Origin of the sequence: Bacillus sp. DE0042 (assembly GCF_007680225.1) — a bacterium.
Lineage (GTDB): Bacteria > Bacillota > Bacilli > Bacillales > Bacillaceae_G > Bacillus_A > Bacillus_A wiedmannii.
This window is the reverse complement of sequence record NZ_VEJP01000004.1, coordinates 1-57,671: the sequence shown is the minus strand read 5'-3', so window position 1 is coordinate 57,671 and position 57,671 is coordinate 1. Positions and strand designations below refer to the sequence as shown.

The following is a 57,671-nucleotide window of genomic DNA, read 5'->3' as shown; positions in this document are numbered from 1 at the left end:
ACAGAGGCCGGTAGTATAGATAAAGAGACATTATATATGGAAGCATATGTAGAATTAATCAATCATAAGTTTGTTATTTCTGAATTAGCTGTAGAGCTTTCATCTGTTCTAAAAGAATTAAATTGTTTTGTTCAATCATCTTTGCCACTGCTTCAAAGTGAGCTTGATTCTCAAGAACCTCAATCTGCTTCTCTTTAGGTAGTGATTGAAGTATTTCTTTTATTTCTTTACACTCGTATATATTATTCTCCGAGTCTTCAATTAATTTATTGCGACGATTGGTGTATTCAAGTGCACCTAAAGTCGCTAATGCGCGAGGGTCTAATCCTAGAATTTCCATGTATTCCTCTCCTTTCCTCTACAATAATTCGATAGGGGAAAGGAGATTCCTTTAATGATTCTATAGAATTTTTCTATAGTGATATAACAAGTTATTTATTAGTGGCATGCTATCTTATAGGAAAGTAGTAGAAATAGACTTGAACAATTCCTTAAAGATAATGAGAAGAAAGGAGAATTCAGTAAATTACACTCATTTTCCCTAAGTAATCTTCATATGAAACGGTTATTTACTTTTATTATAAATTTTATATTAGATTCTTTGATGAAGAATAGATAGACATAGGGAATAGGGGATGAATTGGTAGTTAATTTAGTTTAATTTTTATGGAACAATAATAGTATAGTTAAAGCTTTTTAATGAATTCAATTTCATTATCTAATAATAATGGACGAATTAAGTGTGAAGAGTTTTCTTCAACCTGTGTAGAATTTTTGGCACCAGGAATAGCAACTGAAACAGCTGGGTGACTTAAAACATACCGTAAGGCGATTTGCGCTAGACTTCGATTTGATCGTACAAGTGAACGTAATTTTTCTACTTTGTCTAAGCTATCTTTAAACCACTTTTCTTTGGGCCAATCTTTTCTTAAATCATCGTCTGGAAATTGAGTTTCATAATTAAATTTCCCAGTTAAAATTCCCATCTTAAGTGGACCTCTTATTACAGCACCTAAATTATGTTGTTCAATATAAGGAAGGATGTCTTTTTCAGGTTCTTTATTCAATATACTATAATCGAATTGTACTACATCTAAATCATCATTCTGATTAAAATGTTTAATATAATCTAAATCATTAGTAGAAACGCCAACTGCTCTCACTTTGCCAGATTTTTTTAAGGTTTGGAAAGCTTGTAGAAAGGCTTCTGTTTCTTCAGGTTTATCCCACCAAATATGACAAAAGTACACATCTAAATAATCCGTTTTAAGCCGCAGTAAACTAGCATCAAGCGCATCAATGACCTTTTGAGGATCCCCATAAACGGCTGGTTGATTGGGGTCATAATGATGACCAATTAATCCACCTTTTGTAGAAAGAATGATATCCTGCCTACGTTTATGTATAGCTTTTGCAACTAGTGTTTCACTATGACCTAGTCCATAAACATCAGCAGTGTCAATAAAATTAACCCCTAGGTCAATTGCTTTATTGATTGCCTCAATGGATTCATTATCTTTTACTGCTCCCCATTCATCTCCACCAATCGCCCAAGAGCCGAATCCTATCTCTGAAACTATTAATCCCGTTTTACCTAATAATCTATATTCCATTTTGTACGGACTCCTCCTTTTCAGTGTATATTATTAGAAATATACATAGTGACCAGTTGGAATATTCTTGAATTTGGTTTCGGGGTGTAAATTAGAGTATACATTTTAATAAATATATATGAGATTACTTTATAAAAAGTAATTGGAATTATTAGTAAAATGGTTTTTTATGCTTAAATTGAATAAAAGTATGAACTTCCACGGTATAAATATGAATTTTATTCATCATTTTAATAACTATGCAGTAAGCGAAATAAATGTTGAATTTAGTCGGAAAATATACGTTTACAAATCGCAGAATGTGTACATATAGTTGTAATTGTAAATATTATCCGTTTTGAAATATTTATAAAAGGAGAAATTCATATGAAGGAAATACAAAAGCAATATGAAATTGTAGAAGAATTGGATGCAACAGTAGGGCAAGAAGCATTATGGATAGTTCATCAAATGGAATTAGAAAATGGAATGAACAATGAAGCTACCATAATAAAGCTAAAAGGAAATCTTCAAATAGAAAACCTTAAGAAAGCGCTTACTTTAATGGTGCAATCTCACCCGGCGCTACGTACACTATTTATTAAGAGGGACGAAAAAATTAAACAATTCATTCAAAAGAGTATAGATTTTGATATACCAATTAAGGATTTAACTGCTTTTAAAAACACAGAACAAAAATTTATTTTAAAAAAATTCTTAGACTCTATAGTAAATGAGAAATTTAATTTAGAAGAAGGGCCTTTGTTTAAATTCCACATCATTAAATTGTGTGAAGATGAATTTATTTTACATATGATTTTTCATCACATTATTTATGATGGATGTAGTTTAGGAATTTTTATCCAACAATTGTCTCATACGTATTGTGAATTACTTCAAGAAAATACGGGTTTAGTATTAGAATCTCCTTATAAGAGCCTTGTAGAATTTGAGGAAGGTTTTATAGACAGTGCAATATATAGAGAAGGATCATCTTATTGGAAAGATTATTTACAAGGTGAATTACCTCCTACAGAGTTTCCTGCTACTATTAATAAAATGAATGAACCGATATATACGAACAAAAATATAAGCAAGAATATTGATGCCGATCTATTTTATCAAATACAATGTTTTGCTAAAAGAAATAACATAAGTGTCTATCGGGTTATGTTAAGTACTTATTGTGTCTTGCTTCATCAAATGACAAATGCTGAAGAAATTATTGTAGGTATTCCAATTAATACTAGACCACAAACGGAAGAAGGGAATGCTTTTGGTTATTTTGTTAATACATTACCTATACGTATAACAATAGAAAAAGGTGATACATTTAAGGGAATACTTAACAAGGTGAATAAATCTGTTCATTTGGCTATTAAGTATAAACATAATCCATATTCACATATAGTAAGAGATTTAAATCTAAATAATAATACACATCATAATATGATTTATTCAACAGCATTTAATACGGTAAGGATACCTCAATTGAAAATTCCTGATATTGAGTCCACAGTTTTAACAGATTGTAAAAGAGTAAATCCTTTTAACATGACCTGGAGAATAATGAGATATGAAGGGGAAACAGAGAATAAAATTGAGATTGACTATAATTCAGCATTATATAAACCAGATAGTATGAATGATTTAGTTGAAAGATATATATATTTGTTACAAAAACTAATGAAGAATGTGAACGAACCTATCCATTCATTGGATTTACTTTTAAAAAAGGATCATCGTTTATACAAAGATATAAACTCAAATACTCTTGTATATCCTAATTCAAAAACATTAGATCAATTAATTGATCTACAAGCATTAAAATCGCCAAATCAAATAGCGATTTCAATGGGGGATAAATCGATTACCTATTATGACTTGCAGCAAAGGTCAAATCAAATTGCGAATTATTTACGTGAAAATGGTATAAAAAAGGGACAGCGTGTAAGTATTACAATGGAGAGAGAGATCAATACAATTGTATGCATTCTAGGTATACTAAAATCAGGTGGAGTTTATGTACCAATCGATCCAAAGTTTCCTGAAAAAAGAATAGAATTTATATTAAAAGATAGTGAAAGTCAAATGATTATTACAAAGAAAGAATTCAGGGGATTAATTGAAAGTTTTGCGATTCATACAATTTTTCTAGAGGATTTTCATTACACTAATTCTATAGAAAATATTGCGTCTACACATAACATAGAAGATGATGCGTATATTATCTACACGTCAGGTTCAACCGGTTTACCAAAAGGAGTCGTTGTACCACATAGAGGAGTAATTAATTTATCATATTCATTAATGAATCAATTTAATTTAGACAAAAATGATGTATTTTTACAATTTGCAACAATGATTTTTGATGCCTCCATTATGGAAATGTTTCCGATTTTGTTATGCGGAGGAAGAATGCATTTAATTTCTGAAATGGAAAAACGTTCTGCAGAAGAATTTATAAATGTAATTAACAAGAATGGTATTACATTTGTTCTTTTACCAACTGCATTTTTTAAATTAATAGCTGATATGCCAAAAGAAATGGTGCTTAAATTAAATCCCTTAAAATGTGTATTTGTAGGAGGGGAAACCATACCTGCTGAATCAGTTCGTAAATGGCAAAGTAAAGTAGGGTTAAAGATTCCAATTCTTAACGCATATGGTCCTACTGAAGCTACTGTATGTACAACCATTTATGAAGTAAATCATGAGATAAAAGAAGAAACTTCTAATATCCCAATAGGTAAACCAATTGCTAATAGTAAAGTTTTCGTGGTCAGTCCGTTCAACACGTTATGTCCGTCAGGAGTAGTAGGTGAATTATTCATTGGTGGTGATGGGGTTGCTAAAGGATATATAAATCAAAAGAAAAAAACAGAAGAGGCATTTATTTCTTTCGAAAAATCATATAATCGCAATAAAAAAATATATCATACTGGGGACTTAGTACGTCTTTTACCAAATGGAAACTTAGAATTTATCGGAAGGAAAGATAATCAAGTAAAACTACGTGGGTATCGAATTGAGCTTGATGAAATAGAAAGAGCGTTATTTAAACACCCAGAGGTAAAAGATGCAGTAGTAGTAACTTATCAAAATGACAAAATTGCTAGCTTTTATGTATCAAAAGACAATACAGAGATAAAACAAGAGAACTTAAAAACATTCTTAAGTGAAAGATTACCAGATTTTATGATGCCAAATTATATATTTCATCTTAAAACATTTCCATTATCACCAAGTGGTAAGGTTGATAGAAAAAAATTAGAATTACAAATCCCATCTTTACTCGAAAATATGCAAAATCAATATATACCACCAATAAGTGGCACAGAAAAAAGGTTGGCAAAAACATGGTCAGAGATTTTAAATTTAGGGAAATATAGAATCAGTAGAGATGACGACTTTTTTAAACTTGGGGGACATTCATTAATTGCTGTGCAAGTATTAAATCAAATTCAAAAAGAGTTTCATTTGAAAATAGAAATTAGAGATATTTTTGAGCATACAACAATTGCTAGTCTATCTGCTTACATCGATAAATTAATGGAAGCAAATCATGATAGGGAAGAACAGAAGATGCAAATATTAAAAGTTGCAGATAAGGAAAGTTATCAGTTATCAAGTGCTCAAAAAAGAATCTGGTTTTTAAATAAATCAAACGCTATTAATAGAGTATACGATACACCACTACACATATATATTGAGCCGAGTTTGAAAAAAGATATTTTACAGGACGCCATAAGGTTTTTAGTTGAACGACACGAGATGCTCCGCACAGTGTTTATTGAAAAAAATGGGGAGCCTAGACAAGTCATATTAAAATCAATAGCGATTGACTTGATACACCATGAGATTGAACACATGGCTAAAAAGGAACAACAAGAATATATACGTAGAACAATAAATCAAACGGATCATACACCATTTGATTTGGAAAATGGACCGCTTTTCCGGATTAGAATTTTTAATCTTGATAAGAAAAAATCCTATTTATATATCAATTTACATCACATTATTACTGATGAGTGGAGTGTAAGGAATTTATTAGATGAATTAATGAAGGTATATAGTGCCTTTGCTAAACGAAGAAATCCTGCGTTGCCAACTATCTCTAATCGATATGTAGATTATGTTGAGTGGGAACAAGAGCAGTTAAATCTAGGTCGGTGGGATACAAAAAAATCTTATTGGATGGCCGAACTTGCAGCACCTCTTCCTATACTAAATCTTCCTTTAGATTTTAGTAAGAATCATCAAAGTACAAATAGAGGTACAGTATTTGAAATGAAGTTAGATAATAAAATGAAAGAGTCTTTGAAACAAGTATGTGAACAAGAGAATGTTTCGATGTATATGCTATTTTTGGCTGCATATATTCAATTGTTACATTATCTAACGGATCAAAAAGACATTATTGTAGGTACACCGGTTGTTGGAAGGAATTATCAAGAATTTGAACAAATACAAGGATTTTTTGTAAATACTTTAGCTATTAGAACACAATTAAGTGATGTAAAAAATTTAAAACAGCTATTACAAGTAGTGAGAGAAAAATGTTTGAATTCTTTCCAAAACCAATCATACCCATTTGATAAAGTAATTGAGCAAATAAATCCTGATAGAAGCTTTGGAAATAACCCGATCTTTTCTACTATGTTTAGTTACCAGAAAGATATTTTGCAACAACATGATGCGCACAAGCTTCAATTGTTACCTAATAAACAAGATGTTAGTAAGTTTGACATTTCTTTAGCTGTTGAAGAAGGATCGGATTATGTAGAGATTTCATTTGAGTATAATATTAATCTTTTCAAGGAAGAGTCAATTAATAGGTTTACTCAAAATTTACTTAATATACTGGACGCATTTATTCATCAAAGAACAGTGGCATATGAGAATCTTTCATTCCTATCACTGGAAGAGGAATCTCTATATAGAAAGGTAAATCATACAGAAAGACCGTATCCTTATTTTCAAAATATACAGGAGCAATTCTATAAGCAAGTAGAAAGACAATCAAATGGGATTGCTATATCGACTGAAACAGAGTCTTTAACATATAGGCAATTAAATAGGAGTTCTAATCAAGTAGCTCAACATTTGCTTGATAAAGGTATAAAAAAAGGTGACAAGGTGGCCATATTTTTAGATAGAAGTATGAATAGTATCGTTTCTATGATTGGAATATTAAAAGCCGGTGCTGCCTATATACCAATCGATGTAAAATACCCTGAGGATAGAATAAATTATATAGTAAGTGACAGCGAGGCATGTAGAATTATAACGAATTACAAATACAAAAATCATTTGAATCCAAGTAGTTATAACGTTTCAATAATAGAGGGTATATATCGTACGACAAAAAATGGTGATGTGAAAATTTTAAATAAACCAGATGACTTGGCCTATGTAATTTATACTTCAGGATCAACAGGCAAACCAAAAGGTACATTATTAACTCATAAAGGAGTATTAAATTTAGTTGAATGGAGAAATGAAGTATTTCATATTTCACCAAATGATAAAGTAACACAATTTTATTCCCATAGTTTTGATTCTTCTGTATCGGAAATTTTTTCTACTTTGTTAAATGGGGCGGAACTATATGTATTAAGTGATGAACAGCGCTATTCAACTGCAGCATATGCCCAAGCTGTCCAAGAAATACAAGCAACTATTTCTGATTTACCAACAGTATTTTTTAATGAACTATCGACTTCATTAAATAAACTGGATAGTGAAAAGATACGTTCGTTAAGATTTATGATAATGGGAGGGGAAGCCGCATCAACAAATGCTATTAGGAGTTGGAAAAATACTTTTAAAAACCAAGTACAACTGGTAAATGAGTATGGTCCTACGGAAGCAACTGTTTCAGCGATGTATTATTTCATACCAGACTTAGAATGCGAAAATAACATTTTAGGTAGTATACCGATTGGCATTCCAATTTCTAACACAAAGGTTCACATATTGAACTCATATATGCAACATTGTCCGGTAGGGGGCATGGGCGAATTATATATTGAGAGTTTAGGATTGGCCCAAGGGTATTGGAAGCAGGAAGAAAAAACAAAACAGGCATTTATTGCAAATCCATTTTCAGAAGATAACAGTAAAAGGTTATACCGAACAGGTGATTTAGCAAAGTGGTTATCAAATGGAAATATAGAATTTATGGGAAGAAAAGATAAGCAGGTTAAAATTAGAGGGCACAGAATTGAACTAGGGGAGATAGAAGATGCAATATTACAATTTGAGGGGATAAATCAGGCTGTGGTAACACAAACGAAAGATGGAATGCTATTGCAAGCTTATTATAAAACAGTGGACGGTTTAGAAATAGAGAAAAATAAGTTAGCTTTATATTTATCAAATGTATTGCCAGAATATATGATCCCTAAATATTACTCTCATGTGTTAGAAATACCAATAACGGCAAATGGGAAAATTGATTTCGAAAAACTGCCAGAAATAGAGTTTGATAATGAGCAAAACGATGCGTGTATACTTAAGCCTCAAACTAAAGTGCAAAAAAACATTGCAAAAGTATGGTCCGAAGTTCTAAACATTAAATCTATAGGTTTAAAAGATGATTTCTTTAATTTGGGTGGACATTCTTTAAAAATTATGCCGGCATTAGTCAAATTAAAACCGTTATACCCTAACTTGAAAATCCAAGATTTCTTTAAGTATAGAACAATAGAAAAATTAGCCTCTCATATTGAAGAAATGGAAGAAATGTCGTTCAAGAAAGAGAAAAATATGAATGTAGCATGTATGGAAAATGAAACGATAACGCCTCCTGCTTGTAAAAGAAATAAAATAGAAGAATGTGAGATAGATAGGGTGAATTATCCAAAAGCAGTTTTCCTTACAGGGGCTACAGGATATTTAGGAGCACACATTTTAGAACGCTTATTACAGTTGCCATCTACGACTATTTACTGTCTAGTAAGAAATAATGAGGATCAAGTAATTGGTTCAAAGTTAAAAGAAAGAGTGATGTTTTATTTCGGTAAAGAAATTCTCCAAAAGTTGGAGGAGAGAGTAGAATTAATTGAAGGAGATTTATCTTTGATAAATCTAGGTCTAGATTCAAAGCAATTGGACCATTTAAATAATAAGGTAGAGTCAATCATACATTGTGGTGGAGAGGTTAGACACTATGGAGAACGCGATCATTTTCAAAAGGTAAATGTTCAGTCTACAAAATATTTATTGGAATTAGCTCAGAATACAAATGCACGTTTTCATTATATATCTACTTTAAGTGTAGTAGGGCAGGCTGAAAGCGATCCAAAAGAATTTGAATTCTTTGAGTCTAATTTTGATAGAGGGCAAAATTTAGATAATGTGTACTTAGAAAGTAAGTTTCAAGGCGAGAAAATGGTCAGAGAAGCAATGGGAAAAGGGGTTCGTGCTACGATATACCGTGTGGGGAATTTAGTGGGTAACTCTAAAACGGGTAAATTTCAATACAATATTAATGAAAATGCATTTTATAGATTAATAAAAGGGATATGCCTATCTAGCATAGCACCTGACATCAATACGTATGTAGATTTAACGCCTGTAGACTATGGAAGTTTAGCTATTACTGAATTATCCTATAAGGTCAATACAATAAATAAAACCATGCATATTTGTAATCCTACTCAGCTTAAATGGGACCAATTTATTAATAGTTTACAAGCTTTTGGATACGATATTATGTTAATGGAACAAGAAAAGTATATAGAGAAGTTTTTTAATACGAATCTAACCACTGATGAACAGAAAGCTTTAGAGCTCATAATGCCTTTATTAGAATCTGTAGAAGAGCTATCAGTAGCTATACCATCTTGTTTATACACGCAAGGATATTTGAAGAATATACATTGTTTAGAGCCAAATCAAGAGTATATCAATTTGTTATTAAATTATGCTATGAGTATCGAGTTTTTACCAACCATTAAAGAACCAATATCGCTATAGAATATACAATCGATTTTGAACAGATTGGTCTATAAATATGAAGTTTTGAATGTTTGCTTATTTCCCCTTATCGTTTGCAAAATTAAAAAGAACTTGTAGTTTTATCTACAAGTTCTTTTTAATTAAAAGGTTTATACATTTAGTTGGTTGGCTAATATTTCAATTCTTCATATTACAAACAGAAGAAATTAACTAAGACAAATAATTATTTTTAATTAGAGAAAAAATACAATTTTATATTAAGACCAAATCCATCGATCATCAGTTAATGCTTGAGAATCATTAACTTTTTCAATCTCATCTGTTATCGACCACTCATTACTTCTTTCAGCGTTCGCCATATGCACTTTAACTTTTTCACCTACATTAAATTTCTGCCCTTGTGTCAAATAAACCGTAACATTACGTTTACTTCCGTCATTTCCAGTATATTGAACAATTACATAATTATATTCTTCTATTCCAGATTTAAACTTATCTACTTTTGTAACATGTCCTATTTCATATTCGTATGCAAAAACATGTTTTAAATAACTTCCCTGGTGTAATGTATCAGTACCTTGAACCTTTTCAATTGACTCTGCAGCCATATAGTCCGTAAAATTACGCATCATTGCACCAGTAGCTTTTATTTGATCACCAACTCTTACATTTGGTGTAGAGTTTAAATAAATACTAATAGGCTCTGAATACTTTGTTGATTCAACAGAGATAACATTATCAGTAACCTCAACTACACGCCCTTCAATTGTTGATAAATTTGACTCGATAGAAGCTGCACTTGCTTTTGTTACTTCTAATCCTGGTAGATTTGTGCCTGCAAGAGCTGCAATTCCTAATGCACCAGCTAAAATGATTTTTTTCATACCTTATAACATCTCCATTCCGGTTGTAGTTAAATGTGCAGTTAGGTTTAATTCGTAAATAACTTTCGTATATCACCTAACATGTAATCATTATAGTTACAATAAGAATGATTATCAACTACAATTGGAATGTAATTTTGCATAATAATAAATCTTGATTTAATAATTTATCATTCAAATGGAAAGGAAGATGTGTATGTATGAAATTGTTACCGTAGAGCAAAAAGGAACCGTCGTGCGAAATGTGGAAAGAAAAATCCTAGGCTTAAATGGTCAACATATGAATTTCCTAATTAAACAGTGGAAAATAATAACCGTGAAAAAATTATACAAGGTTAGATTATCCTTTCGAGAGGATATTAAGGAGAAGGGTAAGGAAATCGAAGGATTAAGAGCCAAATACAAGCCATTTAATACATCTAAAAAAGACGAAATAGGCCATCATGATTGTCTATTACTATTTTTTATTACAAATTAATCCGCTGAATCCACCTGTTTTTTTGACCTCTAAAAGCTGGGGAAACAAATTTAAACATACCGACTCGAAAACTTCGACTCTTAGAAAACGTCTATAAAATGATTGTAAAATAAATAAAGAAGGATAAACAGATTTTTCTCAATAGTAAAATTATTTACAAAATAGTAAAATATAGGTATATATTTTTGTGATAAACACAAAAAATAAAGAGGGGATGAGGAAAATGAATTTAAAACAATTAGGGATTATATTATTAGGAACCGTAACACTTGTATTTAGTAGTACAAATTTTGTGGACGCTGTTAGAAAACAGAAAGAATTTAGAGATACGGAGCCAAATAATACTCTTGAAACAGCCAATAGACTAGATTTGGGGTATGATTGTGTGGTTTATGGCAATTTAAATTTAGACGATAAAGACGGTATAGATATCTTTAGATTTTCCCCAAGTGATACCATGAAAGTTGAAGTTACTTTGCAGGGAATGCATGATGATAATGATTTTGATCTATTTGTACGAAATTCGAAAGGTAAAATAATAAAAAAATCGTTGAACCTTTCTAATGATATGGAAAAAATCGTCTTTGAAGCAGAAGAATGGGAAGACTATTATATTGAAGTAAGTTCATCGGTAAGGGGGAATGAAGATAATAACTTTGATTATATTTTAGTAGCAGAAAAATATTAAAACTAGTAAGTTTAGAGGCCATCCAATTGGGTGTTTTTTTGTTTTTCATGAGATATATACACAAAGTAGAAGCTTATTCGAATGTTCGTACTGATAATTCTATTATAAATAAATTTACTCCTAATTACCTTTGTTAGTTCGGCTCAACCTATGCATTATAATCACTCAGAGCTTAGAGAACACATAAAATTCTTAAGGAATCAACAAGAAAAAACATTTGTAGACTCTAGAATTAAACGAGATGAAAGCAATCAAAATACTGGCGGTACCCATCCAAATCAAGTTATTAAAAGCAAATGACCCAAAACGAGAGAATGTACATTTTTGTTTTAAGTGTGTTAAAAAATTTTTACGTGGATGAATGTGAAGTTTCGCCACATAATTAAAAGGCAGGAACATTTTGTACATATCAAATATGTTCCTGCCTTTGATTTTATTGAGTTTAACATCTATGATCTAAATATAAATATTGGTAAGCTTTTTAATTAGATTAAAGCATTATTCTACAACAAATCTTTAATTTGTTCATAAATATAGTCTTTACTTAGCCACCAAGCTTGTTTTGTCATATATTCATCTGTAAATTTCTCTTTTTCACTCTCGGGTCGATTTATCCATGTTGCTGGGTGAGGTAATTTCCTAGAATTATTCATTAATATCTTTTTAGGAGTCCCTTTAACTACAACGTCTCTATAGTATTTTAATCTGTATTGAGCAACTTTGGCATCGGGTCGAAGATGTAAAATATCTTCAAGAGATGGTTTAATGAAATTATTATATATTCTGATTTCATTATTTTTATTTTTGGTAAAAGTTAATTCAACACCGTTTTTTAGTTTTTCTACCTCTGTTTTCCAAACTCTTTTTACAGCTCCATCTATATCAGGAATGGGCATATTCCAAAATTTAGCTCCTAAAAAAGTGATTTTTTCAGGGTTTGTTTCGTACGAATTACTATCTTTTTTCTGTTTATTAAAATCATTAAAGATAAGTAGTAGAAATTTTTTTCTCTCTAAGAAATCATAAACTCTTGATTCCTCCCAAGATTCGTTAACTAGTTCAAGAAATGAAGGAATCCCCATAAATTTAAAATGTTCCTTTGGTTGTCCCATTCTTAAAGTAACCGTTTTTAAACTAATTTCTGCTTTTTCAATTTCTTCTGATGTAACTTCATCTGTAGTGGCTGGCAAATTAAGAATTCCACGAATTAATATGTTATTAATATTTTTTTGTGAATGATTTTTACCTACTTCGATACCAAGGTTTTGAATCAATTCACTTTGTTTCATACCGTAATAGGGAGTGAAACGAGAGATAATAATTTCCTCAAGAGTTTTCTTTTTTAACTCACTAACATCTTTCACAATACTATTAATTGCTTCGGTATGGTCTTGTCCAATAATATGATTATTTATGAGTTTATTAATAAATTTTGATTTAAATGAATAGGCTCTAGGTTTTGCAGGAACATCTGTAAACTTTTGTTTTGTAAAATCATCACCAGTTGTTGACTTTGTACATGCTCCTAGATAATTTGTAAGCCCTTCTGATAATTGTTCAGCTTTACCAGAGTTGATATATTCGGATATTTTTTTCCAGTCTTGCTTGATGATTTCTAAATCTTTCTCAGATATTTCTATTATAGTATCTTTAGGCAAGCCAAAATCTTTTAACTCTGACATTGAAAGTAGATTCGCATATAATACTTTAAATTTTGTCTTATCTTCAATTAATTCTCCGCTAGAAATTTTCTTCTTATGCGAGACATCACACCTATAATATTGAATTAATTCAATTAGCTTATTCTTATGCCAAAATGAGCTTTGTTCAAATGATTTACCATATTCATTTTGGTAATTAATTTTATTTAAAACAAGTCTTTCCCCAGCAATCAATTTTTTGACTTTCTTCCCTTTAACATTTTTTATTTGTTTATCTATGGGGGTAACTTTTAATTCTACACCAGCTTCTGGAAAATCTGGTTCGGCATAATTGTCTGCAGGATGGTCAAACCAGATTTGCTCTATTACATTGCCTGGATAGGATTTATTTTTCAAATTCTTAGTGTTCTTTACATCAATTTCTCCAAGCGTTTTTCCAATCGCTTCTAATGCTCTTTTATGTACTTTCTCCTTACTATTATATATATTACTCAAATCAATCAACTCCTCCAATAAAACGAACAACAATTGTTAATTATAGTATATCAATGACTTTGATAATGTGCTATCAGGTTATGGACATGATCCTTTTATGTATGGATATGCAATTATGCATATCCATAGTTATTATTTTTATAGTAATAAAATCTAATATATAATTAAAAAGTTTTTTAATAAATTGTTAAGGAGATGCGAGTATGAAGAAAGTCATAGGACTTATAGTATCATTATTTTTATTATTTTCTACCTATGCACCAACATTTACAGAAGCAGCCGAAGTTTTAAATAAAGTAGGCTGGGTCAAAGAAAATGAGAATTGGTTTTATTATCAAAAAGATGGAAGTAAGCAAAGAGATAACATTACTTTAGATGGAATAGAGTACTCCTTTTTTAAAGATGGAAGGCTAGTTGAAGGGAAAAAGCAGGCAGGGAAAGACACTTTATATTATAGTGAACCTGGTAAACTAAAGACCGGATGGAGTTTTTCTGCAACCTCATGGAGCTATTTAAAAGATGGGAAGTATGTGACAGGAACATTTACCTATCAAGGAAAACCATTTGAAATAAATAAGTACGGAGATATGGAAAAAGGATGGGTTACCCTTCGTTCTGCTGTTAAAAGAATCTATCCAAAGCCAGAAACAAAATTTCTATTTAAATCTAAACCTGTAAAGGATGGGGATGTCTTAGAGGTCATTTCAAAGCAGGGCTTATGGTATCAGGTCAAATATCAAGGAGAAGTCGGTTATGTTCGGATATTTGAATCTGTTGTGATTGGTGAATCACCAGTTCGTTCATGGGATGTAACAAAGGAAGCAACGAATTTGTCTCATTTTATTATAACTGAGTATCATAAAGATCCTGAAAAATACTTTCCGCCCAATATTCAAAAGAAATTTGATAAACAACTAGATAGTGATTTAGCTCTTCTTGCGAATGGATTAAAATGGATTGATCAATTAAAAGAAGCACTTTATTTAGATAATAAACAAGGGTGGGTACAAGAAGAAGGAAAATGGACGTATTATAAAAAAGATGGGCAAAGAATAACTGGTTTCCAAGCGATTGATGGGAAACGTTATTATTTTGGTACCGATGGGTTTATGCAAACAGGATGGGTACATACAAATGGATCAGATTATTATCTGGGAACCGATGGCGTAGTGCAGACCGGAATCCAACATATTGATGGGAAAATCTATTACTTTAGTCCATTAGGTAATGTACAATCAGGTTTTACAAATGTTGATGGGAAACCATATTATTTTGATGCTTCTCATGAGTCAAAAAATGGTTGGATGAAGCAAGAGTTTAGTTGGTACTTACTACAGCCTTCAGGTGCATTACAAACAGGAGATTTTACATATAAAGACAAGAAATTCTCCTTTAATCAAGACGGAGAAATGATTAAAGGGTGGGTTACATTAGAATCCCTTGTTAAAAAAGTATATCCAGAGCCAGATTTAAGAAAAGTATTGCGTGCAAAACGTGTAAATAATAGTGAAGTGATAGAAGTAACAGGGAAAGTTGGCTCTTGGTATGAAGTGAATTATCAAGGAGAAAAAGGATATGTGCGTATCCATGATGCCATTATTTTTGACCAGGAAGCCAAAAGTCCACTTACTCTTCTTGATGGGAAAATAAAAATATTTGAGGGTGTATTAGATTATTTAAAAAGTGACGAAACAGTCATAAATAACACGATTAAGATTTTAGAAAAAGAAGAACAGCGTTGGTTAGATGATGCAGAGACCTGGGAAAGTATTTCTATTAACATAAACAATGCAAAGCAAGATGCACAGTATAAAATGCAATTGATGAAAGAATCACATGATAAATTGCAAGAATTAGTGAATGCAATGAAAGGTGACATTAAAAATTTAACGGTCACTCAAAGAAAAGAGCTATTTAAACTACTTGGAAATACAGGAAAAGATGCTCTAGCGTACGGAAAAGAGTGGATGGAATTTAGTGCTGATGTATATGTATCTATTTTGCAGTATTATGAATCCCTTATGAAAGTCTATGCTGGCTATTATCAAGCGCTAGATGTGGTTGCAGGTAAAGCTATTGAAACACAAAATGAGATTAATAAAGGACTTCGTCAAATTGAGGAAAATCATCGTCAGTTAGCTGAAGGGCTTTCGGGTGTCATTAAAGACTTAGGACCAGTTGTAAATAGTTCGATTCGTTTAAAACATTCTGTAGATGAAGCGAAACCTCAATTGGAGGAACTTGTACAAGTAACACGAAAAAACGCTCCAATCATTGCGCAAGATTTACAAGCATTGGATGCCAAAGTCCCAGGATTCTACACAGATTTCAATATGGGAATAGATCTTGCAAATATCTTTATGGACTCGGCTAATAAAATAGCAAGTCATAAGATTGATATTCCTGCTGCTGCCATCAATGTTGGAAATATCGACTTAAGTAATGTACTACGTGATTTAGGTGGGGATCCATCTAGAGTATATGATCGTAAGAATGATGGAGATTTATCATTCATATTGGATATTACGCCTATAATTGGTACAGGAAAAGAAATTGGACAACTCATAAAAGGGGAAGACTTAGTAACAGGTCAAAAATACGGTCCAGAAGATTATGCGTGGGGTACACTGGCAGCCGTATCTGGTGGTACAACACGAGTTGTTGGTAAAGTTGTTGGAAAGATTGGTGATCTTGAGAAGAAAGGTAAAGCTATTGAAAATGCAACAAAAGGAACTTCAGGCATTGGATGGAGCATGCCAAGAGGTGGAGGGGTCATCAATGGTCGTAAATATACTGAGCATGCTTTAGAAAGAATGGCTCCAGATACCCTTGAAATAAGAGCAGAGCTTAATTCAAGAGCTCGGGAAATGGCTGCTAAAAAGGGATATAAACCAGGATCTAAAGAATATAACGAACTATTTTCTAAAATTGATCCTCGTGGTATGACACCAAATGTGGTTGAAGATATTATCAAAACTGGTTCTCGTTCTCCAGGTGATAAACCAGGAACTTGGAAATATAGTAGAGCAGATGGTTATGTTATACTTAATGACAACGGGGATGTAATAACAGCTGTTCCCGCAAAGAAGGATAAATAAATAATATTTTACGTTGCAAAAGGTTGGTACAAATAGTGGATATTAAATATGATGAATACGAACTTTTAGAGCTATTCGAGAGTGAACCAGAAGACTTTTTAATTGAAGGTGCAGGTGTGTATCTATATCGCAAAATTGATTCATTAGGGTTTAAATTAATAATGATTATGTCAGTTTATGAGAATACAGTTAATTTAAGTCTTTCTTATAATGAAGGGTGTGTATTTGATGTTAATATGGAATCTGTAGAACGTGTCTATACCCGTAATGATATACTTCATATTCAGTGCTCTGAAGAAAAAAAAGCGATAGAAGTGAGATTCAAACCGCACTTTGCCATTAATATTAGAGAATTTTAATCAAAAACCGTGGGAAATAATCATTTTCTACGGTTTTTATTATATTAATTTTGTTAATTTTAAATTTAAAAACTAATTTTTTGATGATAGGAGCTTGTATATGAAAATAATGTGTATAAAAAATTCAGGAGATACATTTTCAGAGGAGTTATTAAAACAAGGATATAATAGAGATTCAATAATAAATTTAGAAATCCATAAGGAATATGTGGTTTATGGTATTAGTTTATTCAATGGAGAATTAGACTATCTAATCTTAGGAGAAAATGAAAACTTACCTTCATGGTACCCTGGAGAATTGTTTGAAGTATCGAATCCTTTACAACCTTTAGGATGGTATTTTGCAGATCATAAACATAGTAAAGCGACAACAATAGAATATATATGGGGTTATAAAGAATTAGCTTTAAATGATAGACATGCTCTTGGTTTAATGGAAAGAGTGAATAAAGATATTGAAATATTTTTAAAGCGTAAAGCTGAAATTGATGAATTTGAGAAATAGTAAATGAATTGATTAATCTATAAAAAACATATAATTAAATATTTCTAGTTTTTTTGTACATAACATTTAAATAAACAGCTTATTTTTGAAAAAGTTGATAGATAGTATTTATGTTGGCACAAATATTTATTACAATGTACCCTATATAAAAAAAGTAGCTGCAAGTGCAACTACTTTTTTCAAAAATATTATGGTTCAAATAACACCTTTAGCGTAAACTTACGCTTAATGGTACTTGAGAATAAACTGTGAAATTGTTACCATAAGTACCGTGTCTTGAAAATGAGGAAGAAATTGAACCGTTCCAACTTTTGTAGGTAGCCCCAGATGTATCTGTTCTTAGAAGTACGTTTGAAAAGCTAGCTTGGCTAAAGGAATTACGTCCAGTATCTTCAACCCCCTGAACCATTTTTACTGGTTCATATTGAGAAAATGAGCCATATACAGGCTGATTTGCATATCTAGGATTTCCATTTACATACATAGTAACCGTACCATTTCCGTTATTAATAATTTTAAGGTTCACTCGATCACCATCTTTAATTGACGCATCAAACTGTGTGTTCCAATACTTACTGTTTTGACCTGATTCATTATATCCTGAATTTAGAAATACTTTATATCCACTTGGTGTTTTGGAAATACCACCCTCAACTTTAGATGCTCCAATACCTAAATACCAATTCACATACCCATCTTTAACAACAACTGATTTTGGTAGATTTATATCAGCTGCAATCCCAGTATAGGTACTATTTGTAACACTTTTTACAGCACCTTCTGTAGCTGCAAAACTAGTAGTTGAAAACATTGATAGAGAAATTAGAAGTGAACCAACTAGATACATCATTTTTTTCTTACTTTTTCTTAATATTTGATTCATTTTAGATCCCCCATATTTTAAATTATTAAATTGTATGGAAAGTTGGCCAACTAACTACAACTTACAAACTAAAGATATATCAGGTTTTATTTAATGTATATATTTTCCTGTTATAAGTCATTGAATTGTCGAATAAATCCGATTTTTTATATTTATCAATATAGGTGGAGTTGACAGATTAAAGTGGTATGTCTATTTAAATGTAAGTAGATTTTGTTAAAAATAATATAAAAACCTATAAATATGTTGTGGATAATATGTACTACGGTTCATTTAGGAGAGAAAAATATGGAATGAATATAGTGGGATTTATCAAAGAATATATCTGAAATGTTTAGAAATAGATTAAATACGAAGGAAATAAATGAATCGTTTTTGTTAAGGAATTCATTGAAATGGTTCATAGATGAAGGGAAATATATGATTTAAAAGACATGGATTTCCTATATAAAAGAAGAAAGGGGATCCAGCTATGGGAATTACAAATACAAGATTGAAGTTAGATAAAGCAGCTATTGAAGAGGCTATAGAGGCATTAAAAGATGAAAATGAATGTTTACGTATAGAAGTCGATTACTTAAAAAAGTTAAAGGCCTTCGTTCAAAAAGAGATGGAATTACAGAACAAGAGAAAGCAAAAGTAATTTATCTTACAAAATTCGAAGGTATGGAACAGATTAAGATAGTATTAGATAATTATATAGTTCATTACAATCGAAAAAAAAATCAAAGTACAGTTAAAAGGAATGAGTCCAGTACAATACCGGACTCAAATTCAAACAGCCGCATAATTTTTTGTTTAATTCTTCAGGTCCAGTTCATCATAGACGATCGATTTTTGGCTTGCTACGCGCAGTGATTGTTATTCTTTAACTCATCTCATATTACGTTAGTTTAAGTATTGAGAGTAAAAGAATAGGAATAGAAAAATTAATGTTTTGCTAAATAATCTATTAAAGAAACTTAAAGGAATAACAAGTTCTCCTATTGTAAGGATTTTAAGTTTATCCTTATTTAGTCCTTTTATTAATTCTTTTAATGTTTGGAAGTTTATTTTATTAACGAAAGACCAACTTGGCACAGCTTTTGTATCTGAACCTATTTTGAAAATGATATGAATACTATGTGCATGAAAACCGCTTATTATTAAAATAAGCATAAATCCTAAAATAATGAACCAAGTCATTTTTCAACATCTCCTTTCAGTATTTAATATTAAGATATTAAAACTGTTGAGAAAGTGTGCTGTTGTCCATGAAAAATATTGTGAAATTGTTGAGGAAACGTTGAGAATGTTGAGATGCTATTGATTGTAGCGGAGTTAATAATGCTTGTCATATTATATTTGTGAAAAAGGAAATAGGAAAGAGAACAGTTGCGTAGACTGTTCTCTTAAGGAGCGGAAGTGCTGAACATTTTCAATGACAATGATTCAAGCATTCCGCTAATAGTATGTGTAAATATTTATAATTAATTCAAGCAAGGCAGCTATAAAAAATAGCCGCCTTGCCACAGGAAGAATTCAAAAAAAGAGAGATTTATTATGGATACTGATTGGCTGGTACCAATTTATTTATATTATTAGTAAGGATTAAATAAAATATTCAAAAGTTAAAATCTCAATTCATCGTAGGATTGTTCACAGTTAATAAAGTTTTTCTAAAAAGTGGTATTAATTGGAATTTAAACTCTTTATCCTGTATGATGAAAATATAGATATTCTAATATCCTTATAGTTAATAAAGGGAGAATACAGGAGGAGTTGTCATGAAAAATATAAAAACGGCTATGACATTGGTACAATCACATCTTAATGAAAATGAGATTATTGAAAATAGCCTATATGGAATGTTTCAATATCAAGTATTTGGTATGGGTAGTCAAAGAAAAGGGATATTGGTCGCTACAAATGAACGTATGTGTTTTTATACAAAATATTTAGGGAGTGAAACGTTTAAAGTATTTAATTATGCCAAAATTAATTCAATAGATGTAGAAAAAGGATTATTAACAGGAAAGAAAATCATTTTTTTTCATGATGGCGAACGTGAAGTGATGAATTTAATTGAGGAAGGTGACCTGGAGAGGTTTGCGGTATTTGTAAAAGAAAAAATTATGATCTTGAAATAAAGAAGTTTGTTTTTAAAATTTGCTTCTCAAATTAAACAATAGTATGATTTGCTAAAATTGAAAACATTAAAACAAAAAACAAATTTTAAATGACTTTAATAACCTTCTATCATCCTGTTTGATGGGAGGTTATTGCCTTTCTAAAGATAAAATTAAAGAGTTTTATTATCCTTATACATGGATGGATGACATGCAAAGTAAAAATAGCACTTTTTAAAAGTGCTATTTTTAAGGTGTGCATTAGGACTTGAAAGAGGCTTGAACTACCCCCACTTTCACTTGGTTTAGAAGTGGAGGATTCCTAAGTAAAGAGTTCTATCGAACTCTAATTGATTAGGCTAACCCCGCAGTCCTTGCGGTTAGAAGCCTTATTGCTTCATTCTTTATATTGATACTTGCGTTAATATCCCTATCATGGTGTGTACGACAAGAAGGACAGTCCCATTTACGTAGGTTTAGATTTTTAACGTCTTTGTTTTGATATCCGCAACAAGAACATAATTGGCTGGAAGCAAATGTTTTCGATACGACAATGACTTGTTTGCCATACCATTTTGCTTTATATTCCAACATGGTTCGAAACTGTGACCATGATACTTCACTAATTGCTTTTGCTAACTTACGATTTTTTAACATATTTGATACTTGCAAATCCTCTATACCGATAACATCGTGGTTTTTGATGATTTCAGTTGAGATTTTGTCTAAGTAATCTTTTCTAGCATTTGATATGTATTCATGAATTCTAGCTACTTTTACTCGTTGTTTATTCCAACGAGAAGATCCTTTCATTCTTCTAGAAAGGACACGCTGTGCTTTCGCCAACTTATCTTCTAATGATCGGAAAAACTTCGGATTTTCATAGGGTGTTCCATCTGACAAAATGGCGAAATCTTTTAGTCCTACATCTACTCCAATGTAAGAATGTGTTTTCGGAAGTTCTTGTACTTCTGTTTCAACTAATAATGACACAAAATATCTACCAGAAGGGTTCCGTCTAACTGTAGCATTTACAATACGTCCCGTTATTTCACGACTTTTGGCAAATCGAACAAGACCTAGTTTTGGCAATTTTATTTTGCTTCCTATAACGGCAATGTTTTCATTTGTTTGTTTTGTGATATAAGATTGTACGTTATTCTTCTTGGATTTGAAACGCGGGGCACTATTTTGTTTTTTAAAAAATCGTGTATACGCATCCGCAAGGTTGCGAACAGACGACTGAATCGCAATACTATCCACTTCTTTGAGCCAAATAAACTCTTTCTTCATGGCAGGGAGTTTGGCAGAGCATGTACCATATGTTAAACCTTTTCCAGTTTCTTTATATGCGTGATTCCATAGGGATAGGAAATGATTGAATACAAAGCGAGAACAACCTATCGTTTTATTAATTAGAATTGCTTGTGCTTGATTTGGATAGATACGAAACTTAAAGGCTTTATTAATTATCATTTGATTCACCTCCATTTCGGTATATGACTATTATATACCGAACGTACATTCGGTGGATAGTGAAGTAACACTTTCTGCATGTCGAACAATTAAGATGACTTCCTGCCATCCCTTGTTCGAAGCCAATGCATCTCCCACCTACACACTTCGCGTTCCTTGAGGAAGGAGTCTTCTTGGCTAAAATGATAAAACTGAAGTAATAGTTGAACTTGAAAGACACTGAAGAGAGTTGATAAATGGTCAAATTGACATATCTAGAACTGTTGGATGGTTTACAAGTATGTACCCTGCATATTTTAAGGTGGATCATGAGGAGATAGAGGATAAAATTAAATCATTAAAGGAACAACTTAGAAACATACCTAATAAAGGATTTAATTATAGCATTCTTAAGTTTTTAAATAGGGAATTTAAAGAACAAGAAGTCAAGTATATAAGATTCAATTATCTTGGAAGTTTTGATAATATAATTGATAAGAACCAATTAAATCTAAACAACATTGAATTTGCGTTAGATAGTGACAAGAATAATTCATTGACAGCACTAATGGATTTAGAGGCTATGGTGGTAAATGGTGCACTAAAGATAAATATTATCTACAGTAAAAATAGATTTAAAGATGAAACAATCCAAAGGTTTATTGAAAGTTATGTGAATACTTTGAAGGTAATTTTAGATAAGTGCATAGAAAAGGATTTCAAGGAATTCACCCCATCGGATTTTGATGCTGTAGAAATTTCACAAGAAGATTTAGATGCATTGTTTAATTAGAAGTTACGCAAGGGGTATATTATTATGAAAAATTTAAGAGAATTGTTAGTTATACTTAGTGTTTTTCTCAGTATAGTTGTATTACCACTTAAGGGATATGCATTAGACAATGAGGTTGAACAGATAAATTTATTAACAAATGATACAAAACTAAAAATAGAAAAGTTTATAGAAGAAAATATGGATAAAGGTAAGGTTCCAGGACTAGCAGTTACCTTAGTTAAAGGCGATAAGACTGTGTATCAAAAAGGATTCGGATATTCAGATATAGATGCTAAAAAGCCAGTTACTTCTAAATCCTTGTTTGAAATAGGATCTAATAGTAAAGCAGTTACTGCTTTAGGAATTTTTAATTTAGAAAAAAGTGGACAAATTAAACTTGAAGATGAAGTAACTAAATATATACCATGGTTAAAAGTTAAATATAAAGGTAAGGAAGCTTCAATAACTATAGAACAATTATTACATCAAACAAGTGGTATACCTTTTAAAACGATAGATAAGATACCAGTTTCTAATGAAGATAATGCACTTGAAGAAACAGTTAAAACCTTAATTAATATAGAATTAGATAGTGAACCAGGTAGGGATTTCCAGTATGCAACTATAAATTATGATGTTTTAGGGTTGGTTATTGAAAAAGTGACAGGGAAATCTTATGAAGGCTATATTGAAGAAAATGTCTTAAAGCCATTGGGTTTACATAATACTTATCTTTATAAAAATGAGATTGTTAATGAATATATCGCTAAAGGGTATAAACTCGAATTCTTAAAAAATGATGTATATGATGCACCTGTGTATAGAGGGAATAAGCCGGCTGGGTATATTATCTCCAGTGCTGAAGATATGGCTAAGTGGCTTAAGATTCAGCTGGGCACTTTAAATGATTTGAAATTTGATAAAGACATAGTTGGAAAATCTCAAGAGGCCAATCGTACAGTTAGACCATTAAGTGATGGATCATTCTATGCTAGTGGTTGGTTCATTTATCCAAAGAGTGAAAATCAAATTTCACATGCCGGGAATAATCCTAACTATTCTTCATTTATAGTATTTAATCCTAAGGATAAAGTCGGGGTTGCAGTACTAAGTAATACGAACTCACAATATGTAGAACTTATAGGTCAAGGTATTAATAAGATTTTAGAAGAGGGCACTTACAATAAAAATATAATAGATTTAAATAAAGGCGCAGATACAATAGCTAGTGTAATTATATGTATTTCAATTTTAATAGTTTTAAGCATATTATTTTTCACATTAAAAGCAATATTAAATAAACAAAGGCATTTAAATACATATGGAAAAAAGAGTTTATTAAAGCTTGTTTTTTCTTTTCTGTTCATGCTGGGAATAAGTTACTGTATATATTTAATTCCATATATCCTTTATAGAGGAGTATCCTGGGAATTTGTTTTTGTATGGCTTCCTAATAGTGTTGAAGTTGCACTTTATTTTGTATTTACCAGTGTATGGTTAGTGTATATATACTTAGTATTTATAAGCTTTTTCAAAAAAGAAAACGATAAGGGAATATTTTTGTTATCTATAAAGCGTTATTAGTGGTTTTGATAATGCGCTTATAATTTTCACTATTAATATGACTGTAACAAGTAATAATGCGTTAAAGATTAAGCTGTTAATGTATTTCGTTTTAGGACTTATTCTTTATGTCTATGGGCAAAAGGTTATGAGGGGGAAATTAATAGATTTAACCAATGAAATAGTATATTCAAAAAGAATGGAAATTGTAAAAAAATCACTGGAATCTTCTTATAGCAAGTTTGAAGAAATTGAAAAGGGAAGAATTCAGTCCATTATATGAAAGATTATAAAGAACTAGAAGAAATAAGAAAATTAATTGATGTTGGAGGGCCTACTATGTGTCATAGTGCCAGAAAAGTATTTTTAAGTACGGCTTTAATAACATCGCCATCTGACTATAAAGAAGTAATTAATGAGCTTATCGATTATGGAGGTAGAGTATCTCTTAAATTAAGAATAGAACTTGCTAAAAAAGTTTCATCAGTTATTACCTCATATATGATTTCCGTAGATGAAACTATGAATAATATTGAACTTGAAGACCTGTTTAAAGCCTATGAGATAATGGAGTGATTAGGGAATTTTAAAAAATGAATGTGTGATTAAACATTCAGGACTGACACATAAAAAATAAATCAAATCCGTTAAATAGTCTATCTCTTTAGTTAATAGACTATTTAAAATTCATTTTAAAAGAATATGATAAAAAAAGAATTATCGAGTCCAGATATGGAATACCGCTTTTAGGAAATGTACCTTAAGAGATACTAAAAAAGTTATATATTAAATTGGTATTATTTTTTTGTGAGAAAGGTCAAAAATAAATTTCAAAAATTCAAAATTGATAAGTTATTGATTAGAAAATAGGGGGGAGTTTAATGAGAAAAATAGTATTATACAGTGATCAAGTACAAGAAGATAGAAAATTGGATTATGAACTTTTAAGGTTGTTAAATAAAGAAAATCCTTCAATAGCATATCTTCGAGCATCTTCAGATGTAACAGGAAAATATTTTAATTATGTAGTTAAATACTATAGATATTTAGGAATTAATAATGTGAAATATTTTGATTTAGACAAAGAATACGATGAAAGAAAGGTTAATGACATATTTAATTATGATGGAATACATCTTTCTGGTGGAAATACATTCTGCTTTTTATATTCCTTAAGAAAAAGAAATTTATTGCATTCATTAAAATCATATTTGCAAAATGGTGGGGTTTTGATTGGTGTTAGTGCTGGTAGTATAATAACAACTAAAAGTATTGATACAGCCCAATTTTTAGACGAGGATATTATAGGACTAGAGGATAGAGAGTCCCTAGGTATTGTAGATTTTGATTTTATGCCTCATTGGAGCGAGGAACAAAGTGGGAAATATTTAGATTTATTAAAAGATTATTCTAAGTTGAAAAATAGGGAGATTTATGCTTGTAAAGATGGTGATGGGATAGTTATTGAGGGAGAAGAGATTAAATTGATTGGTGATATTTTGAAAATCTAATTTAGTTTCAATTTATATTAACAAAGAAGAAACTCTTTTCGGTTTCTTCTAAGGGATCATGTATAAAACCATCTCCTTTATGTTTATAAATTGAGGAACAATTATGTTGAAACTATAGAAAAAGGGTCCTGTTAATACAGGACTCTTCTTTATTTTTATTAATGTAATTATTAGAGATATTAGTGAACTACTTGCCACTTAGCAAAGCTTGAATTGGGAGCTTCTCAGCTCCACGATGAAAGAAACCTTTCGACTCCTTGAGCGTTACGTCTAGAGTCCAACGCTTGGACGCTCCCTGTATACGGTTGATATTTTAAGCAGTTACCGAATAGCTTGGTTTTCGCACTCTATTTTCTTCCTGCAACCTCCTATATCAAGCTATCAAAGAACTTCAGATAGCTAGTTTATCAAAAGTTTTTTGCTATGCCAAACCGAAATTCATCTCCCACCTACCGTTTGGCTATCGCCCTTCACACGCTTGAGGAAGGAGAATTCTTCCGGTAAATTCATTAAAAAATTCCTCCTGTGTACCAAGAAGCAAAATATATTTATGATAAAATATAGAAAAAGATGATTAAGAAGGGATAATTAAAGTGAAACCAACAATTTATGATGTTGCGGAAAAAGCAGGTGTATCAATAGCGACTGTATCCAAGGTAATTAATCAAACTGGGCGTATTAGTGAAAAAACAATAAACAAAGTAAATCAGGTAATGGATGAATTAGATTACCAGCCAAGTAGTGTAGCAGCAGCGTTAACAGGTAAAAAAACATATACGATTGGGGTACTTGTCCCAGATATCTCAAATCCTTTTTTTGCAGAAGTAGCAAGAGCTTTTGAAAATAGTGCACGAGAATCAGGGTATACACTCATTTTATGTAGTACAGATCATCAAACAAAACGTGAGCACGAATACATTGATTTACTATTTAAAAAGCAAGTAGACGGCATTATTATTGCGACGGAGCTAAACGATTATAAACTTGTAAAAAAAATCGTGAATCGAGATTTACCACTTGTACTATTCACTGTAGATCATCCTTCCATCACGACTCATGTTGTGACAACTGATGATATGAGGGGAGGCTATCTAGCTGGAAGTTATCTAACGCAGAAAGGCCATACATCTTTAACGATTATGTTGGAGAAGGATAGAAAAAGTAGCGTAGGGAGATTGAATGGTTTCAAACAAGCTCTAACGGATTCGGAGATTTCGTTAGATGATGAGGCTATCATTAGCTGCTATTCGACAGTGGAAGATAGTAAACGTGCAAGTAAGGAATTACTTAATTTGCCTTACAGGCCTACAGCGGTTTTTGCTTGTACAGATTTAATTGCTATATGCCTTATGAATGAAGCAAGAAAACAAGGGCTTTCAATTCCGGAAGATTTATCAATTATCGGATTTGATAATACAATCTATGCTGAGATTGCAGATCCGGGGTTAACAACAATTGAACAGCCAATTAAACAAATGGCAGCCTGTACGTTTGAACAACTGCTAAAAACGATGGAAATGAAGGAGCATGCTAAGCAAAAAATTACAATTATTCCTCAGTTAGTAGAGCGATCCTCAGTAAAGGATATTACATGATAGATTTTTCATAAGCCTATTTGAATGTAACAAAAGAAGGTCATCGTAACTAAGTATAGTTAGGATGACCTTCTTTTATATAGGGTTTATACAGAGAACTGCTCACCGCTTTTCGTATTTAAATCCTGCTCCATCTCATTTTCTTTTGGAATAGTAAGGAAATGGGTTAAAAATGCACCAAAGAAATACAAACCAGCAAAGATCCACATTACGCCACCAACACCTAATGGCCCGATGAAGGCAGTTACTACTAATGGTCCAACAAATGCTGATAATCCTGAACCTAAATTTAAGACAGACATTGCAGCTCCTTTATTTTCAGGAGATAAAGATGGGACTAACGCGGTAAGAGGTACATAGCCGGCAAGTGTTGCTCCATAGCAACAGGCAACAAATAATATCGCCCAATAATTATGTCCTACCATTTGTGGCACATAATAGAGTGCAAGAGTTACAATTCCGCAACCGACTCCTCCGAACCATTTAATTGTATTTACCCAACCAAACTTGTCTCCAACAATACCAAAAATAATATTAAACACCATATTTACAAAGAATAGAGTACCCCAAATTTGAAGCCATTCAGTCATCGTAAAATTATATTTCATCATATAGGTAGGTAGGAAAACAACAAATCCAAACTGAGCGGCCGAGTTTATAATTTTTACAATACCGCCTATACCAACTTTAGGATTTTCAAATGCGATGGTAATGCCTTTTAGTAATTCACTTGATTTGTTAGCGCTTACGTTTTGTGCTTTAAATTTATCCTTATTTACAACAATTGAGAATAATCCACCGACGACAACAAAAATTAAAGCACTCCATAATGTAGCGATTTCTCCGATTTTAGGAACCATATAGCTAGAATAAAAGGCTCCTATAACACTAAGCCCCAGCTGGAATACGAACCAGAACCAGCCAACTGCTCTTGAAAGCATTTGTTGAGGAGTACTGTAAGATACCCAAACTAGAAAAGAATAAGCAAATAAAGGATAACCGAACCCTCGTAGGGCATAGCAAATTAATATTACGGGATAATTCATATGTTGAATTCCTATACCTATGAACCCGATTGAACCTAAAATGAATGATACTAAACCAAACGTCATGACTTTTCTTGGTCCCCACATTTGTACAAATACCCCCGAAAACCAAGAAGAAGCAGATACAGTAATTCCGTAAATAGTAAACAAGAAAGCAGCGTGTTCTAGCGTTAGTCCTTTTTCAACGAGATAAGGGGATAACCATCCCTGTTCTAACCCGTCCCCAATCATAAAAACAATAATTCCTATGTATCCCCAAGTTAAATTAGAAGGGATCCCAATCCTGTCCATAAATGTTTTGTTTGAACTAATAGCGTTCATTCTCCCACCACCGATAAGTTATTTTTGGTTAAGCGCTTAATTCTTTTTGATAAAAAAAGTATACGCTTACATTATGAGGTCGTCAATTAAATTTTTTGACAATTTACAACTTTCTTTTATAGAGGCATTCTATTTACTTATTGGACAATAAAATAATAGTGAGTATGAAAAGAAAGAAATACCTTATAGATGGGGGTTACTATTTAAAAGGCTTGGTTTTCTTTGTTATATCAGTATTTTAAAAGAATATATTTATAGCTTTTTAGATGATTTATTTCTAATTATTATTTTTTATTTTTATGTAATACGTTTATTGAGGGAACTTAAAATTCGGATGAAAAGGGGAGTGTTCAAAAAAATAAAAATGTTTTCAATTTAGAATCAAGTGTGTATAATGAAGAAAAATAGGGAAAGCGCTTAACTGATTTGATACGCTAAACCCTATAGACTTTCATTTCGTTTCTTAAATTTTAATATAGAGGGAGAAATCATATGAACGTTTTAAAAATTGGGATTATTGGTGCTGGACGAATTGGGAAACTACATGTTGATAATTTGCAGCTTATGCCACAAGTAAAAATTAAAGCGGTTTCAGATGTAGTAATTGGTCATCTAGAAAAGTGGGCTCAAGATAAAGGAATTTCCACTCTGACTACAAACTATCAGGATTTATTAGCAGATCCAGAAATTGATGCTGTCTTTATTTGCTCACCAACAAATACACATGCGCAAATTATTAAAGAAGCGGCTCTTGCGAAAAAACATATTTTCTGCGAAAAGCCAGTTAGTTTCTCAGTAGAAGAAACATTAGATGCATTGGAAGTAGTAAAAGAACAAGGAGTATCTCTTCAAGTAGGTTTTAACCGCCGTTTCGATCCTAACTTCAGAAAAGTCTATAATCTTATTCAACAAGGAGAAGTGGGACACCCACATATTTTAAAAATTACGTCTAGAGATCCACAACCGCCAAGTATAGAATATGTTCGTTCTTCAGGTGGATTGTTTATGGATATGATGATTCATGATTTTGATATGGCTAGGTATGTGATGAATAGTGAAGTTGTTGAAGTATTTGCATATGGCACAACATTAATTGATCCATCCATTCAGGAAGTAAATGATGTTGATACAGCAATTGTCACATTGAAATTTGCGAATGGAGCTTTAGGGGTAATTGATAATAGCCGCCAAGCTGTTTATGGATATGACCAGCGTCTTGAAGTATTTGGTGAAAAAGGAGCAGTCGCTGCTGATAATTGCTGCCCGACAACAGTACAAGTGTCAAAAACAGAAGGTGTTGTAAAAGATAAGCCGCTTTATTTCTTCTTAGAGCGCTATACGCAGGCTTACATTGAAGAAGTAACACAATTTACAAAGTCAATTATAGAAGGACAAGCTGTTATTTGCAGTGGTAATGATGGGTTACAAGCAGAACGAATTGCGAAAGCTGCGAAGGAATCTTTACTAACAGGAAAACCTGTTCAAATTGAGCATAAACAGCCTGCTCTAAATCAATAAAGAGAGCGCTTACTTCTAAAAAGTTAAAGAGTGGTAAATAGTATGGCCATAAAATTTCTGAACCATATCATTTACCTTTACATAAAGCACGGGAGGTAGTAGCAATGAATCCACTTATTTTTAAAGAAGATTGTCCATTAGATCTAATTGCAGTTGGACGTTTATGCGTTGATTTAAATGCCAATGAAACACAACGTCCTATGGAAGAAACAAGAACGTTTACTAAGTATGTGGGGGGATCTCCTGCGAATATCGCAATTGGTGCGGCGCGTCTTGGCTTACAAACAGGATTTATCGGTAAAGTGTCCGATGATCAAATGGGCCGCTTTATTACAGGATACCTAAAGGACAACAATATTAATACAGATCAGATATGTATTGATCGTACAGGTTCAGTGACAGGTCTAGCTTTTACAGAAATTAAAAGCCCTGAAGATTGCAGTATTTTAATGTACCGCGACAATGTCGCCGATTTAAATCTTGATCCAACAGAAGTATCTGAGGACTATATTAAACAATCAAAAGCTCTCTTAATTTCAGGAACAGCTTTAGCGAAAAGTCCTTCTCGCGAGGCGGTATTTTTAGCGCTAGAATATGCGCGTAAGCATGATGTAGTCGTATTCTTTGATGTGGATTACCGCCCTTATACATGGCAGTCAGAAGCTGAAACGGCTGTGTATTACAATCTAGCGGCTGAAAAGTCTGATGTCATTATTGGAACGCGTGAAGAATTCGATATGATGGAAAAACTATTAAACTACGAACAATCTAATGATCAAGTTACGGCTGAAAGATGGTTTTCTCATCATGCGAAAATCGTCGTAATTAAGCACGGCGGGGATGGTTCAATCGCTTATACGAGAGACGGTCAATCTCACCGAGGCGGTATCTTTAAAACAAAGGTATTAAAGACGTTTGGTGCTGGCGATTCGTATGCTTCTGCGTTTATTTACGGCTTAATGCAAGGGCTTGAGATTCCTCAAGCGATGCGATTAGGTGGCGCTTCTGCTTCAATTGTTATTTCTAAACATAGCTGTTCTGATGCAATGCCAACCAGGGCAGAGATTTCTGCATTCATGGAAACGGCTGAGGAATTGGTATAAAAACTTCATAAATCAATAATCAAGTAAGGGCGTATCCTATCGGACGCTTCTACATTACATAAAAGGGAGAGAATGAATATGACAGTACAAACAGCACAAATTGTAAAAAACTACATTGGCGGCGAATGGGTAGAATCCATTTCAACTAAGATGGAAGCTGTATATAATCCTGCAACAGGAGAAGTAATCGCTCAAGTACCACTTTCAACAAAAGTAGATGTTGAACAAGCTGTATTAGCAGCAAATGAAGCGTTCAAATCTTGGTCTAAAACTGCTGTACCAAAACGCGCTCGCATTTTATTTAAATATCAACAATTACTAGTAGATAACTGGGAAGAGTTAGCGAAACTGATTACGATTGAAAACGGAAAAAGCTATAACGAGGCTTACGGTGAAGTTCTTCGTGGTATTGAGTGCGTGGAGTTTGCAGCGGGTGCTCCGACATTAATGATGGGAAAACAGCTTCCTGATATTGCGACAGGTATTGAGTCTGGTATGTATCGTTACCCAATTGGTGTTATAGGCGGCATTACACCTTTTAACTTCCCAATGATGGTTCCATGCTGGATGTTCCCACTTGCAATTGCTTGTGGTAATACATTTGTATTAAAACCTTCAGAGCGTACACCACTTCTAGCAGGAAGATTAGCAGAATTAGCTGAAGAAGCAGGCTTACCAAAAGGTGTATTAAATATCGTAAATGGCGCTCACGATGTAGTAAACGGTCTTCTGGAACATAAATTAGTGAAGGCAATTTCGTTTGTAGGTTCTCAACCTGTCGCAGAATATGTATACAAAAAAGGAACAGAAAACTTAAAACGCGTGCAAGCATTAGCGGGTGCGAAAAACCATTCCATTGTATTACATGATGGGAATCTTGAACTAGCAACAAAGCAAATTATTAGTGCTGCATTCGGTTCAGCTGGTGAGCGTTGTATGGCTGCTTCTGTAGTAACAGTAGAAGAAGATATTGCAGATCAATTAGTTAATAGATTAGTAGAAGAAGCGAACAAAATTGTCATCGGAAATGGTCTTGATGAAGATGTATTTTTAGGTCCAGTTATTCGTGATAACCATAAAGAGCGCACAATTGGTTACATCGATTCAGGTGTAGAACAGGGCGCTACATTAGTTCGTGATGGACGTGAAGATACAGCTGTAAAAGGAGCTGGTTACTTCGTTGGTCCAACAATTTTTGACCATGTTACAAAAGAAATGAAGATCTGGCAAGATGAGATTTTTGCTCCTGTTTTATCTATTGTTCGTGTGAAATCATTGGATGAAGCGATTGAAATTGCGAATGAGTCTCGTTTTGCAAATGGCGCTTGCATTTATACAGATAGTGGGGCAAGTGTACGTCAATTCCGTGAAACAATTGAATCAGGTATGTTAGGTGTGAATGTTGGGGTTCCGGCGCCAATGGCATTCTTCCCGTTCTCTGGCTGGAAAGACTCTTTCTATGGTGATCTTCATGCGAACGGTACGGACGGCGTTGAGTTTTATACAAGAAAGAAAATGCTTACATCACGTTGGGAAAAGTAATCATTAAGAGAGAAGTAGAACCTCTCTAGTTGTTTGTAAGCAAAAGCAAGGGAAGTAGTAAAAGATAAGAAGGAAGTATTAGGAGTCTATCAAATTCCTAATACTCCTTTTTCATATGCAGAATGACTGATAGAGATAGAAAGGAGAAAATCATATGCAAACTGTTAGAATGACGACGGCGCAAGCATTGGTGAAATTTTTGAATCAACAATACGTAGAGTTTGATGGAGAGAGAGAAAAGTTTATTAAGGGAATCTTTACGATTTTTGGTCATGGGAATGTAGTAGGCCTGGGTCAAGCTTTAGAAGAAGACGCAGGGGAATTAGAAGTTTACCAAGGGAGAAATGAACAAGGAATGGCAAATGCTGCGATGGCTTTTGCAAAACAAAAACATAGAAAACAAATTATGGCATGTACTTCTTCTGTTGGTCCTGGATCAGCAAATATGATTACTTCTGCAGCAACTGCTTCTGCAAATAATATTCCCGTTTTATTACTTCCAGGAGATGTATTTGCAACGAGACAGCCTGATCCTGTTCTTCAACAAATTGAACAAACACATGACTTATCTATTTCTACGAATGATGCTTTTCGTGCAGTAAGTAAGTATTGGGACCGGGTAAATCGTCCTGAACAATTGATGACAGCTATGATTCAAGCCATGCGTGTTTTAACGAATCCGGCAGATACAGGAGCTGTAACAATCTGTTTACCACAAGATGTCCAAGGAGAAGCATGGGATTTTCCAAGTTACTTCTTCCAAAAGCGTGTTCACCGTATTGAACGTCGTCTACCTACAAAAGCCAGCTTAGCGGATGCAGTGGAAATGATTAAGAGAAAGAAAAAACCAGTTATGATTTGCGGTGGTGGTGTAAGATACGCAGAAGCGGCAGAAGAGTTAAAACAGTTTGCTGAAACATTCCACATTCCATTTGGAGAAACACAGGCTGGAAAAAGTGCAATTGAAAGTAGTCACCCATATAATCTTGGTGGCATTGGGGTAACTGGAAATATAGCAGCTAATACAATTGCAAAGGAAGCGGATCTTGTTATTGGGATCGGGACGAGATTTACTGATTTTACAACGGCATCTAAACAATTATTTCAAAATGAAGAAGTTGAGTTTTTAAACATCAATATTTCAGAATTCCATGCGAATAAGCTAGATGCATTAAAGGTTATAGCGGATGCGAAAGAAGCGCTACTTGCTCTAATAGATGAACTGCAAGTAATGGATTATCGATCTAGTTACACAGTAGAAATTGAAGATGCAAAAGAGGCTTGGTCTACAGAATTATCACGTCTACATAATATTCGCTTTACAGGTCAAGATTTCACACCAGAAGTAGAAGGCCATTTCGATGGAAAGTTAAATGAGTATGTAGACGCACTTGGTACACAATTAACACAGACTGCAGTCATAGGACAAATCAATACATTACTGGATGAAGATGCAATTATCGTTGGAGCGGCAGGAAGTCTTCCAGGTGATTTACAAAGAATGTGGGCATCAAGAAAACCAAATACATATCACATGGAGTATGGATACTCTTGCATGGGCTATGAGGTTGCGGGCGCACTTGGTGCAAAGCTAGCTGAACCATCGAAGGAAGTATATGCAATGGTAGGGGATGGTAGTTACCAGATGCTTCATTCTGAGCTTGTCACAAGTCTTCAAGAAAACAGAAAAATTAACGTCTTATTGTTTGATAACTCCGGATTTGGTTGCATTAATAACTTACAAATGGGCAATGGAATGGGGAGCTTTGGAACCGAGTTTCGCTACCGAAACCAGGAAACTCGTAAATTAGACGGGGCAATTATGAAAATTGATTTTGCAGCTAGCGCAGCTGGCTATGGTGTGAAAACATATCATGTTACATCACTAGAACAATTACAGGAAGCGCTTATCGATGCGAAAAAACAAACAGTTTCTACATTAATTGATATTAAAGTACTACCAAAAACAATGACAAATGGATACGAGTCATGGTGGCATGTAGGTGTTGCAGAAGTATCTAATAATCAAAATGTACAAGCTGCGTATGAGAGTAAAGTAAGTAACTTGCAACAGGCAAGATCTTATTAGATTAGGACACAAAGAGAGCTTTTTATCTACATGCATATTGATTAGGAAGCTCTCTTTTCAATAACCAGTTAAGAGAATTTGGCGAAATTCTATCACATTTTGTAAAGAGGAGAGACAAGGGGATGTTTAAAGAAAATACAGTTAAGCTTGGAATTGCACCAATTGCTTGGACAAATGATGATATGCCGGAGCTAGGGGCAGAAAATACGTTTGAACAATGTATTAGTGAGATGGCACTAGCTGGATTTAATGGAAGTGAAGTAGGTAATAAATATCCGAGAAATACAGTTGTATTAAAAAAATCTTTGGAATTACGAAACTTGGAGATTGCTAGTGCATGGTTTAGTACGTTTTTAACAACTAAGCCGCTTGAAGAGACGGTAGAAGAATTTATTAAGCATAGGAATTTCTTGCATGACATGGGTGCGAAAGTCATCGTTGTTTCAGAGCAAGGGCATAGTATTCAAGGTTTAATGGATGTACCACTATTTAAAAATAAGCCTGTTTTTACAGAAGAAGAGTGGGATAAGCTTGCGGATGGATTACATCACCTCGGTAAATTAGCTCAGGAAAAGGGGCTACATATTGTATACCATCACCATATGGGTACGGGTGTTCAAACAACGGCAGAAATTGAAAAGTTAATGGACATGACTGATCCAGCGCTTGTATCTCTGCTTTTTGATACAGGTCATCTTGTTTTTTCAGGAGAAGAGCCACTTTATATTTTGAAGAAATATTTACCTCGTATTAAACACGTACATTTAAAAGATATTCGTCAAGAAGTAGTAGATGTTGTAAAGGAAAACGAATTGAGCTTCTTACAGGCAGTGAAGAATGGGGCATTTACAGTTCCCGGGGATGGCGTAATTGGATTTGATGAAGTGTTTACTATCCTTGCAAATTCTGATTATCAAGGGTGGTTTGTGGTAGAAGCAGAGCAAGATCCTGCTTTGGCGAATCCTTTTGAATACGCATTAAAAGCCCGAAAATTTATACAAGAAAAAGCAGGGCTGTAATTTAAGCATTTTAAGATTATCCCTAAGTAAATGGTATAGTAATCAACATGTCTTCTTACAAAAGGGGTAAAAAGACGTGACGATTGGTTTTACATATAATAAATAATATTGAAATAGGGGAGTATGTAATGCCATTAGTTCAAATGAAAGATATTTTAATGAAAGCAAATCAAGAGAATTATGGGGTTGGAGCCTTTAGTATCGCTAATATGGAAATGGTAATGGGAGCTATCAAAGCAGCTGAAGAGTTAAGTTCACCGCTTATTCTACAAATTGCGGAAGTTCGTTTGAATCATTCGCCAATTCATATGATTGGTCCTTTGATGGTAGCTGCAGCGAAAAAAGCAACTGTTCCAGTAGCAGTTCACTTTGATCACGGGATGACGTTTGAAAAGATTAAAGAGACGTTAGAGATTGGTTTTAGCTCGGTTATGTTTGATGGCTCTCACTATCCGTTAGAAGAGAATATCCAAAAGACAAAAGAAATTGTAGAACTTGCGAAACAGTATGGAGCGACGGTAGAGGCTGAGATTGGCAGAGTTGGTGGTAGTGAGGACGGATTAGAAGATATTGAAATGTTGCTGACAAGCACTACAGAAGCAAAGCGATTTGCAGAAGAAACAGACGTAGATGCGTTAGCTGTTGCAATTGGAAATGCGCATGGTATGTACAATGGAGATCCTAATTTACGATTAGACCGCCTACAAGAGATTAATAAAGTAGTCCATATCCCACTCGTTTTACATGGCGGTTCTGGCATTAGTCCAGAGGATTTCAAGCAATGTATTCAACATGGTGTTCGAAAAATTAATGTAGCAACAGCCACATTTCAGAATGTAATTACTGCTGTTAACAATACAGTCCTAAATAATCCGTATTCAGATTACTTTACGTACCACCAGGATGTTATTGAGGCTGCATACGAAAATGTTAAAAGTCATATGCAAATATTCGGAAATGAAAACAGAGCATAATCAGAAAAGCTTTCTTCATTGATAGTTAGAAGAAACTCGGAATGTAGTGAACTGACAAAAGTAGAGAATGATTGAGTAGCTATTTTATAAAAGGAGGAGAAAGCCATGTTAGGAAAATTAGGTGAATTAAATGAAGGATATAATGTATTAACAGAAATGAACGGTCAATGCAGTGATATGTTAATGGATATAGGCATATATAAGATGTCTAATGGGAAAGAAGAGTTGCTATTTGATAATAAAAATGAAACGGCAGTACTTGTACTAGAAGGGAAAATACGTTTAGAGTGGGAAGGAATGGAACAAGTTATTCAAAGACAGTCTGTGTTTGAAGAAAACCCTTGGTGTTTACATGTATCTAAAAATGTGAAGGTTACAATTACTGCTCTTTCAGATAGTGAAGTGCTTGTTCAAAAAACGGATAATGATCAAGAATTTGCTTCTAAGTTATATACGCCAAATGAGTGTCAAAGTGTTGTGGCTGGAGAAGGAGTATGGGAGGGCACTGCACAGCGTGTCATTCGTACGATTTTTGACTATAACAATGCAGTATATTCTAATATGGTAGTAGGAGAAGTTATTTCTTATCCAGGGCGATGGTCCAGTTATCCACCACATCACCATGATCAACCTGAGGTATATTATTATCGCTTTAATAAGCCACAGGGATTTGGATGTGCAATGGTTGGTGAGGATGCATATCGCGTTGTACATAATAGCTTTATTACAATTCCGGGTGAGTTAGACCATCCACAAGCAACCGCGCCTGGATATGCCATGTATTTTTGTTGGATGATTCGACATCTTGAGAATAATCCATGGAATGATCGTATTATGGAGGAAGACCACAAGTGGTTATTAGAACCAAACGCGAAAATTTGGCCGGAAAAAGAATAGACGTAAGTAAACTACTCGCTACTTAGTAAAGCTTGAAGAGGAGCTTGTTAGTTTTACGACGAAAGTAACCTTTCGTATCCCTGAGTGTTATAAGAGTCACTGCACACTTCTATCTTATCTCATTATTGGTAACAAAAAACAATGTTGCCAAACTTTATTTAGAAATACCATGTGATATGGCTTTTTCGTTATTTAAAAAAGGTACATTGGTTTTGGATAAATTTACTTTATTATATATAAATACTTATATAACATGTAGTCCATTTAAAAAGTACATTCTTTTTAAATGGACTACAGAAACTTTAAAAGACTTCATGTTTATTTTGAATACAAAACATATTAAATAATCTAATCGTCAGTAAATAGATTATTTAATATGTTTTATCTATTTTACATGTAATATTTAGTGATTTGTCATTTTATATATTATTTTTCTAGTCGAAGAATTAAGCTTTTCAAATCATCTATGGTGAAAATTTCAATATCTTTAGGGAAATTTGGTGTTGGTGCACAAGCAGAAAGGCTATAGTTGCTGTCTAAAATATATTGCTTGAAAAATACATTTTCAATATTGTCGAAATTCTCGTGAATATTTCTGATTTTAAATTGTTCTGAACAAGTTTTCTCTATAAGGAAAGAATTTAACGGTATAGATAAACCTTTTCCGACAAATTTGATATAACTTTCTTTTAGTGTCCATAAATCAAAGAAGTATGGTATTCTATCTTCTTCTTTACATGATAGCAAATTTTGATGTTCAAAATAAGTGAAATACTTGCTGGAAATATTTATATCTATGTCCTGGATTTTTTCTATATCAATTCCAACTTCTGATGTATGACTAATGACAACAACCCAATCACCAGAATGAGAAATATTAAAAAAAAATGGAGGATTCAGAGCTATATTAGGTTTGTTGTATTTATTATATTGATAGAATATTTTGTTGTTACTAATGTGGTATTTTTGACATACTAATAATCTTATAGCGATATCGCCTATTAATGATCGATAGGAATCTTTGACTGAAGTAAATTGATTGATTTTTTTTTGTTTATCTAGATCCACTAATTTAAAAAGACGTTCCAACAAATATGGATTTATGTGAGAAGGAATATAAAAGGCCTGTATTTTTATCATAATTTCATAAATACCCCCTATTGTAATAAATTCTGATACCCTGCAATTTTTTTAGTTGAGAAATGGAATATTACAACTATAATTTAATTTCCATTTTTAGACCATCCATTACAGTTACTGCATGTTATCTGAACATAACTTCTTTGAAAACAATTTATAAGATATAAAAAAGCTGAAAGACATGAATTTTCGAAAAAATCAATAACTAAATATTGACATTAGAATAAGTGGATAGTAATATTTTACATGTAATTAATTACCAATATATTATAAACTGAAATCGGATAAGGTGTATATCTGTTTTTTAAAATATTTTTATTTTTTAGTTTATTGGTTTAGACATGATTTGATTTCAAATCAATAATTTAAAAATATATAAATAAATGGATTTAATTATGTTGAGATTTTCTTGATTTGCAAACCTGTCTAAAACTTAATGAACTGCATCTATTCAACTTAACATACATTTATTTATAAAAATATAAGGATTATTTCATTTATAGAGGGGATACAATTATATAGGTTAAGTTTTTTGGTTATAAGCTAATTTTGTTTAGGAGGAGATTTTTTGGCACAATGGCTAAGTAAATTAGGTATGTTTATTTTTCGAACCCGATGGATAACTATATTGACCTGGGGAGTAATTTTAATTATTGCTGGTATAACTGGAGGTGATACTTCTCAAAAATTAACTGGTGGAGGTGGAGATGTACCGGGCTCGGAATCAGTAAAGGTAAAAGAGATATTTTCACAGGAATTTGAAAAAAGAGGAAGCCCTTCTCTTCTATTAGTTGTGAAAGATCAAGAAAATAAGGTTAATTCATCTATATATACGGATAAATTAAGGGAGGTTTTAAAAAAGCTAGAACAGGAAAAGGAAGTCAAATCAATTACTAGTATGTTAGATGCAGATGATAAAACAAAACAAAGTATGATTGGGAGCGATGAAAAAACCACAATTTCATATGTTGAATTAAATATAGATGAAAATAAAGCAGTTAAAGTCTTACCAGAAATTCAGGAGAGATTTAACAAAAATGTTCAAAATCTGGATATTGATGCACATTTAGTAGGTTCTGCTGCAGTAATGGGAGATATGGCTACTTTTAGTCAATCTGGACTTGTGAAAGCTGAAATGATTGTACTTCCCCTTATATTTATAATTCTATTTCTCATTTTTCGGAGTTTGGTGGCAACTTTAATTCCGTTTATAATAACAATTCTCGCTATTACAGGGGCAACTGGAATTATTGGCATAGCGGCTTCTTATATGGAAATGTCGGTTTTCGTTATGAACGCTACTATGATGCTGGGTCTAGGTGTTGGGGTGGATTACTCATTATTTATGGTTAATCGCTTTCGAATAGAATTAGAAAAAGAAAAAGATGTTAAAAAAGCATTGAAGGTAACCATGCATACAGCAGGTCATTCCGTAATTTTTTCGGGTCTTACTGTGATTGGTGCAATGTCTATATTATTTATTGTTAATATTCCTGCTATTAAATCACTTGCATTTGGAGCAATTGCTGTAGTATTCGTTGCTATGTTGGCGACTTTAACCTTATTGCCAGCAATATTATTACTACTAGGAGAACGTATTAATTGGGGAACGTTAAAGTGGTTTTCAAAAAGAAATAATAAGAATTCAAGTGGCTGGATAAAGTGGTCAAAACTAGTGATGAAACGACCTGTTATATTTCTTATGGCTTCATTAATTTTATTAATTTCATTAGCAATACCATCTTATCAATTAAAATTATTCTCTCCAGATGTGACAATTTTACCTGAAGAATCAAATGTGAAAAAAGGTTTTAAACTTTTACAAGATACTTTTGGAAAAGGGAGATTGAGTCCGCATTATGTTGTACTAGAATCGGAGGAAGACGTTGTTAATAAAAATAATCTTCAATATCTTTCTGATCTGGTAGAGAAATTAAATAATATGGAACAAATTAAGGAAGTAACTACAGTTCTACCAGCTTTTGAAGGTGTTCCAACTGAGAAGATACCACAAATGCTATCATCTAGTGAGTTGCCTAAAAATGCGAAGGAAGTAATTAATAACTTTATAAGTAAAGATAGGAAATACATGGTTGTTGAATTTATTACTCAAGAAACTGCGGCTTCTAAAGAGACGCGGGATTTAATTGAGAATTTAAGAGAAGATATTAAGTCAAAAATGAACATACCAAAAGAATTAAAGGTTTATGTTGGTGGTGAGACAGCAATAAGTTTGGATCATAATAATGAAATATTCACCAGCCTTTTACCATCAATCTTATTAATGTTGGGTCTTATTTATATAGTACTTTTAATTACTTTTAAGAGTATTCTTCTTCCACTAAAAGCAATATTATTAAATTTAATATCTATAGGAGCTACATACGGAATATTAATTTTAATATTTATAAAGGGTTATGGAGCAGATTTGTTAGGGATTGAAGTAGCCGATAGCATTGTAAGTTTTGTACCGGTGCTATTATTAGCCTTGCTATTTGGATTAAGTACAGATTATGAAGTGTTTTTAATGAGTAGGGTACAAGAAGAATATAGAAAAACAAATAATAACGAACAAAGCATTGCTATAGGTTTGCAAGAAACAGGGCCGTTAATTTCTGGTGCTGCGCTACTAATGATTGCTGTCTTTACGGGTTTTGCGTTTTCAGGAATGTTGCCTATTCAAGTTTTGGGTATAGGATTAGCAGTTGGTATATTCCTAGATGCAACGATAGTTAGATTGGTCTTAGTTCCGGTTTCAATGGTCTTACTAGGAAAGTGGAATTGGTGGTTACCATCTTTTTCTAATAAAGTATCTAAAAAAGAGAAAGATCTAAATAAAAATAAAAATAGAAATATAATGTAATAAATTAGAATGGTGAAATAAATAGCTGATCTCAAATTATTAATAGAATGCAGGGGGAAAATAGCTGGATGGTAATGATTAACTTTAGGGTGCTAGATTAAAAAGGAGAATTAATATGGAGAAGGTTACATTGTTTTGTCTTCCAAATGCTGGTGGTTCTGCGGTCATGTATCTTAAATGGAAAAAATATCTTAGTCCATACATCGAAATTTATCCTATAGAAATTGCGGGAAGGGGAAAAAGAGTAGATGAGCCTTTATTTACTAATGTAGATGAAATTGTAAGTGATATATATGGATTGATAAAGAGCCAAGTAGATAAACAGCCTTATGCTATTTTTGGATACAGTATGGGAAGTTTAGTAGGATTTGAATTGTGTCAAAAGTTGAAACGCAATGGTCATAAAGAGCCCGTACATTTTTTTACAGCATCTTTAGAGGCGCCACAATTTGTTGCTAAGAAGAAAAGTATTTATAATTTGCCAATGGAAGAGTTTAAACGAGAAGTTTTAAAGTTTAATGGAATTCCTCAAGAAATAGCTAATGATATTTCTTTATTGAATTATTTTCTTTCAATCTTAAAATCTGATTTTAAGGCCATGGATACGTATGAATATTCAAATGAAACTATGTTGATGGAAACGAACATAACCATACTTTGTGGAGAGGAAGATAATTTTTCTTTGGATAATGTGTATGGATGGAAAAAACTTACTATAGGAGAGTCCATAGTACATAAGTTCTCAGGAGGTCACTTTTTTATTAATAATAACCTAATTGAGGTTATAGAAAAAGTAAACCAAGCAATAGAAAGGGGTGAATTGGGTAATGTACATAATTAATTCTCCAATTGCGAGTAAAGATAGAATTGACTGTTAAGTACTATTTAATGGTTTTGAATTCTAACTATTAATTGCAAATTTAGGAGGAAAAAATGAATAAAGAGTTAAATTTCAAATCGTTGGTCGATATTCTGAAAAAAAATGGTAAACAGAATCATAATGGGATTGGCTTTATAAATGGCAATAATAGCGAAAAACTTTTGACGTACCGAGATTTATATTTAAATTCGCTTTGTATATTAAATACCCTACAGAAATCTGGAATTAGAAAAGGTGATGAATTAATATTACAGGTTGAGGATAATGAAGATTTTATACTTATTTTTTGGGCATGTTTGTTAGGAGGGATTATACCAGTACCGGTTACTATAGGAAATAACAATGAACATAAATTGAAGATTTTTAAAATTTGGAACAAATTAAATAATCCTTATATAATTTCTAGCCAGAAAGTAATTGTAGGATTGGAGCAATATGCAAACAAAAATAATTTGAATCTTATTAAAGAGGTTTTAGATAAATCAGTTCTTACAGATGATAATTTAATATCTTCTTCACCAGGTATAGAGTTCACTCCTACACCACAAGATATAGCGTTTATTCAATATTCATCAGGTTCGACAGGAGATCCTAAAGGGGTTATTTTAACTCACGAAAATTTATTAACAAATATTTCTCAAATGATTAATGGTTCAAATATGACTGATAAAGAAACATTTCTTAGTTGGATGCCATTGACACATGATATGGGTATTATTGGCATGCATCTTGTTCCTTTTGCTTTGAATGCTATCCATTATTTTATTCCTACTACTCTGTTTATTAGAAGACCTACTTTATGGTTTATTAAGATTAATGAGCATAAAGTGACAATCACTTCGTCTCCTAACTTTGGGTATAGTTATTTCTTAATGCATTATAAGCCTGAAATAGCAAGTGATTGGGATTTATCACATGTGCGACTTATCTTTAATGGAGCAGAGCCGATTTCCTCAGATTTGTGTAATCAATTTTTAAAAGAATTATCAAAGTATGGACTAAAGAAAACCACCATTTTTCCAGTTTATGGGCTTGCGGAGGCTTCTTTAGGAGCAGCATTTCCAAATTTAAATGAAGAATTTATTACAGTTCGACTAGATCGGAGTTCTTTAAAAATTGGTCAGAAAGTAAGAAGTAGTGAATCAAATGACTGTGTAAGCTTTGTTGATGTAGGTTATCCTCTTGAAGGGATTGAAATGAGAATATGTAATGAAAAAGATGAAACATTAGAGGATTGTACAATTGGGTACATACAAATAAAAGGTAAAAATGTTACCAGTGGTTATTACAATGAAAGGAAAAAATCAGAAGAGACAATTCGAGCAGGTTGGTTAAATACAGGAGATTTAGGCTTTATGAATAATGGACGTTTGGTGATTACCGGTAGGGGAAAAGATATTATCTTTGTTAACGGACAAAACTTTTATCCTCATGATATAGAGAGGGTTGCAGAAGGACTAGAGGATATCAAATTAGGATACATTGTAGCTTGTGGAGTAGTAAATCCGAAGGAACAAAGTGATAAGACTCTACTATTTGTTTTATACAAAAAAGATTTAAAAAACTTTATTCATTTAAGTAAAAAATTAAAAAAATATATTAGTGAACAGATGGGGTTAGATGTTTATAAGGTAATTCCAGTGAAAAAAATACCTAAAACAACGAGTGGGAAATTTGAAAGGTATAAATTAGGAAAGATGTATTTGGACGGAGAATTCACTAGCGTACTAAATGAGCTAAATGATCTTGAGAAATCACAGTTTACCAATGTGTATAATGATGAATTGGATGCTACTACCTACGAAGCAAAGAATTATATTGTACCAAATAGTGAGATTCAAGAAAAATTAGTAACCATTGTAAAGAAAGTTTTCAAGGTTGAAAGAATTGGTATTAATGAAAACTTCTTTGATTTGGGAGGTAATTCATTATTATTGGTACAAATGCATGAAAAAATTGAACAATTATATCCAGGAAAAGTAACTATCACTGACCTTTTTTCTTATCCTACAATTTCCAAAATGGCGGAATATATTGAAAACAGCGATGGTGACTATAAAACCATTGAGCTAACTCCTATAAAATTTCCTGCTATCTTTTTTAGTCCTGAAAAGAATAGGGAAGAAGGAGCAGTATTCAAATATAAATTAAATGAATCTATTACAAATTCTATTCAGAATATGTGTACCGATTATAAGATAGGAACGAATGAATTTCTATTAACGACTTTTCTAATTCTATTAGATAAGGTATCAATAAATGAAAAAATTACAATTCAAACAATAATCGAAAATGAAAATGTAGCTCAACAACTTGATATATCTGTAGATAAAAATAAGGATATGTTAAATGTATTAAAACTTATAAATCAAAAAGAAAGAAATATACAGTTGCTGCAAACCTATAGCGTTAAAGATATTTTAGAAAGAAAAGTGAATAAAGGAAAAGAAGAAGTTATTCCACTATTTTACGCTAACAGTAAAGTATCATCAAAATTTAGATTGTTAAATGTGTATGATTTTATATTGTGTAGTAACAATAATCAAAATGAGATAGATTTGGATTTTCAGTACGACTGTAAAAGATTAAACAAAGATAATATGAAGAAACTCTTTAATAATTATATTAGATTAGTTGAAATTTTTGTGAACCACTATATTGAAGAAACAAAAGGAGTGCTAATTTAAGATGAAAAAAATAGCATTGTTATTTCCTGGACAAGGATCTCAATTTGTAGGTATGAGTAAAAAATTGTACGAAGAATATGCTATAGTCAAAGATACTTTTGAAGAGGCCAATGATGCATTAGGTTTTGATATGACATCCATATGTTTTGAAGGGGATATTTTGAAATTAACTCAAACAGAAAATACTCAACCGGCATTACTTACGGCAAGTGTAGCAGCATTTCGAGTATATATTCAGGAATTTGGTATTAATCCGTCTATATTAGCAGGGCATAGTCTTGGAGAGTTTTCTGCGCTAACGTGTAGTAATACAATGCGATTTTCTGATGCGCTCAGGATAGTTAGAAAAAGAGGATTATTGATGAAACAAGCTGCAGAATTAGGGGAAGGTAAAATGGCAGCTATAAGTGGTATTGACGCTAAACTAATTAACGTGGAATGTCAAAAAATATCTACTGAAAAGGAACCGGTAGTTGTGGCCTGCTATAACTCACCGACTCAAAGTGTAATTTCAGGTCATGTACTTACTGTGGATAAACTTATTAATAGATTACAAAAATTAGGTGCCACTATATTTCCACTTAAGGTCAGTGCAGCTTTTCATAGTCCGATGATGAAACAAGCAGCTGAAGGTTTACGGAGAGAACTTCATAAGTACACATATAGTCATCCGAAATGGAAAGTCATTTCTAATGTAAACGCATTGCCTTATGAGGGACATGAACAACTTATTGAGAATTTAACTGCACAAATGACTAGTCCTGTTTTGTGGCATGATTCTGTAAAATATATAAAAAAACAAGAAGCGGAACTTGCAATTGAGATGGGCCCAAAAACAGTATTGAAAAATTTAATGAAAGAAAATTTGAAAGAATTAACAGTGTTCCAATTTGAGAGTAATAAGGATATCGAAAAACTAAAATCAGCATTAGCACCCACAGCCTATAATGAAAAAGAATTTGTTTATAACAATAGATTAGAAATAATTTCCAGCTGTATTAGAACCGCTATTTGTTCAAAAAACTTAAACTGGGATTTAGAAAGTTACAAAACAGGCGTAATTGAACCCTATAGAAATATAACAAATATGTATGAAGCACTGGAAATGAATAAGCAAATGCCTTCCGATGAACAGATTGTTTCCGCGTTCGAAATGCTCAATATGGTCTTAACTACTAAAAAAGTTAGGGAAGATCAGAAAGAACAATTATTTTTAGAATTACTTGAACAAACAGGGGCACATTTAATTATACCGGAATTAACTCAATACCAAGTGATCAAGCAAAAAGAAGAATTAGTTACTTTATAACCAGGGAGGAAAAAATAAATGTTGAAATTAGATGAAATTAAATTAGAAGAATTTTCATCATTAGATTTTTCTGAAATTAAAGAAGTGTCGGAAAAAGATGTAGCGATAATTGGGATATCAGTGAATTTACCTAATGCTAAAGATATAGAAGAATTTTGGAGAAATATTAGAAACAGTTTCGATTGTATCGGGGATTTTCCAGAGAAAAGAAAAACGGATTCTATTTCATGCTTAAAATCAATAGGTATAGAAGAAAAAAATATTAAATTCGGAAAAGGTGCTTATTTAACAGAGGTAGACAAATTTGACTATAACTTTTTTCAAATATCTCCTAAAGAAGCTAGTTTGATGCATCCTAACCAAAGATTATTTTTACAAAATGTATGGCAGGCCATTGAAGATGCAGGTTATGGGGGGGAGAAAATAAGAGGAACTAATACCGGCTTATATTTGGGGCACAACACAGCACCTTTTATAGACACTTATTATGATTATTCGAGGTTTATAGCTGAACATGACACATCACTAGTTTCTATGGCTATACCTGGAAACCTAAATTCAATGATTGCAAGTAGAATTTCTTATATTTTAGATTTAAAAGGTCCAAGTATGTTGATAGATACAGCGTGTTCTTCTTCTCTTGTTGCTATACATACTGCTTGTCGAAATATTCGAAATGGCGAATGTGATATGGCGATTGCTGGGAGTGTAAAAATAAATTTATTTCCTTTAGAAAATGAAGATTATAAATTAGGTATAGAAGCATCGGATGGAAGAGCAAAAACTTTTGATGAAAGTTCTGATGGTACAGGGAGAGGCGAGGGAGTAGCAGCAGTAGTACTAAAACCTTTAAGTAATGCTCTTAAAGATGGTGATAATATATATGCTGTAATAAAAGGAAGTGCAGTTAATCAGGACGGAAGTTCTGCAGGAATAACAGCCCCTAATGCTTTAAGACAAGAAGAAGTTATATTAAAGGCATGGGAAGATGCTGGTATCAATCCAGAAACAATTGCATATATAGAAAGTCATGGAACAGGTACAAAATTAGGTGATCCAATAGAAATTGCTGGAATAACTCGAGCATTTAATAAATATACAGATAGAAAACAATTTTGTGCTGTGGGTTCTGTAAAAACAAATATAGGTCACCTAGATGCTGGCGCTGGAATAGTTGGATTAATAAAAGCTGCCCTTGCATTAAAGTATAAAGAATTACCACCTACAGTCCATTTTAAGTACCCAAATAAAAAAATTGATTTTGAAAATTCACCTGTATATGTAAATAACATATTAAGAAAATGGGAGTATGAAGGATATCCTAGGAGAAGTGGAGTTAGTTCTTTTGGATTAAGCGGTACAAATTGTCACGTTATTTTAGAAGAAGCACCAAAATTAGATGATGACTGTAAGTTGAGCGGTAATGAAAAACAAATACTAACAATGTCTGCTAAAAGTAAAGAATCATTGCAAGAATTAATAAGTCAGTATGAAAATTTTATTGGGGAAGAGAAAGACTCTAATTTTACTAATATATGTTATACGGCCAATACTGGAAGAGAACACTTTAATTATAGGGTAGCAATGATAGTAAATAATATAGACGATCTAAGGGATAAAATACAATATCTTAAAAAGTTTGGTCTAATAAATAATGCGGATAAACAAATTTACTTTAATAGTTTCAAGGTTGTAGTAGATTCTACTGATAAAAATAGTGATGAGTATGAAATTACGGAAGAAGGAATTCGATTATTAAGTAATGCTGTTAATCAAAAGGTTCAGGAGTTTTCATTTAATAATATAGCAAATGAAGAGCTGTTAGAAAGTATATGCATGTCCTATATTAAAGGAGCTAAAGTTGAGTGGGATACATGGTATAGAGATTCCAATATTCAAAAAGTATCAATTCCAGTATATCAATTTAATGGAAAACGCTGTTGGCTTGAAGCGAATGAAAATAAAAAAAATTCGGATAGTTACAATGGGAAAATAGATAATTATAAAACCAATGTAAAACTCCTAGGTAGGGAGAATGGGACTTATACTGAAATTGAAATAAGAATAGCTCAGATATGGGGCGAATTTTTAGGTTTTGATGAGATAGACGTTGAAGAAAATTTCTTCACATTAGGTGGAGATTCAATAATAGCTACTAAAATCGTAAATGTAGCTAGTGATATCTTTGGAGATAAAATAGAGGTAACTAGCTTATTAAGAAATCCAACTATTAAAAGATTTGCTGGATCAATAAATGGGGATAAATTGATGGATAAATCGAGCCTTGCTACAGACCTTACTATAAGACCTGTAGAACAAGAAGATTACTATCCAGCATCATTAGTACAAAAACAGGTTTTTGCTCAATCACAATTTAAGCAAATGGGTACCGCGTTAAATACACCTATTCTACTTATGTTTAAAGGGACTCTAGATAAGCAGCGAGTTAAGGAGGTATTTACCCAACTTATTATGAGGCATGAGGCTCTAAGAACAAGTTTTACATTTTCAGATAGGGACCTAGTTCAAAAAATTCATAATCAAGTGGATTGGAACTTAGAAACAGTAGCGGTTTCTGAATCAGAGCTGGATCAAGTTATAAACAAGCATATTAAACTATTTAATTTAAATCAAGCGCCATTAGCAAGAGTAGTACTTTTTACTGTTTCTGATCAAAGAGATGTTTTATTTATTGATTTACATCATATTATATCTGATGGTGTATCTTTTGATATCCTAGTTAAGGATTTTATGTATCTATATGAAGGGGTACAATTGCCAGATTTAGATATTCAATATAAGGATTTTACTATTTGGCAAGAGGAATTCAAAAAGACTCCACAAATGGAAAAGCAAATGCTTTATTGGCAGGGAGTCTTAAAAGAAAACATACCAGAGCTTAAATTACCTTTAGATTATGAGAGAAGCAAAAGTCGTAGTTTTGAAGGAAATACTATTCAGTTTAATATTTCGAGTAATATAGTAAGGAAATTAACGGAGTTGGCAAAAGAAACTAATGTAACCTTAAACACGTTACTTTTTGGGGCATACACTCTTCTTCTTAATAAGTATACTGAACAAAGAGATATTGTGATAGGAACAGTGGTGTCTGGTAGAACACATGTGCAAACGGATAATATTATAGGTGCTTTTGTTAATTTATTACCGATTAGAAATGTAATTAATCCTAATGATAAAATTAAAAGTTTTATTCAGGAATGTAATGATGTACTTTTGAATGCTTATGAAAATCAAGATTATCATTATACAAGTATGATAGAAGAATGCGGTATTAAAATTGATAGAACAAGAAATCCAATTTTTGATACAGCATTATTATTTCATAATGAGTATGACTCTAATACTAAATTAAAAGTGTCAAATGTGCCATTTTCTGTGAAGGCATTGCCGACAAATCAGTCACAATTAGATATAAAATTAGATATTTTTATTAGTGAATTGAATGAATTAAATTGTATGCTCGAGTATAAATTAGATTTATTTAAGGAAGAGACTATAAATGATTTTATAAAAATTTTCAAGGCGATTTTAGAAAAATTAATAAGTAATTCGAGTTCTGAAATAAAAGATCTTTTTGTATCAATAGACAAGGATGAAGAACAGAGTAGATTAAAAAATGAAGAAGTTTCAAAAGGTACAATTGCACAATCTAAATTAGATTTAGCAATAAGTGCTACTTTTACTGCTGAACCTATTCTAGATTACATAAATTGGTGGGGGAGTGAATTTGGCATGGATATAGATGTTAAATTCGCTCCATATAATCAAGTGTTTATGGAATTGCTTGATCCAGCGAGTTTAATTTCATCCAATACAGGTGCTAATTTGCTTCTAGTTAGGTTTGAAGATTGGATTCGTAATGAAACTTTAGAGAATGATGCCTCAATCTTAGCAAACTTAGACAAGAATTATACAGAATTGGTATCTATTTTGAAAGACAAGCAAAAAAATGTTCCATTCTTTGTAGGAGTTTTTCCAATCTCAACTCACTTGAATTTAAGTCAAAAGATTGCTGAACGTATTAAAGACTTGAATTTAGAGTGGGTAAAAGAGTTAGAGGCGATGGAAAACGTTCATATTCTAGACTTTAGAAAAGCAATTGATGAATATGATGTAACTGAGGTTTTCGATAAATTAAAAGACTCAGAAGGTCATATTCCTTTTACAGATGAGTATTATGCTGCGTTAGGAGCAACAGTTGTTCGGAAATTACACTCTTGGAAAAATCAGGGGTTTAAAGTAGTTGTATTAGATTGTGATAATACTCTGTGGAAAGGTGTTTGCGGTGAAGATGGTGCCTTGGGTGTAGAAGTAGATGAGCACTTTAAAAAGCTTCAAGAATTTATGCTCGAAAAGTATGATGAGGGAATGCTACTCACACTTTGTAGTAAGAATAATGAAAGTGATGTTTGGGAAGTCTTTAATGAGAACCCGAACATGGTTCTTAAGAAGGAGCATTTCGTTAGTCATAAAATAAATTGGTCCCCAAAATCTGAAAATATAATGGAATTAGCTCAGGAATTAAATTTAGGTTTGAGTAGTTTTATTTTTATTGATGATAATTTTGCTGAATGCTCAGAAGTTATGATGAATTGTCCAGAAGTCCTTACATTACATTTACCAAAAGATGCGAATCAGATGTCATCTTATCTCCAACATGTATGGGCTTTTGATAGATTTATAGTGACAGAAGAAGATAGAAAGCGGACATCAATGTATGTTTCTGAACAGAAGAGAAAAGAAATGCAAAAAAGTGTACAAACACTACCTAATTTCTTAAAAGGTTTAGAATTAAAAATGAGTATGAATAAGGTTGAGAAATCGCAAATAGCTAGGGTAGCACAGATAACTAAAAGAACAAATCAATTTAATTTAAGCACAAAGAGAATGTCAGAATCTGATATAGAAGGTTTTATGCAAAGTGATGATGTAATTTGTTGGACAATCGAAGTCTCGGATCGTTTTGGAGATTATGGTTTAGTAGGAGTAGTCATTACGAAAAAAGAAGAAAAGAGACTTTTTATTGATACTTTCCTATTAAGCTGTAGAGTACTTGGACGAACTGTTGAAGATGCTATATTGTATGGGCTGGCAGAATATTGTAAAGAAAATGATTTTGAGTTTTTAGAAGCTGAATTTTATCCAACAGAAAAGAATAAACCTTTCTTAAATTTCATTGAAAGATCAAATTGGGAAAAGGTAGAAACTTTTGAGGACTATACTATATATCGTATTCCTATAAAAACTATACAATCAATGGATATAATTGATTGTTATTATAATGATACGTATGAAAAGAAAGATACACCGCAAATTGAAAATAATAAAGAAGATTTAAATAAAACCATGATTAATGATGAGACTAAATCGATAAACAACTCATCAGGTCGAACTTGGAGTATCAATGTAACAAATAAAGAGAATTTATGGCATGAAAAATATTTACTTCCATTAGAAAAGCATTCAGCTCATTTATTTGTTGACATACCTAAAAAGGGGAATATTGATGGTAATAAAGATAATCGTGAATACATTGCACCACGAAATGAGGCTGAAAAACGAATTGCAGAGATATGGCAACAGGTTTTAGGAATAGAAAAAGTTAGTGTAACTGATAATTTCTTTGAGCTTGGAGGTACTTCTTTAGATGGTATTCAAGTAATTTCAAAGATCTCAATGGAATTCGAAGCTCAATTAAATGATATTTTTGAGTATGATACAATCGAGAGTTTTGCGAAAAATATACCATTTAATAAAGATTACCTATTATCGCTATTTGATAAGAAGGAATCTATTGCTAAATCAAAAAATGAAGATGATTTCGAAACAGATGCTGGAGTTCAATCGAAATTGAAAGAGTATCATAATAAAGTTTCTGAGTATAATGATATAAACTTATCAAATATTAAAGAATATAAAAATATATTATTGACCGGCGTTACAGGTTATTTAGGTGCACATATGTTATATGATATGTTAAAAGAAACTACGAGTAACATTCACGTAATAGTTAGGGGTAAAAATACTCAGGACTCTCAAAAGAGATTAATGAGAAAATTAGAATTCTATTTCAATGATTCTTTTTATGAGCAATATAAGGAAAGAATATTTATTTATAGTGGAGATTTATCGCAAGAGAATTTTGGATTATCAAAAGACTCATATGAAGAATTAGCAAAAATAATAGATTGTGTCATGAATTCAGCTGCTAATGTAAGTCATTATGGAAAGTTTGAAGAATCCTATGAAATTAATGTTAAAGGAACTGAACGGTTAATTAAATTTGCATTTAATTTTAAACAAAAAGATTTACATCATATTTCAACACCTTTAGTTGCATTCGGTAAAATTGAGGGTATAGATAACTTTTTATTTACTGAATTTGATCATTATGTGGGACAAGAAGATGAAAATATTTATTTTAGGACTAAATTAGAGGCTGAAAGATTAATTGTTTTAGCACGGGAAAAAGGATTAAACGCTACTATTTATAGAGTAGGAAACCTTAACTACAATACAAGTACTTTAAAGTTCCAAGAAAATATCGCTGACAATGCATTTTATTCTGTTGTTAAATCTTTTATCAAAGTGAATATGGTCCCTGCATTAGATGCAAAAGTCATTGATTTTTCATTTGTAAACTATGTAAGTAAGGCGATTATATTATTGTTTAATAGAGATGATTTAAGAAATGAAACACATCATGTCTACAATTATAATGGAATAAGTAGTCTTGAACTTGGCCAATTCTTACAAAGTGTTGGTTATGATAGCATTAATATCACTGATGTTAGTGAATTGTTTGCTAATTTCGAGAATCCAGAAATGCAAGAAAATATCATGAAAATTATTATACATGCAGGTCTGATGGGGAATCTTAGAGATACAGACTTCCATTTAGTATTCGATAAAACCAAACTAATATTGGATCGACTGGGTTTTTCATGGCCAAATATTGAAAGAAATCATGTGGAACAAATGTTAGAGTATGCTAAAGAAGTTCAATTTATTTAGAATTTAAAGTTATTGACGCCTTTAATAAACTGTAGCGGAAAGGTACTTATACCATATATTTATAGACCTTTCCGCGAAAGTTTGTTATGTAATATATAATATCTAAAATTAGTTACAATAAAATATATTAACACTACGTGATTAGAAAGAAGTGTATAAATGAAAATATTAATATTTGGTTCAGGCGTGATAGGAAGTGTTTATGGATACGTATTAACGAAAGCAGGATTTGATGTAACTCATTATGTTCGTCCAAAGAACGTAGAAAAATTAGAACAAGGCATTTTATTAAATCTGTTTGATGGTAGAGACAAAAAAAGAGTTGAAAATACAAGTGAAATTTATAAACTAAAGATAGTTGATGAATTGCCTTCATTTGATCAATTTGATTTAGTTTTAGTTAGTGTTAGACATTACCAATTAGAATCGGTTTTACCTTTAATTTCAAAGAAAATGGGAAAAGCAGATATATTATTTTTCAACCATTTGTGGGATGATTTTGCAAAAATTGATAGCTATATTCCACGTGAAAAATATTTGTGGGGATTTCCTAGTGCTGGTGGAGGTTTTTATAATACAGATAGTGTGATTTTAAATGGAGTAATAATGGATAAGGTCTTTCTAGGAGAAGTAGATGGACAGAAAACGCCACGTATTGAGAAAATTACAAAAATGTTTAATAAGGCTCGTATACAAACTGATATTCAAAATAATATGTTACACTGGCTTTGGAAACAATTTGCACTAAATGCTGGTATTAGTAGTATGACAGTCAAATCAGGAAGTGCTGTAAATTTTATGGATAATATACAGAATTTACAGCAAGGGGTACTCAATATACGTGAAGCTTTAGAAGTTTGTAAAGCTCGAGGAGTCAATATAAAAGAATTTACTGACGCAAAAATTTTCTTTTTACCATCTTGGCTAGCTGCTATGGGATTTTGGGTTGAAATGAAAAAAAATAGACCTCAAAGAAAGATTTTTGAACTATATAATGGAACGGAAGAAATGAAGAGAGTTTATTATGATATTTTAAATACAGGAATAAAGTTAGATATAAGTATACCTAAATTGAAAAGTATGAAAAACTATGTAGATCATATAGAAGAAACATTTATTCAAATATAATTAATTTTAGTGAAATGCAAATCAACTTTCTTAGAGATTAATTAAGTAAGTTGATTTGCATTTTTTTGAATTACTATAATATATATATATATTATTTTACAGTTGTAAAGAAAGTTCATTAGTTAATAAGTTGAAAAAATGAGTAATATCTTCTGTACTTGTTGTAGGTTCGTAATAGCTTACAGTCATTGTAAGTATATCATTATAACTTCCAAAGGCAAAAATAAAATTAGGAGGATATCCCGCTGGTGATACAATATATGCATCTTTAACAAGCGAATTTCCCATTTTTAAAGGATATTTAGCGATAATTCCCATATTAGAGAAAAGAGGAGATGATTTTTCGTTAGCTATCGCCTTTTTCGAGGAATTTTCTAAAAATAAAGAAACATTCTTATATCCCATTCCTCTCAATAGCTCCATAGCAATTGCATTATTTATACCAGGATTATTTTTCTTAAGGTTCTTCATCATGAGTGAAATTCGATTTAATGTGCCATCAAATGTCTCATTATTTATTTTCATTAATTTCATATTTATTTTCCCAGATAGATTACAAATAGATTGAGCCTTTTTTGTAGGCAGGTATCGGCGTAAATCAGCAGTCGTCGTAATCTCCATTGGTTCCAAATCATTAGTTTTAATAAGAACAAACAAGGCTCGATAAAAAGCGGTCATTATCAGATCATTAATTGTTGCATCTCTTTCTTTAGCATATAAATACAGTGACTTAAACTCTTTTTGATTTAATTTATGGACAGCTACTTTTAGAGATTGTTTTTTTACTTTATTATAGGGAAATGCCCATGTTGGTGCTGAGGCTTCCTGTTTAGGATTCCAATCCTGGCTTAAATTAGATATACCTAGATTTTTAAAAATTTTTTGAGTATCCATGTTTTCAAAGGCATTCGATACCGGATAATAATCCTTATTTTCTATAAGGTTATTATAAATTTCTGATAGTATATTTAAATAGTCTTTAATACCAGCTGCGTCAGTACAAGCATGATTGAAAACTAGACAAAGTATATCATTAGAATCTGTGCGAATTAATTTTGTTTGGAATTGCCGGTTATTTGGAAGAAAAGATGAAATAAGAAAATTTTTTAAAGAAGCTTGCTGATTTTGAGATTCTTCGAATAAACACCATTCCATAGCATCAATATTTATAAATCGTTTCCAAACAGGTTCTGAGTCTCTCTCTTCAAAGCTACAACCTAGGACTGGTACAGCATCAATAGAGATTCTAATAGCTTTTTTCATTAAATATAAATCTAAGTGACTTTCTAATTCTAATACTACTTTAATTAGAGTGTCTGAATTATAAAAACCCGCAATATGATTAGCCCAATCCTGGCCACTAGTTGGAAATTCATCTGGAATGTTAGTAAAATGTTTATTAATTGTTAATTCACTCATACATAAATTACCTCTTTCTCCTTTTTTACTATTATATACCAAAATATATTTAAATTATATATTTTTTAGAATATATGTAATTTATAAACAAATTTAAATTGTTATAGAATCAAAAAGATAAATATTAAAAGGAGCATTACTATCTATATTAGGGGAGTAAGTAAGTTTATAAGTTTTTTTGCTATTCCGAGAGTCCGATATACAACATAAGCGAAGAGTACCAATGTACTATTATGAGATTGTGATATGCTACAGCAAAAGTTACATTAATTGTATGGAAATATAGAAAATCGTTGATAAAAAAGTCACTCTATTTATCTAATTATTAAAAAAATATATCAATAATATATTTAAACAATATAAGCATTTTATGATGGAATTAAAGTCATTTAAAACAGCCGTTCTATATTAATTTGTGTTGAAGCTATGTATCTGTGAAAAAAAGAGAGATGGATTTAAGGAAACATCTTGTTGAAAATCAAAAGGGATATATGTACCAATTGTTTGGACTGGTATCATAAAATACAATTCTATTTGGGTTATAAGTACCTTACTCTCTTCTTGTTTTGTAACATAAATACCTCCAAAATTACTTTTTGTAGTTGAAGTTTTCCGAATAATAAGTTACATTTTTAAAGTTCAAGCAACTTTATGAAAGTACAAAAAGGGGAGAAATATTGTTATTATGCAAAAAATGAAATGGAAGAACTATTTATGTTATTTTGTTATTCTTATACTTTTTGGAACAGCAGTAACGGTCAAAACATCTATCTCAAAAGCTGAGGAATCTGATGTTAACATTACATTGTTAGGTACTGCAGATATTCATGGTAGATTTATGCCTTGGGATTATGCGCTTGATGGTGTAAATACGAGTGGAAGTTTAACACAGCTGTATACGGTTATAAAGAAAGTACGTCAAGAAAATCCAAATACCATATTAGTAGATGCTGGGGATACAATTCAAGGAAACTCAGTAGAGTTATTCAATGATCAGCCACAATCCCCAATGATGGTAGCGATGAATGCAATGGGATATGATGCTTGGGCATTTGGAAATCATGAATTTAACTTTGGATTAGA

Annotated in this window: 37 protein-coding genes (1 of these 37 running past the window's edge); 28 read left to right on the top strand and 9 right to left on the bottom strand. The window is 32.0% G+C overall.

All coding sequences use genetic code 11. From position 1 onward, the window contains the following. Positions 1 to 198, top strand: the 3' portion of a protein-coding gene (locus tag FS802_RS16670; protein WP_144525199.1) for a hypothetical protein. Its footprint begins 213 nt before the window's first position; the window shows 198 of its 411 coding nt (coding positions 214–411); its start codon lies off the left edge, out of view; its stop codon occupies positions 196 to 198. A 488-nt stretch (positions 199 to 686) separates the two neighbouring features. On the opposite strand, the gene FS802_RS16660 is transcribed toward FS802_RS16670, so the two are convergent. Next, on the bottom strand, positions 687 to 1,613 hold the full coding sequence (locus FS802_RS16660; protein WP_144525197.1) for an aldo/keto reductase: 927 nt from the start codon (positions 1,611 to 1,613) through the stop codon (positions 687 to 689). Positions 1,614 to 1,979: 366 nt separating this feature from the next. Between FS802_RS16660 and FS802_RS16655 the strand changes: the two genes are divergently transcribed. After that, positions 1,980 to 9,578, top strand: coding sequence for a non-ribosomal peptide synthetase (locus FS802_RS16655; protein ID WP_144525195.1), 7,599 nt, complete (start codon positions 1,980 to 1,982; stop codon positions 9,576 to 9,578). A 239-nt stretch (positions 9,579 to 9,817) separates the two neighbouring features. Here the strand turns inward: FS802_RS16655 and FS802_RS16650 are convergent, their stop codons facing one another. Continuing rightward, positions 9,818 to 10,444, bottom strand: a complete 627-nt coding sequence (locus FS802_RS16650) for an ATP F0F1 synthase subunit alpha (protein ID WP_098823250.1) — start codon at positions 10,442 to 10,444, stop codon at positions 9,818 to 9,820. 196 nt (positions 10,445 to 10,640) lie between these two features. On the opposite strand from FS802_RS16650, the gene FS802_RS16645 reads away from it, so the two are divergent. Both FS802_RS16645 and FS802_RS16640 read left to right on the top strand, forming a co-directional pair. Then, complete coding sequence (locus FS802_RS16645) at positions 10,641 to 10,922, top strand: hypothetical protein (protein WP_144525193.1); 282 nt, start codon at positions 10,641 to 10,643, stop codon at positions 10,920 to 10,922. 223 nt (positions 10,923 to 11,145) lie between these two features. Next, positions 11,146 to 11,610 carry a hypothetical protein gene (locus FS802_RS16640; RefSeq protein WP_098720480.1) on the top strand — a complete coding sequence of 155 codons (465 nt, stop codon included), beginning with the start codon at positions 11,146 to 11,148 and terminating at the stop codon, positions 11,608 to 11,610. A gap of 503 nt (positions 11,611 to 12,113) precedes the next feature. On the opposite strand, the gene FS802_RS16630 is transcribed toward FS802_RS16640, so the two are convergent. After that, positions 12,114 to 13,766 carry a Sau3AI family type II restriction endonuclease gene (locus FS802_RS16630; RefSeq protein ID WP_144525191.1) on the bottom strand — a complete coding sequence of 551 codons (1,653 nt, stop codon included), beginning with the start codon at positions 13,764 to 13,766 and terminating at the stop codon, positions 12,114 to 12,116. 203 nt (positions 13,767 to 13,969) lie between these two features. Here FS802_RS16630 and FS802_RS16625 point away from each other — a divergent pair, with 203 nt between their 5' ends. The 3 genes from FS802_RS16625 to FS802_RS16615 all read left to right on the top strand — a co-directional run bounded on the left by FS802_RS16625 (position 13,970) and on the right by FS802_RS16615 (position 17,728). Beyond that, positions 13,970 to 16,864: a pre-toxin TG domain-containing protein gene (locus tag FS802_RS16625; protein WP_016135843.1), complete on the top strand. Its 2,895-nt coding sequence runs from the start codon at positions 13,970 to 13,972 to the stop codon at positions 16,862 to 16,864. Between the two features lie 35 nt (positions 16,865 to 16,899). Then, on the top strand, positions 16,900 to 17,223 hold the full coding sequence (locus FS802_RS16620; protein WP_016135844.1) for a hypothetical protein: 324 nt from the start codon (positions 16,900 to 16,902) through the stop codon (positions 17,221 to 17,223). Positions 17,224 to 17,323: 100 nt separating this feature from the next. Continuing rightward, positions 17,324 to 17,728, top strand: coding sequence for a hypothetical protein (locus FS802_RS16615; RefSeq protein WP_098720478.1), 405 nt, complete (start codon positions 17,324 to 17,326; stop codon positions 17,726 to 17,728). 208 nt (positions 17,729 to 17,936) lie between these two features. On the opposite strand, the gene FS802_RS16610 is transcribed toward FS802_RS16615, so the two are convergent. Next, on the bottom strand, positions 17,937 to 18,611 hold the full coding sequence (locus tag FS802_RS16610) for a hypothetical protein (RefSeq protein ID WP_144525189.1): 675 nt from the start codon (positions 18,609 to 18,611) through the stop codon (positions 17,937 to 17,939). A 472-nt stretch (positions 18,612 to 19,083) separates the two neighbouring features. Between FS802_RS16610 and FS802_RS31110 the strand changes: the two genes are divergently transcribed. Continuing rightward, the gene (locus FS802_RS31110) at positions 19,084 to 19,254 is read left to right on the top strand and encodes a hypothetical protein (protein WP_186367216.1); all 171 of its coding nucleotides are present in this window, start codon (positions 19,084 to 19,086) and stop codon (positions 19,252 to 19,254) included. A 245-nt stretch (positions 19,255 to 19,499) separates the two neighbouring features. On the opposite strand, the gene FS802_RS16605 is transcribed toward FS802_RS31110, so the two are convergent. Then, positions 19,500 to 19,796, bottom strand: coding sequence for a hypothetical protein (locus FS802_RS16605; protein WP_000219733.1), 297 nt, complete (start codon positions 19,794 to 19,796; stop codon positions 19,500 to 19,502). Between the two features lie 581 nt (positions 19,797 to 20,377). Between FS802_RS16605 and FS802_RS16600 the strand changes: the two genes are divergently transcribed. Then, the gene (locus FS802_RS16600) at positions 20,378 to 20,740 is read left to right on the top strand and encodes a PH domain-containing protein (RefSeq protein ID WP_016136249.1); all 363 of its coding nucleotides are present in this window, start codon (positions 20,378 to 20,380) and stop codon (positions 20,738 to 20,740) included. Between the two features lie 333 nt (positions 20,741 to 21,073). Here the strand turns inward: FS802_RS16600 and tnpB are convergent, their stop codons facing one another. Beyond that, the gene (tnpB, locus tag FS802_RS16595; protein WP_144525188.1) at positions 21,074 to 22,195 is read right to left on the bottom strand and encodes an IS200/IS605 family element RNA-guided endonuclease TnpB; all 1,122 of its coding nucleotides are present in this window, start codon (positions 22,193 to 22,195) and stop codon (positions 21,074 to 21,076) included. Positions 22,196 to 22,424: 229 nt separating this feature from the next. On the opposite strand from tnpB, the gene FS802_RS16590 reads away from it, so the two are divergent. The 5 genes from FS802_RS16590 (at position 22,425) to FS802_RS16565 (ending at position 27,618) form a co-directional block, all read left to right on the top strand. Then, complete coding sequence (locus FS802_RS16590) at positions 22,425 to 22,967, top strand: condensation domain-containing protein (RefSeq protein ID WP_241949967.1); 543 nt, start codon at positions 22,425 to 22,427, stop codon at positions 22,965 to 22,967. Between the two features lie 24 nt (positions 22,968 to 22,991). Then, positions 22,992 to 24,533: a serine hydrolase domain-containing protein gene (locus tag FS802_RS16585; RefSeq protein WP_016136252.1), complete on the top strand. Its 1,542-nt coding sequence runs from the start codon at positions 22,992 to 22,994 to the stop codon at positions 24,531 to 24,533. A gap of 258 nt (positions 24,534 to 24,791) precedes the next feature. Next, positions 24,792 to 25,088, top strand: coding sequence for a hypothetical protein (locus FS802_RS16580; protein ID WP_048562796.1), 297 nt, complete (start codon positions 24,792 to 24,794; stop codon positions 25,086 to 25,088). A 305-nt stretch (positions 25,089 to 25,393) separates the two neighbouring features. Next, positions 25,394 to 26,023, top strand: a complete 630-nt coding sequence (locus FS802_RS16575) for a Type 1 glutamine amidotransferase-like domain-containing protein (protein ID WP_016136254.1) — start codon at positions 25,394 to 25,396, stop codon at positions 26,021 to 26,023. A gap of 593 nt (positions 26,024 to 26,616) precedes the next feature. After that, a complete protein-coding gene (locus FS802_RS16565; protein WP_016136255.1) occupies positions 26,617 to 27,618 on the top strand; it encodes a LacI family DNA-binding transcriptional regulator in 1,002 nt (333 codons plus the stop codon). Positions 27,619 to 27,704: 86 nt separating this feature from the next. Here FS802_RS16565 and FS802_RS16560 read toward each other — a convergent pair whose 3' ends face one another. Then, positions 27,705 to 28,985 carry an MFS transporter gene (locus tag FS802_RS16560; RefSeq protein WP_016136256.1) on the bottom strand — a complete coding sequence of 427 codons (1,281 nt, stop codon included), beginning with the start codon at positions 28,983 to 28,985 and terminating at the stop codon, positions 27,705 to 27,707. 492 nt (positions 28,986 to 29,477) lie between these two features. Between FS802_RS16560 and iolG the strand changes: the two genes are divergently transcribed. From iolG to FS802_RS16520, 7 genes are all read left to right on the top strand, one after another. Beyond that, the gene (gene iolG / locus FS802_RS16550) at positions 29,478 to 30,503 is read left to right on the top strand and encodes an inositol 2-dehydrogenase (RefSeq protein WP_016136257.1); all 1,026 of its coding nucleotides are present in this window, start codon (positions 29,478 to 29,480) and stop codon (positions 30,501 to 30,503) included. 104 nt (positions 30,504 to 30,607) lie between these two features. After that, positions 30,608 to 31,606 carry a 5-dehydro-2-deoxygluconokinase gene (gene iolC, locus FS802_RS16545; RefSeq protein WP_016136258.1) on the top strand — a complete coding sequence of 333 codons (999 nt, stop codon included), beginning with the start codon at positions 30,608 to 30,610 and terminating at the stop codon, positions 31,604 to 31,606. A gap of 78 nt (positions 31,607 to 31,684) precedes the next feature. After that, the gene (locus FS802_RS16540) at positions 31,685 to 33,148 is read left to right on the top strand and encodes a CoA-acylating methylmalonate-semialdehyde dehydrogenase (protein WP_144525186.1); all 1,464 of its coding nucleotides are present in this window, start codon (positions 31,685 to 31,687) and stop codon (positions 33,146 to 33,148) included. 154 nt (positions 33,149 to 33,302) lie between these two features. After that, entirely contained in the window at positions 33,303 to 35,237 is a 1,935-nt protein-coding gene (gene iolD / locus FS802_RS16535) for a 3D-(3,5/4)-trihydroxycyclohexane-1,2-dione acylhydrolase (decyclizing) (RefSeq protein ID WP_098655094.1), read from the top strand. A gap of 122 nt (positions 35,238 to 35,359) precedes the next feature. After that, on the top strand, positions 35,360 to 36,256 hold the full coding sequence (gene iolE / locus FS802_RS16530) for a myo-inosose-2 dehydratase (protein WP_098655095.1): 897 nt from the start codon (positions 35,360 to 35,362) through the stop codon (positions 36,254 to 36,256). Between the two features lie 128 nt (positions 36,257 to 36,384). Next, positions 36,385 to 37,230, top strand: a complete 846-nt coding sequence (locus tag FS802_RS16525; RefSeq protein ID WP_098720608.1) for a class II fructose-bisphosphate aldolase — start codon at positions 36,385 to 36,387, stop codon at positions 37,228 to 37,230. Between the two features lie 105 nt (positions 37,231 to 37,335). Beyond that, positions 37,336 to 38,127 (top strand): 5-deoxy-glucuronate isomerase, encoded by a 792-nt coding sequence (locus FS802_RS16520; protein WP_098655097.1) that lies wholly within the window; start codon positions 37,336 to 37,338, stop codon positions 38,125 to 38,127. Between the two features lie 426 nt (positions 38,128 to 38,553). Here FS802_RS16520 and FS802_RS16515 read toward each other — a convergent pair whose 3' ends face one another. Then, positions 38,554 to 39,267, bottom strand: a complete 714-nt coding sequence (locus FS802_RS16515) for a 4'-phosphopantetheinyl transferase family protein (protein WP_144525184.1) — start codon at positions 39,265 to 39,267, stop codon at positions 38,554 to 38,556. 568 nt (positions 39,268 to 39,835) lie between these two features. On the opposite strand from FS802_RS16515, the gene FS802_RS16510 reads away from it, so the two are divergent. From FS802_RS16510 to FS802_RS16485, 6 genes are all read left to right on the top strand, one after another. Next, positions 39,836 to 42,130 carry an MMPL family transporter gene (locus FS802_RS16510; RefSeq protein ID WP_144525182.1) on the top strand — a complete coding sequence of 765 codons (2,295 nt, stop codon included), beginning with the start codon at positions 39,836 to 39,838 and terminating at the stop codon, positions 42,128 to 42,130. A gap of 115 nt (positions 42,131 to 42,245) precedes the next feature. Continuing rightward, positions 42,246 to 42,971, top strand: coding sequence for a thioesterase II family protein (locus tag FS802_RS16505; RefSeq protein ID WP_098655100.1), 726 nt, complete (start codon positions 42,246 to 42,248; stop codon positions 42,969 to 42,971). Between the two features lie 92 nt (positions 42,972 to 43,063). Continuing rightward, positions 43,064 to 45,697, top strand: a complete 2,634-nt coding sequence (locus FS802_RS16500; protein ID WP_144525180.1) for a non-ribosomal peptide synthetase — start codon at positions 43,064 to 43,066, stop codon at positions 45,695 to 45,697. A 1-nt stretch (position 45,698) separates the two neighbouring features. Then, positions 45,699 to 47,006, top strand: a complete 1,308-nt coding sequence (fabD, locus tag FS802_RS16495) for an ACP S-malonyltransferase (protein ID WP_144525178.1) — start codon at positions 45,699 to 45,701, stop codon at positions 47,004 to 47,006. Positions 47,007 to 47,024: 18 nt separating this feature from the next. Then, positions 47,025 to 54,041 carry an HAD-IIIC family phosphatase gene (locus FS802_RS16490; RefSeq protein WP_098707449.1) on the top strand — a complete coding sequence of 2,339 codons (7,017 nt, stop codon included), beginning with the start codon at positions 47,025 to 47,027 and terminating at the stop codon, positions 54,039 to 54,041. A gap of 159 nt (positions 54,042 to 54,200) precedes the next feature. Continuing rightward, on the top strand, positions 54,201 to 55,169 hold the full coding sequence (locus tag FS802_RS16485) for a ketopantoate reductase family protein (RefSeq protein ID WP_098655104.1): 969 nt from the start codon (positions 54,201 to 54,203) through the stop codon (positions 55,167 to 55,169). Positions 55,170 to 55,265: 96 nt separating this feature from the next. Here the strand turns inward: FS802_RS16485 and FS802_RS16480 are convergent, their stop codons facing one another. Next, positions 55,266 to 56,588: a hypothetical protein gene (locus FS802_RS16480; protein WP_098655105.1), complete on the bottom strand. Its 1,323-nt coding sequence runs from the start codon at positions 56,586 to 56,588 to the stop codon at positions 55,266 to 55,268. A 685-nt stretch (positions 56,589 to 57,273) separates the two neighbouring features. On the opposite strand from FS802_RS16480, the gene FS802_RS16475 reads away from it, so the two are divergent. Continuing rightward, the coding region (locus FS802_RS16475; RefSeq protein ID WP_186367215.1) for a metallophosphoesterase at positions 57,274 to 57,671 on the top strand (398 nt) is incomplete at its 3' end.

Bases quoted from the DNA above. Each gene is read 5' to 3' on its own strand.
- FS802_RS16660 (WP_144525197.1), bottom strand. From the start codon at position 1,613: ATGGAATATAGATTATTAGGTAAAACGGGATTAATAGTTTCAGAGATA.
- FS802_RS16655 (WP_144525195.1), top strand. From the start codon at position 1,980: ATGAAGGAAATACAAAAGCAATATGAAATTGTAGAAGAATTGGATGCA.
- FS802_RS16650 (WP_098823250.1), bottom strand. From the start codon at position 10,444: ATGAAAAAAATCATTTTAGCTGGTGCATTAGGAATTGCAGCTCTTGCA.
- FS802_RS16645 (WP_144525193.1), top strand. From the start codon at position 10,641: ATGTATGAAATTGTTACCGTAGAGCAAAAAGGAACCGTCGTGCGAAAT.
- FS802_RS16640 (WP_098720480.1), top strand. From the start codon at position 11,146: ATGAATTTAAAACAATTAGGGATTATATTATTAGGAACCGTAACACTT.
- FS802_RS16625 (WP_016135843.1), top strand. From the start codon at position 13,970: ATGAAGAAAGTCATAGGACTTATAGTATCATTATTTTTATTATTTTCT.
- FS802_RS16615 (WP_098720478.1), top strand. From the start codon at position 17,324: ATGAAAATAATGTGTATAAAAAATTCAGGAGATACATTTTCAGAGGAG.
- FS802_RS16610 (WP_144525189.1), bottom strand. From the start codon at position 18,611: ATGAATCAAATATTAAGAAAAAGTAAGAAAAAAATGATGTATCTAGTT.
- FS802_RS31110 (WP_186367216.1), top strand. From the start codon at position 19,084: ATGGGAATTACAAATACAAGATTGAAGTTAGATAAAGCAGCTATTGAA.
- FS802_RS16605 (WP_000219733.1), bottom strand. From the start codon at position 19,796: ATGACTTGGTTCATTATTTTAGGATTTATGCTTATTTTAATAATAAGC.
- FS802_RS16600 (WP_016136249.1), top strand. From the start codon at position 20,378: ATGAAAAATATAAAAACGGCTATGACATTGGTACAATCACATCTTAAT.
- tnpB (WP_144525188.1), bottom strand. From the start codon at position 22,195: ATGATAATTAATAAAGCCTTTAAGTTTCGTATCTATCCAAATCAAGCA.
- FS802_RS16585 (WP_016136252.1), top strand. From the start codon at position 22,992: ATGAAAAATTTAAGAGAATTGTTAGTTATACTTAGTGTTTTTCTCAGT.
- FS802_RS16580 (WP_048562796.1), top strand. From the start codon at position 24,792: ATGAAAGATTATAAAGAACTAGAAGAAATAAGAAAATTAATTGATGTT.
- FS802_RS16575 (WP_016136254.1), top strand. From the start codon at position 25,394: ATGAGAAAAATAGTATTATACAGTGATCAAGTACAAGAAGATAGAAAA.
- FS802_RS16560 (WP_016136256.1), bottom strand. From the start codon at position 28,985: ATGAACGCTATTAGTTCAAACAAAACATTTATGGACAGGATTGGGATC.
- iolG (WP_016136257.1), top strand. From the start codon at position 29,478: ATGAACGTTTTAAAAATTGGGATTATTGGTGCTGGACGAATTGGGAAA.
- iolC (WP_016136258.1), top strand. From the start codon at position 30,608: ATGAATCCACTTATTTTTAAAGAAGATTGTCCATTAGATCTAATTGCA.
- FS802_RS16540 (WP_144525186.1), top strand. From the start codon at position 31,685: ATGACAGTACAAACAGCACAAATTGTAAAAAACTACATTGGCGGCGAA.
- iolD (WP_098655094.1), top strand. From the start codon at position 33,303: ATGCAAACTGTTAGAATGACGACGGCGCAAGCATTGGTGAAATTTTTG.
- iolE (WP_098655095.1), top strand. From the start codon at position 35,360: ATGTTTAAAGAAAATACAGTTAAGCTTGGAATTGCACCAATTGCTTGG.
- FS802_RS16525 (WP_098720608.1), top strand. From the start codon at position 36,385: ATGCCATTAGTTCAAATGAAAGATATTTTAATGAAAGCAAATCAAGAG.
- FS802_RS16520 (WP_098655097.1), top strand. From the start codon at position 37,336: ATGTTAGGAAAATTAGGTGAATTAAATGAAGGATATAATGTATTAACA.
- FS802_RS16515 (WP_144525184.1), bottom strand. From the start codon at position 39,267: ATGATAAAAATACAGGCCTTTTATATTCCTTCTCACATAAATCCATAT.
- FS802_RS16505 (WP_098655100.1), top strand. From the start codon at position 42,246: ATGGAGAAGGTTACATTGTTTTGTCTTCCAAATGCTGGTGGTTCTGCG.
- FS802_RS16500 (WP_144525180.1), top strand. From the start codon at position 43,064: ATGAATAAAGAGTTAAATTTCAAATCGTTGGTCGATATTCTGAAAAAA.
- fabD (WP_144525178.1), top strand. From the start codon at position 45,699: ATGAAAAAAATAGCATTGTTATTTCCTGGACAAGGATCTCAATTTGTA.
- FS802_RS16490 (WP_098707449.1), top strand. From the start codon at position 47,025: ATGTTGAAATTAGATGAAATTAAATTAGAAGAATTTTCATCATTAGAT.
- FS802_RS16485 (WP_098655104.1), top strand. From the start codon at position 54,201: ATGAAAATATTAATATTTGGTTCAGGCGTGATAGGAAGTGTTTATGGA.
- FS802_RS16480 (WP_098655105.1), bottom strand. From the start codon at position 56,588: ATGAGTGAATTAACAATTAATAAACATTTTACTAACATTCCAGATGAA.